The 56,002-nt window shown below is 70.0% G+C and carries 57 protein-coding genes and 1 pseudogene (1 of these 58 cut by a window edge); 42 read left to right on the top strand and 16 right to left on the bottom strand.

All coding sequences use genetic code 11. The features are described 5' to 3' along the window. The 4 genes in view from ABTY20_RS10030 to ABTY20_RS10015 are tightly spaced (at most 38 nt apart) and all read left to right on the top strand, a layout consistent with a single transcriptional unit that may run on beyond the window. Positions 1–1,456, top strand: the 3' portion of a protein-coding gene (locus tag ABTY20_RS10030) for a putative T7SS-secreted protein (RefSeq protein ID WP_351996489.1). It extends 65 nt beyond the left edge of the window; the window shows 1,456 of its 1,521 coding nt (coding positions 66–1,521); the start codon falls outside the window, past its left edge; it ends in the stop codon at positions 1,454–1,456. A gap of 33 nt (positions 1,457–1,489) precedes the next feature. Next, a complete protein-coding gene (locus ABTY20_RS10025; protein ID WP_351996488.1) occupies positions 1,490–2,836 on the top strand; it encodes a hypothetical protein in 1,347 nt (448 codons plus the stop codon). A 38-nt stretch (positions 2,837–2,874) separates the two neighbouring features. Then, positions 2,875–3,525 (top strand): hypothetical protein, encoded by a 651-nt coding sequence (locus tag ABTY20_RS10020; RefSeq protein WP_351996487.1) that lies wholly within the window; start codon positions 2,875–2,877, stop codon positions 3,523–3,525. Further along, the gene (locus ABTY20_RS10015) at positions 3,518–4,111 is read left to right on the top strand and encodes a hypothetical protein (protein ID WP_351996486.1); all 594 of its coding nucleotides are present in this window, start codon (positions 3,518–3,520) and stop codon (positions 4,109–4,111) included. Before ABTY20_RS10020 ends, ABTY20_RS10015 begins: the two co-directional genes overlap by 8 nt. 92 nt (positions 4,112–4,203) lie before the next feature. Here the strand turns inward: ABTY20_RS10015 and ABTY20_RS10010 are convergent, their stop codons facing one another. The 8 genes from ABTY20_RS10010 to ABTY20_RS09975 all read right to left on the bottom strand — a co-directional run bounded on the left by ABTY20_RS10010 (position 4,204) and on the right by ABTY20_RS09975 (position 9,920). Beyond that, positions 4,204–4,716 carry a hypothetical protein gene (locus ABTY20_RS10010; protein WP_351996485.1) on the bottom strand — a complete coding sequence of 171 codons (513 nt, stop codon included), beginning with the start codon at positions 4,714–4,716 and terminating at the stop codon, positions 4,204–4,206. Positions 4,717–4,932: 216 nt separating this feature from the next. After that, the gene (locus ABTY20_RS10005; protein ID WP_351996484.1) at positions 4,933–5,526 is read right to left on the bottom strand and encodes a hypothetical protein; all 594 of its coding nucleotides are present in this window, start codon (positions 5,524–5,526) and stop codon (positions 4,933–4,935) included. Next, a complete protein-coding gene (locus tag ABTY20_RS10000; RefSeq protein WP_351996483.1) occupies positions 5,523–6,062 on the bottom strand; it encodes a hypothetical protein in 540 nt (179 codons plus the stop codon). Before ABTY20_RS10000 ends, ABTY20_RS10005 begins: the two co-directional genes overlap by 4 nt. Positions 6,063–6,150: 88 nt before the next feature. After that, positions 6,151–6,447, bottom strand: a complete 297-nt coding sequence (locus ABTY20_RS09995; RefSeq protein WP_351996482.1) for a hypothetical protein — start codon at positions 6,445–6,447, stop codon at positions 6,151–6,153. 106 nt (positions 6,448–6,553) lie between these two features. After that, positions 6,554–7,888: a putative T7SS-secreted protein gene (locus tag ABTY20_RS09990; RefSeq protein ID WP_351996481.1), complete on the bottom strand. Its 1,335-nt coding sequence runs from the start codon at positions 7,886–7,888 to the stop codon at positions 6,554–6,556. Continuing rightward, positions 7,885–8,190, bottom strand: a complete 306-nt coding sequence (locus ABTY20_RS09985; protein ID WP_351996480.1) for a hypothetical protein — start codon at positions 8,188–8,190, stop codon at positions 7,885–7,887. The genes ABTY20_RS09990 and ABTY20_RS09985 overlap by 4 nt, the downstream gene beginning before the upstream one ends. Positions 8,191–8,247: 57 nt before the next feature. Beyond that, the gene (locus ABTY20_RS09980) at positions 8,248–9,282 is read right to left on the bottom strand and encodes a hypothetical protein (RefSeq protein ID WP_502991780.1); all 1,035 of its coding nucleotides are present in this window, start codon (positions 9,280–9,282) and stop codon (positions 8,248–8,250) included. Continuing rightward, complete coding sequence (locus ABTY20_RS09975) at positions 9,270–9,920, bottom strand: hypothetical protein (RefSeq protein ID WP_351996479.1); 651 nt, start codon at positions 9,918–9,920, stop codon at positions 9,270–9,272. The genes ABTY20_RS09980 and ABTY20_RS09975 overlap by 13 nt, the downstream gene beginning before the upstream one ends. Positions 9,921–10,310: 390 nt before the next feature. Between ABTY20_RS09975 and ABTY20_RS09970 the strand changes: the two genes are divergently transcribed. Both ABTY20_RS09970 and ABTY20_RS09965 read left to right on the top strand, forming a co-directional pair. Further along, a complete protein-coding gene (locus ABTY20_RS09970; RefSeq protein ID WP_351996478.1) occupies positions 10,311–10,478 on the top strand; it encodes a hypothetical protein in 168 nt (55 codons plus the stop codon). A gap of 149 nt (positions 10,479–10,627) precedes the next feature. Continuing rightward, positions 10,628–11,221: a hypothetical protein gene (locus ABTY20_RS09965; RefSeq protein ID WP_351996477.1), complete on the top strand. Its 594-nt coding sequence runs from the start codon at positions 10,628–10,630 to the stop codon at positions 11,219–11,221. Between the two features lie 175 nt (positions 11,222–11,396). Here the strand turns inward: ABTY20_RS09965 and ABTY20_RS09960 are convergent, their stop codons facing one another. Further along, a complete protein-coding gene (locus tag ABTY20_RS09960; protein ID WP_351996476.1) occupies positions 11,397–12,065 on the bottom strand; it encodes a hypothetical protein in 669 nt (222 codons plus the stop codon). Positions 12,066–12,226: 161 nt separating this feature from the next. On the opposite strand from ABTY20_RS09960, the gene ABTY20_RS09955 reads away from it, so the two are divergent. Further along, complete coding sequence (locus ABTY20_RS09955) at positions 12,227–12,742, top strand: hypothetical protein (protein ID WP_351996475.1); 516 nt, start codon at positions 12,227–12,229, stop codon at positions 12,740–12,742. 449 nt (positions 12,743–13,191) lie between these two features. On the opposite strand, the gene ABTY20_RS09950 is transcribed toward ABTY20_RS09955, so the two are convergent. Further along, positions 13,192–13,917: a hypothetical protein gene (locus ABTY20_RS09950; protein ID WP_351996474.1), complete on the bottom strand. Its 726-nt coding sequence runs from the start codon at positions 13,915–13,917 to the stop codon at positions 13,192–13,194. Between the two features lie 466 nt (positions 13,918–14,383). Here ABTY20_RS09950 and ABTY20_RS09945 point away from each other — a divergent pair, with 466 nt between their 5' ends. From ABTY20_RS09945 to ABTY20_RS09900, 10 genes are all read left to right on the top strand, one after another. Continuing rightward, positions 14,384–15,109 (top strand): hypothetical protein, encoded by a 726-nt coding sequence (locus ABTY20_RS09945; RefSeq protein WP_351996473.1) that lies wholly within the window; start codon positions 14,384–14,386, stop codon positions 15,107–15,109. Between the two features lie 17 nt (positions 15,110–15,126). Beyond that, positions 15,127–15,981, top strand: a complete 855-nt coding sequence (locus ABTY20_RS09940; protein ID WP_351996472.1) for a hypothetical protein — start codon at positions 15,127–15,129, stop codon at positions 15,979–15,981. Next, positions 15,978–17,285: a TadA family conjugal transfer-associated ATPase gene (locus tag ABTY20_RS09935; protein WP_351996471.1), complete on the top strand. Its 1,308-nt coding sequence runs from the start codon at positions 15,978–15,980 to the stop codon at positions 17,283–17,285. Before ABTY20_RS09940 ends, ABTY20_RS09935 begins: the two co-directional genes overlap by 4 nt. Before the next feature lie 74 nt (positions 17,286–17,359). Beyond that, complete coding sequence (locus ABTY20_RS09930) at positions 17,360–18,319, top strand: type II secretion system F family protein (protein WP_351996526.1); 960 nt, start codon at positions 17,360–17,362, stop codon at positions 18,317–18,319. Between the two features lie 14 nt (positions 18,320–18,333). After that, positions 18,334–19,245 (top strand): type II secretion system F family protein, encoded by a 912-nt coding sequence (locus ABTY20_RS09925; RefSeq protein ID WP_351996525.1) that lies wholly within the window; start codon positions 18,334–18,336, stop codon positions 19,243–19,245. Between the two features lie 64 nt (positions 19,246–19,309). Next, a complete protein-coding gene (locus tag ABTY20_RS09920; RefSeq protein ID WP_351996470.1) occupies positions 19,310–19,561 on the top strand; it encodes a hypothetical protein in 252 nt (83 codons plus the stop codon). 23 nt (positions 19,562–19,584) lie between these two features. After that, entirely contained in the window at positions 19,585–20,034 is a 450-nt protein-coding gene (locus tag ABTY20_RS09915) for a TadE family protein (protein ID WP_351996469.1), read from the top strand. Positions 20,035–20,036: 2 nt separating this feature from the next. Further along, positions 20,037–20,465: a TadE/TadG family type IV pilus assembly protein gene (locus ABTY20_RS09910; RefSeq protein WP_351996468.1), complete on the top strand. Its 429-nt coding sequence runs from the start codon at positions 20,037–20,039 to the stop codon at positions 20,463–20,465. Then, the gene (locus ABTY20_RS09905) at positions 20,462–20,926 is read left to right on the top strand and encodes a TadE/TadG family type IV pilus assembly protein (RefSeq protein WP_351996467.1); all 465 of its coding nucleotides are present in this window, start codon (positions 20,462–20,464) and stop codon (positions 20,924–20,926) included. Before ABTY20_RS09910 ends, ABTY20_RS09905 begins: the two co-directional genes overlap by 4 nt. 361 nt (positions 20,927–21,287) lie before the next feature. Continuing rightward, positions 21,288–21,515: a hypothetical protein gene (locus ABTY20_RS09900; protein ID WP_351996466.1), complete on the top strand. Its 228-nt coding sequence runs from the start codon at positions 21,288–21,290 to the stop codon at positions 21,513–21,515. Between the two features lie 43 nt (positions 21,516–21,558). Here ABTY20_RS09900 and ABTY20_RS09895 read toward each other — a convergent pair whose 3' ends face one another. The 3 genes and pseudogenes from ABTY20_RS09895 to ABTY20_RS09885 all read right to left on the bottom strand — a co-directional run. Further along, positions 21,559–21,885 carry a hypothetical protein gene (locus tag ABTY20_RS09895; RefSeq protein ID WP_351996465.1) on the bottom strand — a complete coding sequence of 109 codons (327 nt, stop codon included), beginning with the start codon at positions 21,883–21,885 and terminating at the stop codon, positions 21,559–21,561. Further along, positions 21,882–22,079 (bottom strand): DUF397 domain-containing protein, encoded by a 198-nt coding sequence (locus ABTY20_RS09890; protein ID WP_351996464.1) that lies wholly within the window; start codon positions 22,077–22,079, stop codon positions 21,882–21,884. The genes ABTY20_RS09895 and ABTY20_RS09890 overlap by 4 nt, the downstream gene beginning before the upstream one ends. An 8-nt stretch (positions 22,080–22,087) precedes the next feature. Next, positions 22,088–22,666: pseudogene (locus tag ABTY20_RS09885) on the bottom strand (DUF5753 domain-containing protein); the annotation flags it as partial. 23 nt (positions 22,667–22,689) lie between these two features. Here ABTY20_RS09885 and ABTY20_RS09880 point away from each other — a divergent pair. From ABTY20_RS09880 to ABTY20_RS09860, 5 genes are all read left to right on the top strand, one after another. Continuing rightward, positions 22,690–23,436 (top strand): RpnC/YadD family protein, encoded by a 747-nt coding sequence (locus tag ABTY20_RS09880; RefSeq protein WP_351996463.1) that lies wholly within the window; start codon positions 22,690–22,692, stop codon positions 23,434–23,436. A 128-nt stretch (positions 23,437–23,564) separates the two neighbouring features. Then, positions 23,565–26,528 (top strand): BTAD domain-containing putative transcriptional regulator, encoded by a 2,964-nt coding sequence (locus tag ABTY20_RS09875; RefSeq protein ID WP_351996462.1) that lies wholly within the window; start codon positions 23,565–23,567, stop codon positions 26,526–26,528. Further along, positions 26,525–27,259, top strand: coding sequence for a prepilin peptidase (locus ABTY20_RS09870; protein ID WP_351996461.1), 735 nt, complete (start codon positions 26,525–26,527; stop codon positions 27,257–27,259). The genes ABTY20_RS09875 and ABTY20_RS09870 overlap by 4 nt, the downstream gene beginning before the upstream one ends. 69 nt (positions 27,260–27,328) lie before the next feature. After that, positions 27,329–28,528, top strand: coding sequence for a cyclic dehypoxanthinyl futalosine synthase (mqnC, locus tag ABTY20_RS09865; protein ID WP_351996460.1), 1,200 nt, complete (start codon positions 27,329–27,331; stop codon positions 28,526–28,528). Positions 28,529–28,535: 7 nt separating this feature from the next. Then, positions 28,536–29,135 carry an imidazolonepropionase-like domain-containing protein gene (locus ABTY20_RS09860; RefSeq protein ID WP_351996459.1) on the top strand — a complete coding sequence of 200 codons (600 nt, stop codon included), beginning with the start codon at positions 28,536–28,538 and terminating at the stop codon, positions 29,133–29,135. Positions 29,136–29,189: 54 nt separating this feature from the next. On the opposite strand, the gene ABTY20_RS09855 is transcribed toward ABTY20_RS09860, so the two are convergent. Next, positions 29,190–30,215: a chitinase gene (locus tag ABTY20_RS09855; protein ID WP_351996458.1), complete on the bottom strand. Its 1,026-nt coding sequence runs from the start codon at positions 30,213–30,215 to the stop codon at positions 29,190–29,192. 187 nt (positions 30,216–30,402) lie between these two features. On the opposite strand from ABTY20_RS09855, the gene ABTY20_RS09850 reads away from it, so the two are divergent. The 4 genes from ABTY20_RS09850 to ABTY20_RS09835 are packed head-to-tail and all read left to right on the top strand — an operon-like array spanning position 30,403 to position 33,915. Further along, positions 30,403–30,771, top strand: coding sequence for a hypothetical protein (locus ABTY20_RS09850; protein ID WP_351996457.1), 369 nt, complete (start codon positions 30,403–30,405; stop codon positions 30,769–30,771). Continuing rightward, positions 30,768–33,020 carry a bifunctional polysaccharide deacetylase/glycosyltransferase family 2 protein gene (locus ABTY20_RS09845; RefSeq protein ID WP_351996456.1) on the top strand — a complete coding sequence of 751 codons (2,253 nt, stop codon included), beginning with the start codon at positions 30,768–30,770 and terminating at the stop codon, positions 33,018–33,020. Before ABTY20_RS09850 ends, ABTY20_RS09845 begins: the two co-directional genes overlap by 4 nt. A gap of 59 nt (positions 33,021–33,079) precedes the next feature. Continuing rightward, positions 33,080–33,223, top strand: a complete 144-nt coding sequence (locus ABTY20_RS09840; protein WP_351996455.1) for a hypothetical protein — start codon at positions 33,080–33,082, stop codon at positions 33,221–33,223. Then, positions 33,220–33,915, top strand: coding sequence for a demethylmenaquinone methyltransferase (locus tag ABTY20_RS09835; protein ID WP_351996454.1), 696 nt, complete (start codon positions 33,220–33,222; stop codon positions 33,913–33,915). Before ABTY20_RS09840 ends, ABTY20_RS09835 begins: the two co-directional genes overlap by 4 nt. 373 nt (positions 33,916–34,288) lie before the next feature. On the opposite strand, the gene ABTY20_RS09825 is transcribed toward ABTY20_RS09835, so the two are convergent. Further along, positions 34,289–34,795, bottom strand: a complete 507-nt coding sequence (locus ABTY20_RS09825) for a GNAT family N-acetyltransferase (protein WP_351996453.1) — start codon at positions 34,793–34,795, stop codon at positions 34,289–34,291. A 98-nt stretch (positions 34,796–34,893) separates the two neighbouring features. Here ABTY20_RS09825 and ABTY20_RS09820 point away from each other — a divergent pair, with 98 nt between their 5' ends. Together ABTY20_RS09820 and ABTY20_RS09815 are read left to right on the top strand one after the other, a co-directional pair. Next, positions 34,894–36,177 carry a geranylgeranyl reductase family protein gene (locus ABTY20_RS09820; RefSeq protein WP_351996452.1) on the top strand — a complete coding sequence of 428 codons (1,284 nt, stop codon included), beginning with the start codon at positions 34,894–34,896 and terminating at the stop codon, positions 36,175–36,177. Positions 36,178–36,301: 124 nt separating this feature from the next. Further along, entirely contained in the window at positions 36,302–37,996 is a 1,695-nt protein-coding gene (locus ABTY20_RS09815; protein ID WP_351996451.1) for a hypothetical protein, read from the top strand. A gap of 278 nt (positions 37,997–38,274) precedes the next feature. Here ABTY20_RS09815 and ABTY20_RS09810 read toward each other — a convergent pair whose 3' ends face one another. Further along, positions 38,275–39,120 carry a C40 family peptidase gene (locus ABTY20_RS09810; RefSeq protein WP_351996450.1) on the bottom strand — a complete coding sequence of 282 codons (846 nt, stop codon included), beginning with the start codon at positions 39,118–39,120 and terminating at the stop codon, positions 38,275–38,277. A gap of 770 nt (positions 39,121–39,890) precedes the next feature. Here ABTY20_RS09810 and ABTY20_RS09805 point away from each other — a divergent pair. Genes ABTY20_RS09805 through nuoN form a run of 14 tightly spaced genes read left to right on the top strand, consistent with a single transcriptional unit; the run spans position 39,891 to position 55,946 of the window. Then, positions 39,891–40,250, top strand: a complete 360-nt coding sequence (locus ABTY20_RS09805) for an NADH-quinone oxidoreductase subunit A (protein ID WP_003974383.1) — start codon at positions 39,891–39,893, stop codon at positions 40,248–40,250. 13 nt (positions 40,251–40,263) lie between these two features. Then, a complete protein-coding gene (locus ABTY20_RS09800) occupies positions 40,264–40,818 on the top strand; it encodes a NuoB/complex I 20 kDa subunit family protein (protein ID WP_010041554.1) in 555 nt (184 codons plus the stop codon). Further along, a complete protein-coding gene (locus ABTY20_RS09795) occupies positions 40,815–41,567 on the top strand; it encodes an NADH-quinone oxidoreductase subunit C (protein WP_351996449.1) in 753 nt (250 codons plus the stop codon). The genes ABTY20_RS09800 and ABTY20_RS09795 overlap by 4 nt, the downstream gene beginning before the upstream one ends. Continuing rightward, positions 41,564–42,895, top strand: coding sequence for an NADH-quinone oxidoreductase subunit D (locus ABTY20_RS09790; protein WP_351996448.1), 1,332 nt, complete (start codon positions 41,564–41,566; stop codon positions 42,893–42,895). The genes ABTY20_RS09795 and ABTY20_RS09790 overlap by 4 nt, the downstream gene beginning before the upstream one ends. Continuing rightward, positions 42,892–43,752: an NADH-quinone oxidoreductase subunit NuoE gene (gene nuoE / locus ABTY20_RS09785; protein ID WP_351996447.1), complete on the top strand. Its 861-nt coding sequence runs from the start codon at positions 42,892–42,894 to the stop codon at positions 43,750–43,752. The genes ABTY20_RS09790 and nuoE overlap by 4 nt, the downstream gene beginning before the upstream one ends. Next, positions 43,749–45,101, top strand: a complete 1,353-nt coding sequence (gene nuoF / locus ABTY20_RS09780) for an NADH-quinone oxidoreductase subunit NuoF (protein ID WP_351996446.1) — start codon at positions 43,749–43,751, stop codon at positions 45,099–45,101. The genes nuoE and nuoF overlap by 4 nt, the downstream gene beginning before the upstream one ends. Next, positions 45,098–47,602 carry an NADH-quinone oxidoreductase subunit G gene (locus tag ABTY20_RS09775; RefSeq protein WP_351996445.1) on the top strand — a complete coding sequence of 835 codons (2,505 nt, stop codon included), beginning with the start codon at positions 45,098–45,100 and terminating at the stop codon, positions 47,600–47,602. The genes nuoF and ABTY20_RS09775 overlap by 4 nt, the downstream gene beginning before the upstream one ends. Next, positions 47,599–48,975 carry an NADH-quinone oxidoreductase subunit NuoH gene (gene nuoH / locus ABTY20_RS09770; RefSeq protein WP_351996444.1) on the top strand — a complete coding sequence of 459 codons (1,377 nt, stop codon included), beginning with the start codon at positions 47,599–47,601 and terminating at the stop codon, positions 48,973–48,975. The genes ABTY20_RS09775 and nuoH overlap by 4 nt, the downstream gene beginning before the upstream one ends. After that, positions 48,968–49,609, top strand: coding sequence for an NADH-quinone oxidoreductase subunit NuoI (gene nuoI, locus ABTY20_RS09765; protein ID WP_351996443.1), 642 nt, complete (start codon positions 48,968–48,970; stop codon positions 49,607–49,609). The genes nuoH and nuoI overlap by 8 nt, the downstream gene beginning before the upstream one ends. Continuing rightward, entirely contained in the window at positions 49,606–50,448 is an 843-nt protein-coding gene (locus tag ABTY20_RS09760) for an NADH-quinone oxidoreductase subunit J (protein WP_351996442.1), read from the top strand. Before nuoI ends, ABTY20_RS09760 begins: the two co-directional genes overlap by 4 nt. Next, complete coding sequence (gene nuoK, locus ABTY20_RS09755; protein ID WP_004927567.1) at positions 50,445–50,744, top strand: NADH-quinone oxidoreductase subunit NuoK; 300 nt, start codon at positions 50,445–50,447, stop codon at positions 50,742–50,744. Before ABTY20_RS09760 ends, nuoK begins: the two co-directional genes overlap by 4 nt. 14 nt (positions 50,745–50,758) lie before the next feature. Continuing rightward, positions 50,759–52,723 (top strand): NADH-quinone oxidoreductase subunit L, encoded by a 1,965-nt coding sequence (gene nuoL / locus ABTY20_RS09750; RefSeq protein ID WP_351996441.1) that lies wholly within the window; start codon positions 50,759–50,761, stop codon positions 52,721–52,723. 5 nt (positions 52,724–52,728) lie between these two features. Then, entirely contained in the window at positions 52,729–54,300 is a 1,572-nt protein-coding gene (locus tag ABTY20_RS09745) for an NADH-quinone oxidoreductase subunit M (protein ID WP_351996440.1), read from the top strand. Further along, entirely contained in the window at positions 54,297–55,946 is a 1,650-nt protein-coding gene (nuoN, locus tag ABTY20_RS09740) for an NADH-quinone oxidoreductase subunit NuoN (protein WP_351996439.1), read from the top strand. Before ABTY20_RS09745 ends, nuoN begins: the two co-directional genes overlap by 4 nt. The last annotated feature ends 56 nt before the right edge of the window (positions 55,947–56,002 follow it).

Here is a 56,002-nt window from a genome sequence, read left to right as displayed (position 1 = left end):
TCCCGAAGACATTGCCAAACTCGGACGCGAACTCAGGAAGACGGCCGAGGCCATCAGAAAACAGGCGGACGAGATCAAGGCGCTCGCGTCCGTCGACCAGTGGAAGAGCAAGACGGCGGATGAGTTCCGCAAGGAGGCCGAAGAAGCCGAAGGCAAGCTGCGGAAGGCGTTCAAGCGCTATGACGCTGCTGCTGACGCGCTCGGCGAAAAGGTCACCGACGGGGGTCGCTCAACGGAGTACGCCTCGGAACTCCATCGGGCACAGACGATGGCCGCCAAGGCTCTCCGGGACGCCAAGGACGCTCACGACGACCAGAAGGCGAGCGCGGGAGCGCTTGACAGGCTTCCCGGCGACACGGCCGACGACGATCCGGAACGAAAGAAGCTGGAGAAGCGCCAGGAAGCGGCGAATTCGGTACTGGAGCGTGCGAGGAAGGACCTCGAAGCGGCCAAGGGGGTGCGCGATGCGGCAGCCAAGAGAGCGCGCGAATCCATTCGGCACGCGATCGACCACGACGGGTTGAAGGATGGCACCTGGGACAAGTTCAAGGACTGGGTGCACGACAACTCCGGATGGATGAAGACGGTCCTCGAAGTGTCGGGCTGGATTTCGACGATTTGTGGAACTCTGGCCCTCATGGTGGGGTGGATCCCGATCGTCGGCCAAGTGCTTGCCGGTGTTCTGGGAACCATCGCACTGGCCGCCACGCTGGTGTCCCTCATAGGGCACACTCTCCTGGCGATGGCCGGCGAGGGCAGTTGGTTCGATGTCGCCCTTGATGTGGTCGGCCTGGCCACTCTCGGTATCGGCCGGGGTGCCCTTGCTGGGGCCAAGGGGGCATCGTTCGCCGCCAAAAACCTCGGACGGTCGGCAGCCGCCAGGTCACTTCGGCAGGGGATCAAGGCAAAGCCCGGTACGCCGGCATACAACAGGGCGGTCAACAAGGCGTGGAGGAGGGCGAATGAGCTCAGCGGCGGCGCCCTGCGGGGAAAGGCGGGCGCCCAGGCGGTCGCCACAGCGCCGACGGGTTGGTTCCCCGGCGCGCAGCGGCTGGCGGACGCCTTCAATCCCAAGTTGATCTACCGTGATTCGGTGGACAGCTTCAAAGCCCTGGGAAACTTGCGCCCGAGTAATCTTCGACAGCTCGGTCAAGGCGACACCTGGCGCGGTGTTCGGCCGGGGCTGAACGATCCCGGCATCCGCGACCTGGAAAAAGGGCTCGGTGAGATGTCCCATGCGCTTCGGGCCGACAGCGCGGTACAGGCTGCGACCGATGTGTTCCAGACGCAGACCCGTATCTGGGCCGGATCGACTGCGATCGCATCGACCACCGACCTGCTCGACAAGGGGAAGATCACGGAGGCCGCCGGTGATCTCGTCGGGGTTCAAGGACTGGAGGACGGAGTCTGGTCGGCAACTGGTATCAAGGACGCCACGACAACGAGCAACGGATGAGCGGGACGAACAGTGGGCGAGCCAGGCAGCGTGATGGCTGAACAGACGCCGGATCCCAAGCCGCTGTCGCGACCGACCGAGCCCGTGGTGCGCCCTGCGGGCATGCCACCGCACAACCTCCACGTCGTTCGTCGGTCGCGTCTCTTCGCTGACGGTCACGCGCTGGTCGTACGCGATGCTCGGTTGCGGGAGCGCCGGTATGCGGTCGGAGCCGACGGCATTCGACGTGCGGTCTTCTTTCCCCCCGGCGACCTGTGGGAGACCGTGCAGAAGCGCCCCAGCGAGCGCTGGGGTGTTCTGGTCTTCAAGGACGAGGAAGACCGGGACGTCCTGCACGTCCCGCTCGCCTCGTGGCTACCGGAGGCCGGGGTCGTCGGTGCTCTGGAATTGAGACCGGCGGTGTGTCTTGGCCGGACCGGCCTCAGGGCACTGGTGACGAAGCTCGGCGTTCCCTTGGAGGAGAAGGACCAACCATTCGGCTCCGAGGCACGGGACGCCGGTCAGCGGGGCAAGCCGGACCGGGCCGACCACGCCGAGCTGCCGCGCTGGCACAGTTGGGCCAGAGGACTCGGCATGTTCGGGTGGCTCGTCGCCGTCGTGACGGCCTTCGCCGCCGATCTCGTGTGGGCGATGCCGATTGCTGCGGGAGCCTTGTTCTTGGTACCGGCGTCCGATGCGGTGGTGCGCGTCGGCGCGTGGTGGCGCGATCGCGCACAGGGCGTGTTCATCGAGTCCGTTGAGATCAGGCCGTCGCCGAAAGCGGGAGAGGGCGCGACCGAACGGTTCTTGCGGACGGCAGCGGTGCGTGTGCTCCCACATGATGTCGTTCTCACCGACACCCTCGGTAAGGAACGGTGGCTCGCGCGAGCCGGCGAGCACGGGGTCGCTCGGCTGGTGCGGTTGACGGAGCCGAGGACCGGGAAGGTCCTCGGAGTCGAGTTCCGGGACCGGGACGGCGGGGGCCGCGCACTCCTGCCGTGGAGCCATTGGTTCGCGGGACCGCAGGGGAACGACCGCTGGGACGAGCTCGTGAGAGCGTTGGACGTCCCCGTCTCGGACGTGCGGCACGAGCAGGCCGGCGGCGCAGCGCATGAGTGGCAGGGGCACCCGCTCGCCGCGGAAGCCCGTGCGATGTCGCCCATGAACGCGAAGGAAGCCCGCAAGGAGACCGATTGGTACCGCTCGGTCATCGGCAGGAACGAGCTGCTCTCCCTCCCGCTCTTCAGCGCGGTGCTGTTGATCGGATTCTTCAGCGACAAGGGCCCCGCGGTGCTGGCGGGCTGTGTGTCCGCACTGACGGTCGCCGTGGTGCTACTGCCCCCGATGGTCAGCGCGCTGGCCAGTCGTTGTTGGTACGACAAAGCACCCAGAAAGTCATAGGACGAGGGATGAGAAGAGCTGGCGATACCGGAGGACCTGTGGCCGGGGCCGTAGGGAGCGACATCGGCACGGCACCGCCCGCCGATTACGAACTGCTGCTTCCCGAGGGGTGGTTCCGAGTCCACATCGATCCGGAGAACCGTGAACGCTCGGTCGATGCCCTGGTCGGCCGTCGGTTCGACGGGGTCGACAACGCTCCGCACATCAAGCGGCAACTGCGCGACGACCTCCTGGCGCAAGCAGCCGCCGCGTTCCGTGATGGAGGCATCGAGCTTTACCTCAGCTTCCAGCAGGCAGGCCCGCTGACCGTCCCCGCCTCGCTTCTGGTCACCTTGCTGCCTTCCGGGCTGGAGGGGGGCCGGCCGAATCCGCAGGACATCGCCGACCGCCTTGCCGCTGACGCCGCGATCGACGCCTCGGTCGTCGAGCTCGCCGCGGGCACTGCCGTCCGCACGCGCAGATCGACCGGGCAGCCGGACACCACTACCCCTCCCGGTGCTCCGGGAAGGCCTGACGACGCTCTCCCCTCTGTCACGCTGGACTATCAGATTCCAGTGCCCGGAACCGAGGCACATCTGCTGTTGACCTTCTCCACTCCCCTCGTGCAGATCGCCGACGCGATGGTCGAACTCTTCGACGCGATTGCGGGTTCGCTGAAGTGGACGGAGGGAGGCAGTGTCCATGAGTGACATCCGTACCTGTGGCATCGCCGTACCGGCCGACTGGGTACCCCTCCCGATCGAACCGTCGGACGACGTCAAGGGCTGGGCCAAGGGCGCCGCGGCGGAGTTGCGCGACCGCAGCAAGGCAGCGGGGTACGAGCTGAACGAGAGAACCCTGCGCAGGGACCTCCGGGCGCGGGCGGAAGACAGCCGTGGTCGAGAGCCCTTCTACGCCTTCGCCTTCTATCCCGACGGGTTCGACACGGCCCTCGCCACCTTGGAAGTGGACCTGATCCGTCCTGACGAAACGGTCCCCCGCATCACCCTGGACTGGCTCGCCGAGACGTTCAGGGCAGACGACTTCGGGGCGCCGGACACCACGCGCACGGAGCTCCCGCTCGGCCCTGCCGTACGCATCCGGCAGAACTTCGCTGTGAAGGACCTGCCGGCCCGCAGGCCCGGCATTCTGCTGGAGACGCTCACGTACGGGATCCTGCCCACCGGCTCGGAAGGCGCGGTGATGCTGCTCGTGTCATGGACCGTTCCCGGCCTGGCGGAGGAGATGGAGGAAGCCACCGACAGCATCGCGCAGACACTGACGGTGGAGTTCTGACCCGGTCCGAGCCGTGTGGGGTTCACGGACGTGAGGACGGACGCGCCTGACCGCCGATGGTCGGGCCCTCCTGCTCACCGGGCGAGAAACAGTCAGTTGTCCGAGGAGGGCTGCCGGAGTACGTACATGTGCAGCTCGCTGCGGAGCTCCTCCGTGTCGACGCGCAGCCAGGAGCCGTCGCGGAAACGGATCAGCAGCATCCGCGTCTCGAACTCACCGGAGAAGGGGTCGACCAGGGTGGCTTCATCGGCGGACAGGCGGGCGACGACCTGCATGTGTTTTTCCCGTCCCACGCTGACGCGCTTCGGGGGAGCCGCGAGGACGATGCCGTCCGGGGTCGCGAGCAGCAGTCGCTGGGGGTGGGTGGAGTGGCCGTACCAGCGCAGCAGGAACTGCCCGGCAGCGCCGTGCCAGTCGCCGTCGAAGACCTTGTCGAGGCCCTGTCCAGTGATGATGGCGTCCCGGCGCTTCTCGTCCTCCTTCTTGGCCCGCCGCCGCTCCTTCACTTCCTTCGTGTCGAGGAAGCGCTTGACGGCTTCCTCCGCCAGAAGGCTCAGCAGCATGACGAGCGGGATGAAGGGCGCACCGAGTACCGTGGCGATCATGGCCAGTGGGGGATGCCTGGCGGGGCGGAGCCGAGGGCTGCCCGCAGCCTGGAGCACGTCTGCGGGAGGCTGCGGAATCCTTCCGACCCAGCACCATCCGCCCGCTTCGGATCGGACACCGAGGCGTTCCGCTGCCGTGCGGTGCCCAGCCCTGTGGGTCACATCAAGGCTCCCCTTGTGTCGGCGGAGCGCTGGACCTGCATACGGCTGACCGGCTCATTCCGGGTTGGGGTTGAGCCAAAGGCTGCGCGCGAAATCATCGAAAACATCCAGGTTCGTTGCCAACCAACTGACTTCGTCGGTCACGGTGCGAATCGATGCGTACAGTTGGTGCTCCTCGGACCACCAACCGTAGTTAAGGGAGACACCTAGGCCGTTTTCGTCCCCGAAGTACCGAAGGCAACGTAGCCCCGGCCCGATCCGGTCGGAATCGAACGTTACTACATCGGGTGGGCGGTTCGGGTTCGCCTCTGAGGCCTGGATGACACTGCGCAGTTCTTTCTCCCGTTCCTCGCCCTCGGACTGCACGGTCAGGACGTAGACGGGCTGGGGAACCCTGCGCGGATCCCCGCCGTAAAGGAAAACCTGATGCGCTGGAATGCTGGGGTGCGGATGAGCTTCGATCAGCATCCGGAATGTGCGGGCCAGCCCGTCGCGGTCGGGGCTCCGCCACCACCTCTTGTGACGTCTGTACATGATCTCGGCACAAGTGGCCGACCAATCCTCTATTTCCCGCTGATGAAGGCTTGTCCAATGAAGCGGCATCAGGAACCACTCGGTTGGATCAGCTTCGGTTTCGATAAAAATCATTCATAACTCCAGCGGAAGGTCATCATCACGGCATCGAAGAGGTCGACAAGGGCGGAGGAGTATTCACTGTCCGGGTTTCCGTCCCCGACAGTGCTGAACGTGAATACCAGCCAGCGGGGCAGTGGGCTGGCAGGGAGAGGGAGCACATATTCGACTCGCCGAGATGCGAGCTCTACTTCAGATCTTTCCGGAGGTGGGACAGTTCGCTCGATCCTTGTGCCGGATGATCCGTCGAGAGTCACAGTATCGCTCTGGCCGCGTCCGGCCGCCAGCATCTCAAGTACCTGATCCGATTGGAAGCCGGCACCGACTGCCGAAATGGGCTCCGATACAACGAAAGATGCTGGAACGACACTGCCGTGTATGCGTTCCACGGGCAGATACAGCATCATTCCGTTTGCTCTTGAGGCTTTCCTGGCTGCCTTTCTGAGCTGTTTGAAGAGTTCCATTCGCACCTTGCTCACGTCATCTCGAGGGAGACCTTCCGGGAGTTGGTCGATGGATCGGTCGACAAGGGAAAGAACCGAATCGTTCACGACTTCTTCATGGAGGTCAATCTTTCCCCACCCAGGTGGAAGAACCAGGTTGAATCCGACAGGAGCCGATGATCGCGTCAATTTTTTTTCAACCACGTCGAATCCTCTCTGTGATCCATGAACCAATGGTCAGCAAGGGAATCAGGGGGGCTGCAAACACGCCTGCCCAGACACCCGTGACCCAAGTGGCCAGAAAGAGACCAGATGAATAAATGAATACTTCCGTGAGGCCTTCAGGGCGCCGAGACGCAAGCGGGTTCTTGAAGAAGAGTGCCAGCAAGGTAAGGATGGCTCCGGCAACGATGGTGCGCTGGATCCAATAGACCGCGTCCTTCGCCGGAGAAGGAAGCGCCCCTGCGATCATAACCAGGAAGATGGAGGTCATCCCTATGATGAGGCACAACTTCCCCAGCGCGGTCGGTCCCTCGCCCAAGCGGCCGTAACTTCGTGTTTGTCGATTTGGGTTCATGACGTTTCTTCCTCGTCCTCAATCACCAGTGGGTATCCTCTGGCAACTTTCCGGTCTCTCCCTTGAAATTCTCATAGGTTGAGTTGAACGGCTTGTCGGGAAAAACAGGACTTTCACCGAGTGTCTTGTCGACTACGTCCGCAGTCGCGCCCGTTACTGCAGCAGCCACCGCTGTCTTGTAGTAGGTCTCCGACTTCCCTGCGGCCGCTGCAGCGCTGGGGAAAGTGTCACTGTTCTGGCGGATGCTGTTGATGACGGAGCGGGCCTCTGCATCCCCGAACCCGAGTCGCTCGAGTTGACTAGGGCGCAAAGGGACCTCATCGGCGACACGTCCCGCATTCTGGGACATTTCCTTTCGCATCCGATTGAGTGTCTGTCGTCCGAACTCTCTGAGACCGTCGTCGCTGGTCGTCGCCATGACACGAGTGATCTCGTTTCGCACAGCTCTATTGGCGCGCAATGCGTCTTTCAGGCGCTGTGTCCGCTGTGTTTTGGAGGCTGTATTGACGGCCTTGCTCGCCGTCTTCAGCTTGGCGAGCATCTTTGTTCCCGTAGCAAAGGCGACCAGGCCGACACAGTCCATCAGCACTTCTGTAATGCTTGCTTCCCCAGCCAGAAAGAGGACGAATCGAGAAGCTGCGATAAAAATGGACAATCCAAGGGCAATTGCACCAATGAAAGGGCCGATAATGGGGATGAAGGCAAGGAAGGGTGCTAGGGTTCCTAGAATTGATGCTGCCCATCCCAGTGCGTCAAGGACCCACTTGATCTTGTCGATGTTGTCGTGTATCCAACCTTTGATGTCATCCCAGAAACTATCCTCGATAATGTCGTCAATTTCATCGCGAATCTTGCCGGCGTAGTATGCCGCGCGGTCGTCCCGGTCGCTTGTGATAGTGTCGAGTTTGATCCTGTATTCGCGTAGCGGATCACCTTCGGCGTCACTGGTTGAGGGCTTTGGCGTGCCCTCCTCCGATTCTTTCTTGTTCTTTTCTGCCTCGAGTTGCTCTTGTTCTTTCTTTGCGTTGGCGAGAACCTTGTCGGCTTCTGTCTGAAACCCCTCGAGCTCGTTGGCCCACTTGGTCAGATGCACATGGACGCGTTCATAGCGACTGGCGACTTCGCGGAGATGTTTCTCGAGTACTTCAGACTCTTCGCGTAGTTTTCCTGCGTACTTTCCCTTGAGTTCGTCATCGTTCTTGATGTCGCGCAGTCGTCTGGCTTGCTCTCGAAGGGTGGTCGCTACGCTTTTCATATGCGTGACTTCATCGCGGATCTCTTCCGGATCACCCGGGACGGGGTCGGAATTGGCGATCGGGTGCCAATCTCGGGGCCGCGGTTTCGAAGAAGTGCTCATTTGCCCTTCCTTGCCTTCTTCAGTTCCTTTGCAAGAGCAGCGTCAGCCCCGGTGAAGCCATTGATGGTATTTGTGACAAGTTTTCCTACACTGTCCAGGCTCTCGATCATTTTGCTGCGGTAATCATCCCAGTTGTCAACGAACTTACCCATTGCCTCGCTTATGTCGCTGCTACCCCAATAGGGCTGCATATCCTCCTTCCTGTTACCTATGTCCTTTAGATCCTTTTGGATCTTGCTCAGAGCGGATTCCGATTCCACGAGAAGGTCGACATTGACAATGAGATCCGAGTCGCCTGCCATGGCCCTTGTGTATCTCCTGTGAAGAGTGGCTCGGTGCGTGGTCGGTACTACGCCGGTCTAGCGGTTGACGGCCTGGATTTCCTGAACGGTCACGCCCTGAGTCGTCCCGAATGTGCCGTTGGGGAGGGCGCCGCTCTCACCGGTGGTGCTCTCCCAGGTGATCTCCCAGGTCACAGTGGCCTGCAACTCATAGGGATCTCCTCCGGATGCGCGCAGATACGTGATCCCGCATGGTGGGTCTTCGTCGGCCTTGCCCTTGGCGTATGGCGCGCCGATGGAGCCGTCGTCGTTGATGGCGCACTCACCGGAGGCAGGGAACAGGGTGGCGTCCGCGGTGCCGGGATCCAGCTTCAAAGAGACGGGCTTGGCCGTGGTGGTCGAGGAGAGACTCCAGCCGCCGACGTCCAGGGTCGCGGTGACGGAAACCTCGCGAAAGTCCGCTTTGTTCAACCAGGCCCACGTCGGGAGGTTCACTTTGGTGGCGCCCTCCGGCCTGAGTGTGACCGTAGTGTCGGGAACCTTGATCTCGTTATAGGCAAGCTGGGCCAGGGTCTCCGCGTCGATGGCGTTCTCCACGGGCGGTTCGTCGCCGTTGTCGACCCAGAAGTCGGCCTCGCCGCAATCCAGATAGTCGTCGCCCTCAAGGCGGTCCCAGTCGTATACGGCGCCCCAGAACATGCCCTCCCCCGACTTGTCCTTGTTGAAGTCCTTGTAGGGCTCTCCGTTGACATAGCGGGCGGTTTCGCCGGTGTAAGCCTCGCCGGCGCCACTGAAATGACCCACGTTCCAGCGCTTTTTGAACTCCTTCTCGTATTCCTCAGGAGTCCAGAGTGGTTCGTACCAGCAACCGGGTGGATCGTAGGTACCCACAGGGGCCGGCGTGCCCGTCGACTCGCCCGAGCCGTTCCTGGACGTATTGAAGGTGACTTGCGAAGTGATTGTCCGGTCCTTGGCGCCGCCACTTGCGTTGGCCTCACCACCGCGGGAACCTCCGAAGCCGGTGCCTGCGTGCGCGGTACCGGTTGCCACGAGGGCGCCGACGGACAGCGCCAGGGCCAGAACCGCAGTCTTGCCCGCCCTCACGGTGTGCACTTCGCGCTCCCCCGCTGCGAGTGGACCTCCGTGGTCACCCAGACACCCGTGTCGTTGAGTTCCAGGCGACTTAGGTAATACACGTACGAATCCTCCGAGGGTGCGCTGCGATCGACCTCGCCCGTCTTGCGGAACTTGTTGAATGCCTTGCTCTCGTCCGCGCAGAGGGTGACTGCTGCAGTCTTCTTGCCGGACATGCTGACAGTCGGGGAGTAGTAGCGCGTGGTGCCGGTGATGGTGGCGTCATGGTCCACAAAGGTCTGCACCCACTTCGCGGCGCCGACGAGCGCCTCCCCTTCGTAGTAGAACTTCAGGGCCGCAGAGTCGGGTTCACCGTCCGTGATGGCCCTGTTGACGGCCGTCATGGACCGGCCGGCATCCGCTAGCACGGCGTTCTTGGCCTCATCGCCCATGCTCCAGCCCTCGAAGGCTTCCTTGACATCGCCGGGAAGCGACAGGTCGGGACGGTCGATGGAATCGGAGGCGCTGGGCGAGGCGGACGTCTCCGTGTCGCCGGTGTCCGCCCCGGCGATCTGGTCGTCGTTGCTGGGTTTGTCGCTTCCGCTGCCGCAGGCCGTCAACAGGAGGACTGCGGTTGCGGCGAACGCGGTTGCAAGGGGCAAGGCGCGGCGCTTCAAGAAGGGCTCCCCGTGAGACAAAGGTTCAGTCAAGAGCACAGACGCTAGCCATGAGGTTGCTGGTTTCGCCAGAGTGAACTGCACCGAGAACCGGGATGCTTCGGTGGTTTGGCGACATTCTTGTGATGAGCTGTGTCCTGATCGTGCCCAGGCGAGCGGTGGGCCCGGACGCCGATGTACTGCCTCTGGAACCGTCGTTGTCCCTGTGCGTGCTTCCGCTCGTTGTGGCGCGGGCGCACACGGAGGGTACGCCAGCGAACTGGAGAGCGGTTCCCCTCAGATGCCGACCAGGACCAGGACCAGGAACAGCCGGACCGGTCGGTCCGGAGTCGCGTCCGCCTTGCCGGGCCAGCCATGACGCCGGGTAGGAGATGAGCTGCCGGGCCAGTGATGAGCGAGCTGATCGAGCGGGGTGCCGTTCCCGAGGGATGCAAGGTCGAGGTGTTCGACGGCAGGGTGATCATGACACCACAGGGTCCGGAACGGAACTGGACCGCTTCCGACGTCAAGGGCGCGGTCAAAGCCTCCGGCTATCGCGCGGGAGCGCGTCTTCGGTGACGTGCTCATCACGTTCCCCGGGCTGACGCGGGCGTTGCGGCGACGCCGTTAGGGTGAGCCCTCGGACACGAGAGGCGTGACTGAGGGGGCGGAGCCACGTGGCAGGAGGCACATCCAGGGCCGCTACGAATGTCTGGTGGCGGACGGACGTGATCCGCTGGCTGTTGTTCAGTCTGGTGTGTGCCGGTGGTTCGCTCGGGCTGTCCTGGGTCGGGCCGGTCGTGCCGTTGCCGCGCCTGTTGCGGGGAACGGGGTTGGTCCTCGCGTTCCTGGTGCTTCCGCTGGCCTCGCTGCTGGTGCCGTTGCTCATGCTGCGGCGGGTGCCGCGCAAGAAGCGGAAGGTGGCGTGGCAGCTGTTCTTCCCGCTGGTGGCCGGGGTTGCCATGGGAATATTCGGCAGTTCCGCCGGTGGCGAGGCCGCGCTGGCGGACCGGGGCGTGTGGACCGACGCCGTGGTCGTACGCATGGAGGACACCGGGACCAACCGTTGTGAGCTGCGTATGGTCGACGGGCGTGAGATCCCGCTCTCGCTCTCGGAGGGCGATGGGTGTGAGAACTGGGTGTCGAAGGGCGACACGCTACGCGTGCGGTACGACCCCGAAGGTGCCGCCGGCCCGACCAAGGATCCGGACAGCAGCTCGTACGGAGGGTTCCTCGGGACCCTCTTCGTGCTGGCCGTCGTGATGGGCACCTGGGGTGGCGTGCGGCAGAGCAGATGGGTTCGCGAGTACGACGGGGAGTGACCGGGCGGCGCCCGGGGAGAAGGGGAGCGGCGGCGTTCGATTCCGGGTGCGGGACGCGGTCGAGCTGCTGCTGTGCCTCGTGGTGGGTGGGACAGTGCTGCTTTCGGCATCGGGAGCACGCGGTGGCGCTCGCGTCACATTGCGCCTGTGTTGAGGGCCATACGGCGTGATCCGGTCACTGGCACTTTTCCACCCCCGTCTCGACGTACACCTTGGACGCCTGCCACAGGCCGTCGCCCGTGGGGACCTTGACCATGATGATCTTGTAGTGGCCGAAGTCCTTGAGGCTGGGCTCGGTCTTCAGGACCTTCCCGGTCTTGACCTCTTTGCCGTAGAACTTGCTGGCGTCCGAGCAGAAGGCGACCTCTACGGAGCTGCCGTTCGAGGCGGATCGTGTGGTGGCGTCGTAGTGGCGGCGGGTGCCGGTGGCGGTCCAGCCGCCCTTGAGCCACTCGTTGATCTGCACCTCCCCATAGTGGAGACCTTCGCCAGTGGCGTAGGTGGTCAGGGCCGCGTCCTTGGTCGTGCGCTTGTCGACGCCCCGGTAGATGGCACGGAGGTAGTTCGCGGCGTCGTCCATGGCCGCCGCCTCGTTCTCGTCCTTGGGCTTCTCCCAGTCGAAGACCAGGTTCATGTCCTCGGGCAGGGACACGTCCACGCCGTCCGGCTTGTCCTGTGCCGGTGCTCCCGAGGGCTCCGCCGACTCGCTCGGCTTCTTCGTTCCCTGGTCGGCGCCGGCGATCCTGTCGCTGTCGCCGGACGTGTCGTCCCCGCCTCCACAGGCCGTCAGCATCAAGGTTGCGGCGGCGAACGCGACGGCAACAGGCACAGTGCGGCGCTTCACAGTGAGCTCCCCGTAAGACGAAACGTTTCCAGTGCAGTGACGATATCGGTGGGGTTATCAGTTTCACCACCGCGAACTATCCGACCAGCGGACCGATATGACGGCTTCCTGCGGCCTCGATGGTGTGTGCGGCGGAGAGTCGCTCCGTCTACGCTGCGGTCGTGGTCCTCATCTCGCACCGTGCTCTCCAGGGCAGCCGCGGGCACCGGTTGGCCGTCGGCGTCATGCTCTTCCTCTTCTGGGCCTTCATGGCTGTCGGGCTCACTGCAGCGGCGATCACGAGCCGGGTCGGGTGGTCGGCCCGGCTGGGGCTCGGCGCCGGGGCCCTCTCCGCGTATCTGCTCGTGTGGTGGAGCGCCCGGTTCTGGTGGTCGGCCTTCTGCCAGGGGCGGCGTGAGGAGGCGGTGGCCGAGCCGGACGCCTGGCCCTGGCTGTTTCCCCCGGTGATCGGCGGTGTCGCCCTCGCTGTCTCCGGAGTGGGGATGCTGAGTCGCGGGGACGGCAGCGGGTGGTTCGGGGTGGGGCTTGCCCTGGTGCTCGCCGGCCCTTCCCTCATGATGATGATTCTGCAGGTGGGAGAGTGGTTCTCCGGACGATCGCGTCGCACCCCGGTCGTACCGACCCGGCCCGTCGAGCCGCCACGGCCCCGGCGGGACTGGGGGTCGATCGGGCGGTGAGGCAGGAGGCACGGGTGGCTCCGTGGCTTCTTCGTGGCCAGACCGCGTGGTCCTCGAAGCCGGTGCGTGGGTCGATGTGGGCTCCGGCCTCGAGCGCTGCGCCCAGGCGCTCGATCAGTTCGAGTGGGGGGGCGACGCCGCTTTCCTCGATGGCTTCGGCCTCCTCTTCGGGGAGCTCCGCACGTCGGCCGGCTCCGCTGTTGTCCAGCCGAGGGCCGAGCGCCGGTCGTGGACCGCGTGGGCGAAGTCCGTGCGGCGGCCCGCGGCACGGTACGCAGGGTCCTCGCGGTGTTCCGGCGGGACCTTCCGGCCGGTGTGGTGCCCGCTGCTCATCGGGCTTTCTCCGCCCCTGACCAACCGGCCGTTCCCGCCTTCCACACGGTCGCCACGAGCCGCGTAAGTCCGTTGGGCGGAGAGGGCAGCAGGCCGTCCGAAGCTCTGTCCGCGTGTCATCCCAGCTTCGCGTTCTGTGCCTTCACCACCGCCGTCGGCAGCTTCGCGTCGCTCGGCCTGCCCTGGGCGAGGGAGAGGCCGTTGACCGAGAAGTGGACGGCGACCACGTCGCCGCTGCGAGTGGCCTGGGTGTGGAGGGTGTGGCTCGCTCCCTGGAAGGTCGTCCTCGCGTTGAAGGCCACCGTCTCGTCGCCGGCGTCGTCCGTCGGGGCCTCCGCGGTGACCGAGTCGTAGGTGCTGGTGCCGTCCGCCTCGGCGGTGAAGCCGGAACCGCAGGCGTCCACCGCCCTGCTCAGGTCGGACATCACTTGCCGCGCGCCGTCCGCCGCGTAGGTGGTCAGGGTGACGTAGCTGCTGGCGTCGCCGTACTCGTCCGTGTCGACGACCCGGGTGAGGTCCGCCTCCGGTTCTCCCAGGGGGAGCTGGTTCATCGCGTGGGCGAGGGGTGCGCAGGCAGGCTTGTCCAGGGTGACCTCGTCCTTGGACGTGGCGAAGACGAAGTCGGTGGAGGGTTCCGTCACCTTGTAGCCGGTGACGTCTGCCGGTGTGAGCATGAGCTTCGCCAACCGCTCGGCCGGAGTGGGGTGTTCCGCCCGGGAAGTGGCGGGGCGGGGTTCGCCGGTCGTCCCGTCCGGGTCCGTGTCGGCGCCGTCGCACGCGGCGAGCGACAACACGGTGAGCAGGGACAGGGCCGAAGCGGCGGCCGACACGGTGCGGTTCAAGTGGGGGGGGCTCCTCGAAGTGTTTGCCCGGTGTCGTCCCGTACGTCCCTCACCGGTGCGGGCGAAGATCATGGCAGGGTCGCCCGGTGCCCTCGTGGGTGAATCGTGCAGGGCTCATGTGCGGTGCGTGAGGGGGCGTATGTCGTCCGTGGTCGTCGGGGCGCCTCGTCGGTTCGCTTCCGCACAGGTGGACCGCCGGTCCCAACTGGCTTGTTCAACGGTGAAATTGCAGATCAGTAACGGTGTGCGGGGCGGGGACCGTGAGGTGGGATCCGCCTTGAGGGGCTTATGTGTGGCTGATACGGTGCGATGGCTTGACACTCACCCCCGGCGTTGGCTATTCGCCCAGATCGAGCGGGTAAGTGCGATCCGTCGTGCATGTCTGTGCGCGACTGGACGTGGGTGAAGTGTCCGGAATTTCAGGGAACTTGGCAGACATCGTCTTGGGTGTACGGGGAGCGGTTGCGTGAAGATCCAAGAGCGTACGGGGGCGGGCGCCGGCCGTTCCGCGGCACCGGCCGGGCCGGCGGTCGGTGACCGGCTTCCCACTCCTCCCCGCGAGCGCAAGCCGGCGCTGGCCGCGCTGGCGGTGCTGCTGATCCTGGTCGGCGCGCTCGGCGCCACGATGCTCGTGCTGCGGGCCGGGGACCGGATCGAGGTCGTGAAGATCACCAAGGAGATCCCCGCCGGCCAGACGGTCGACGACTCCAACACCACGTCGGTCATGGTCGCCGAGGACCCCGGCATCAACTACGTGAAGTGGTCGCAGCTCGCCGCCCTGAAGAAGTTCAAGGCCGTCAGCACGATCCCGGCCGGCGTCGTCGCCGTCGGCGAGATGTTCGGCGAGGAGGCCAAGGTGCCCGCGGGCAAGGCCCTCGTCGGGCTCTCCCTCAAGGAGGGGCAGTACCCGAGCGGGCTGAAGCCGGGTGACACCGTCGCCGCCTACCGCGTCGGCGGCACCGCTCGCTCCGACTCCGATGCCGACGGCGGTTCCTCCGGCGCCACCGGAGGCGGCGACTCCGTGATCGTGGAGCGGGCGCGCGTGGACTTCGTCCAGTCCACGAAGGGCGACGACCTCGTCAGCAGCACCAACCTGCCCGTCACGCTGGTCGTCGACAGTGCCCGGGCCGCCGAGCTCACCCAGGCCTCCTCCAACGGCGAGGTGGCTCTCGCCCTCGTCCCTGGCAACTAGAAGGCGGCACCCGACCCATGGCCCTCATCGCCCTCGCCGCCGACAAGGGTTCCCCCGGCGTCACCACCGCGGCCGTCGCCCTCGCGGCGGTCTGGCCGCGACGGGTGCTGCTCGCCGAGACCGACCCGGCGGGCGGTGACCTCGTCTACCGCAGTGCCGCCGCGCACGGCGGACCGCTGAACCCGAACACCGGGATGCTGTCCATCGCCGCCACCGCGCGCCGTGGCCTCGTGCCCGACCAGCTCTGGGACCACGTGCAGCCGTTGAGCGGCGGACTCGAAGTGCTCGTCGGGCTCGGGATCGCCGAGCAGGCCGCCGGCCTCACCGGACTGTGGCCGACGCTCGGGCGCGCCTTCGCCTCGCTCGCCGACTCCCCGCACGCGCCCGCCGACGTCATCGCCGACTGCGGGCGGATCAGCGGGGACACCCCGGCCGTGGAGCTGTTCCCGCACGCCTCCCTCGTCCTGCTCCTCTCGCGCACCGAGCCCGAGGCGCTCGCCCGGGTACGGGACCGGGCCGCCGCGCTGGCCGGCAAGCTGCACGGCGGGCCGCGCGGTGCCGCGACCCTCGGCAACCCGGTGATCGGTGTCGTCCTCGTCGCCGACACGGGCGACGCCGCCAAGCTCGCCTCCCAGGTCAACGACATGCTGGTGCACGCGCAGACCGGCGCCCGGGTGGTCGGCACCCTCGCCGACGACCCGGCCGGCGCCGGGCAGCTGGCCGGGCGCAGGCGCGGTCGGCTCGACAAGTCGCTGCTGATCCGTTCCGCGCGCAAGGTGACGGCGGACCTCTACCAGCAGTACGGCGCCCTCTGGGCGGCCGCCTCCGCCCAGGCCCAGCAGCCGCCGCAGGCGCACGGGGCCGGGCGATGACCGCTGTCGACCACCAGCTGGTCAAGCGGTTCCGCCAGGAGGCCGGCGACCGGATCGCCGAACAGCGCCGCCTCGACCAGGTCAACGGCGTCACGCCGATGTCCACCGAGGACGAGCGGCAGTACGCCCGTGCCGTCATCGCCCAGATACTGGAGGAGTACGCCCGCGCCGAGATCAACGCGGGCCGTACGCCGCTGGACGCCGAGACCGAGGAGCAGTACGCGGCCGCCGTGCACGCCGCGCTGTTCGGCGTCGGCCGGCTCCAGCCGCTGCTCGACGACCCCGAGGTCGAGAACATCGACATCAACGGCTGCGACCAGGTGTTCGTCGGCTACTCGGACGGCCGTGAGGTGCGCGGTGACGCCGTCGCCGAGACCGACGAGGAGCTCGTCGAGCTGATCCAGGTGCTGGGCGCGTACTCCGGTCTGTCGTCCCGGCCCTTCGACTCCGCCAACCCCCAGCTCGACCTGCGGCTGCCGGACGGTTCGCGTCTGTCGGCCGTCATGGACGTGACGCGGCGGCCCGCGCTGTCCATCCGCCGTGCGCGCATGGGCAAGGTGTTCATCTCCGACCTGGTCGGCAACGGGACGCTGACCCCTGAGCTCGGCCACTTCCTCGCCTGCGCCGTCCGCGCCCGCAAGAACATCATGATCGCGGGCGCGACCAACGCCGGCAAGACCACGCTGCTGCGCGCCCTCGCCAACGAGATCCCGCCGCAGGAGCGCCTCATCACCGTCGAGCGGGCCCTCGAGCTCGGTCTCGACACCTTCCCCGACCTCCACCCGAACGTCGTGGCGTTCGAGGAGCGGCTGCCCAACTCCGAGGGGCAGGGCAGCATCTCCATGGCGGAGCTGGTGCGCCGGTCGCTGCGCATGAACCCCTCCCGCGTCATCGTCGGTGAGGTGCTCGGCGACGAGATCGTGACCATGCTGAACGCGATGTCCCAGGGCAACGACGGTTCGCTGTCCACGATCCACGCCAACAGCTCCAGCGAGGTCTTCAACCGCATCTCCACCTACGCCCTGCAGGCGACGGAACGGCTGCCCATCGAGGCCAGCCAGATGCTGATCGCCGGCGCGGTGAACTTCGTCGTCTTCATCCAGCGGCGCAACGACTACCAGAGCGGCGGCCGCCTCCAGCGCATGGTCACCTCCGTGCGCGAGGTCAACGGCGTCGACGGGCGCGTGCTGTCCAGCGAGGTGTTCGCGGAGGGCCCGGACGGCCGGGTCACCGCGCACGCCCCCATAGCCTGTCTGGAGGAACTGATGGCCTACGGCTACCGGCCCAGCGGAACATGGGGGTGAGCGGACCGGTGACCTCCACGACCACCGACCTCGCCGGCCTCGCGGCGGCCGGGTCGCTCGACTCGCTCGGCGCCATGGGCGGCCTGTTCTCCACCACCGTCCTGTACGCGCTCGCGTCCGGTGTCGCGGTCGGCGGCGGACTCGCCCTGCTCGCCGTCGCCGTGCGCGGACTGCCCGCCAAGCCCGAGCACGAGAAGCAGAAGGCGAGCGAGCGGGCGAACGAGCTGATCCGGTTCGCCGGACGGCGCGGTTCCCTCGCCGCGATCGTCGGCCTCGTCGTGCTGCTGCTGACGCGCTGGGCGGTCGCCGGCATCGCCGCCGCCGTCCTCGTCTTCTTCTGGGACCGCCTCTTCGGCGGCGCCGGGGAGGAGAGGGCCGCGATGCGGCGGGTGGAGGCGCTGGCCTCCTGGACCGAGTCGCTGCGCGACACCATCGCCGGCGCGGTGGGCCTGGAGCAGGCCATCCCGGCTTCCGCGCGGGCCGCCGCACCCGTGCTGCGCCCGCACCTCGACGCGCTCGTCGACCGGCTGCGCGCCCGCACCCCGCTGCCCGAGGCGCTCCAGCAGCTCGCCGACGAGATCGACGACGCCTCCGCCGACATCATCGTCGCCGCCCTCATCCTCAACGCCCGGCTGCGCGGCCCCGGTCTGCGGCAGGTGCTGGGCGCGCTCGCCAAGTCGGCGCGCGAGGAGGTCGACATGCGGCAGCGCGTGATGGCGCAGCGCGCCTCCACCCGGCGTTCGGTGCAGATCGTCGTCGCCGTGTCGATCGCCTTCGTGCTCGGGCTGTCCGTCTTCAACCGGGACTTCGTCGAGCCGTACGGCACGGCGGTCGGGCAGCTCGTCCTGGCCTGCGTCTGCGGCCTGTTCGCGCTCGGCTTCTGGTGGCTGCGCAAGCTGTCCACCATCGAGACGCCCGAACGGTTCCTGGTGCGCGACGAGTCGGCGGTGCAGTTCGTGCGTCCGCGTACGCCCGGCGCCGTACCGGACCGGCAGCAGGCGCCGCTCCAGCCGGAAGAGGGGGTGCGCCGGTGAGTGACGAACTGACGATGCCGCTGGTCGTCGGCGCGGTCATCGGACTGGGCGTCTACGCCCTGGTCCGCGCGCTGATGCCGACCAAGCGCAGCGCGCTCTCCCAGGTCGCCCGGATCGACGCCATGCGGGCGCGCGGCACGGCCTACGAGTCGTCCCGCGCCACGGCGCAGGACGGCGGACGCTTCGGCACGCTGCGGGCCGAAGTGGGCGCGCGGGTCGCCGAGTTCTACCTGCAGCAGGGGTGGGAGCAGCGCTCGCTGCGCGCGGACCTCGCCGTGCTGGGGCGCAGCTGGGAGAAGTTCCTGGCGACCAAGGTGCTGCTGTCGGTCGCGGGTCTGTTCTTCGGGCCGTTCCTCTTCGCCATCGTCTGGACGCTCGCCCTCGCCGACAGCCCGATCATCCCGGTGTGGATGGCCCTGCTGTGCGCGGCGCTGTTCTTCTTCCTGCCCGACCTGGAGGTACGCCGGGACGCCGCCGAGAAGCGGCGCGACCTGCGCCGGGTGATCGGCGCGTACCTGGACCTGGTGTCGATGAGCCTGGCCGGCGGGCGCGGTCTGCCGGAGGCGCTGATGGCGGCGGCCGAGGTGTCCGACGGCTGGGCGACGCAGCGCATCCGCAACGCCCTCGCCGACGCCCGGATCACCGGCGTCAGCCAGTGGCAGGCGCTGGGACAGCTGGGGGAGGAGCTGGGCGTGGAGGAGCTCAAGGACCTCTCCGCCTCCCTGGCGCTGGTCGCGGACGACGGCGCCAAGGTGCGCGAGTCCCTGGCCTCCCGCGCCGAGACCATGCGGCACCGCGAACTCGCCGAGATCGAGGGCAGCGCGGGTGAGAAGTCGCAGTCGATGCTCGTGGCGCAGCTGCTGCTGTGCGCGGGGTTCCTCGTGTTCCTGATCTTCCCGGCGGCCATGCGGGTGTTCCAGGTGTGAGAACCGCGAACCGTGAGCCGTACGTCAGAACTTCCGTGAACCGAATTCGAGAGGACAACGCGTCATGAACGGACGTACCTTCCACACCGGCGTTCCCGCCGTGGACTTCCTGGTCACCTTCATGCGGGCCCGCGTGGAGCGCGCCCGCTCCGGCGGGCTGGACCGCGGGGCCTCCGCGGTGGAGTGGGTCATCATCTCGGCGGTCGTCGTGGCGATCGTCGGCGTGGTCGCCGCGATCATCAACGCCGCGCTGAGCGAGGGCGCCACCAAGGTCGGCGACTGCATCAAGGGCGCTCAGGCGAGCGGCACCTGCTGACGGCCGTCACTTCTCTCACGGGGATGCCGGTGCGGGTACGTCGCTGGATACGCCGACGGGTGGAGGCCGCCTCCGCCCGCGGCGATTCCGGCATGAGCGCGATCGAGTTCGTGTTCCTCACCCCCGTCCTGTTCTTCATGATCTTCGCGACGGTGCAGTTCGCGCTGTACTTCTTCGCCGATCACGTCGCCCAGGCGGCGGCGCAGGCGGGTGCGCGCAAGGCGCGTGCGACGGCGGACGCCCGGCCGGGCGGCTGGCGGGGCGAGGCGCGGGGCGTGGTGGACAGCTACATCCGGCAGCTGGGTCCGCAGCTGGTGCTGGCGCCGGACGTGAGGACGCTCCAGCCGGAGCAGGACACGGTGGGCGTGGAGATCACGGCGCGCATCCCGACGGTGTTCCCGGGCCTGGACCTGACGGTGCACGCGCAGTCGGTGGGGCCGGTGGAGCGGTTCGTGCAGGAGGGGGAGAACTAGAGATGGGGTTCCCCCTGGGGGACGGACGGCCGGGGACGGATGACGACCGGGGTCTGTCCACCGTCGAGGTGGTCATCCTCGCGCCGGTGATGATCCTGTTCATCCTCGTCCTGGTGGCGTTCGGGCAACTGGTCGACGGGCGTGGCGCGCTGGACGGTGCTGCGCGTGACGCGGCCCGTGCGGGCTCGATCCAGAAGGACCACGGCACGGCGATGGCCCAGGCGCGGGCGGCGGCGGAGGCGAACCTCGCGGACGTCTGCGCCGGTCCGGTGTCCGTCGTGCAGACCAGCCAGGGCTTCGAGCCGGACACCATCTTCACGGTCGAGGTGAGCTGCGAGGTGCGGGGCCTCGCCATGCTGGGCCTGGACATCCCGACGACCCTGACCGCGAGCTTCAGCTCGCCGCTGGACCCGTACCGGAGGACGGCGTGAGAGCGGCACGTACGAGGACATGGCTGTCCGACCGTCGTACGCGGCTGGACGACCGTGGCTCGGGCGCCGGCGCGGTCATCATCTTCGCGCTCGTCTTCCTCTCCCTGGCGGCGTTCGTCATCGACGGCGGCATGTCCGTCTCCAAGCGGGAGCGCGCGGCGGACATCGCGGAGCAGGCGGCCCGTTACGCCGCCCAGGACATCGACCGCGAGGCGCTGTACGACGACGTGGGCGGTCCCGCGCCGATCAACTACGAGAATTGCGACGCCCGGGTGAAGGCGTTCGCCCGCGAGATGGACATGTCCGGGGCGGACATCGCGGGAACGCGCTGCGTGGCGGCGACGGCGGAGGCGGTGGAGGTCGAGGTGCGGCTGACGTACGCGCCGGTCTTCACGGGCATGTTCTACGGCGGGGACGTGGTGGTGCGCGGGCGGGCGGTCGCGGAGAACGAGGTCGGCTGAGGCCGCGGCCGGCACCGTCGCCGAACCTTCCACGGACCTGCACACCGTTCACCGCGGGGCCGCACGGAAAAGGGACGGAGCGCGCGGATCGGTCCGGGTGCGAGGAGCGCGCCACCGGATGCCCTCCGTAACCGGTGGGTAGCGTGAAGGTGCGGTCCTTTTCCATGACCGCATTTTCATCTTCATGGATTCGACGGCGCGGTCGGGGTGTGCGTCGGTCGTGCGCCACTGGTCGGCCGTTCTGCACCGTGCTTGGATCAGTGAGCGGCTCCCCGATCCCCTTGCTCCGGATTCCCCCCACTCCGGATTTCGGGCGTGCCTTTCCGCTCCCATTCGTCGAAACAGAAGGGAAAGACCTGTTATGAACTTCGTCCCCCAGGTCGAGACCGCCGAGATCTCCGACGCGGACCTGGACGACGTGTCCGGTGGACAGTCCGTCTCCGCCGGCATCGACGCCGGTGCGGCCGTCGTCCTGGACCACGGCTCCGTCGGCGTGGGCGTGTACGCCGAGGCGGGCCCCCTCGGCGTCTCCGCCGGTCTCGGCGCCTCGGTGGCCCACGAGGGCGCCGTGCGCACCACGATGCTCTGAGCACCGTCCCGGGTCCCGGTCCGTCCGCGGGCCGGGGCCCGGCTCATTTCTTCTCGCGCTTGTCCTCGACCTTCATCTTCTCGTTGACCTGCTTGGTGAGTTCGTCCTCGAGCTTCTTGAACTCGCGGACCACGGCGTCGGACATGCTCGCGAGCGCGTCGAGCTGCTGGGTGATGTCCTCGCGGCCGTCCTCCCAGTTGGACTCGAAGTCGGAGAGCGCGTCGTTGACGCTGCCGTCACCGATGTCGTCCCGGTAGGACTCGAAGAGCTTCTTGGTGTGGTTCATCCGCGTCTTGAGGGACCGCAGGCGGCGCCCGTAGTCCTCCATCTCGGTCAGCGGAAGCGCGAGGTCGCTTTTCCCTTTGCTCATACCGGCGCACCGCCTGACCTGAGGGCTTCGACGAACGCGTGGAAAGCGGGGGCAGGGAAGGAGAGAGGGCCGCGGGTGGGGTGTCTGGAGTCGCGTATGGCGACTCGGGTGCGCAGCGGTGCGATCTCCACGCAGGTATTGCCGTCACCGCCGCCGGAGAACGAGGACTTCCGCCGGCGCAGGGGCTCAGTCATGGCTCGCCTCACAGTTCCTTCGTCAAGTGGTGGATGAAGTCGAGCGAAGCCGCGGGGTCCAGCGACGCCTTCTCCACTTTACGGAACAGTGTTCGGAGTTGGTTCAGTTGAGGTTCTGCGTCGATGAAGGCGGTTCCGGTGGGGAAGTCCCGGAGCACGGTGTCCAGTCGGGGCACGGGGCCGCATGCGTGCATCATCGAGGCGTCTGCACCGGCGAATCCGTCCTGGTTGGTGGGGGTGACGCGTACGGTCGCGTGACCGTCCTCGATCTGCGTCAGGATCCGGCGGAGTTGTGCCCGGGTCACCTGACGGCCGGCCACGCGGACCCGGAGAGCGAACTCGTGGACGACCGTCTCGTACGGTGTCGGGTGGTCACCCCCGATCACGGCGCGCCGCCGCATCCGGTGTTCCACGCGAGGCGCCAGTTCGCTCTCGGGTAGGCCCGGCATCATGCAGGTGTACGCCGCGCGGGCGTAGTCGGCGGTCCGAAGCAGTCCGGGAACGCGCGTGACCACGATCTCGCGCAGGGCCGTGGCATGGTGCTCGACCTCGGCGGTGTCCAGGAACACCGGGGGCAGCACTCCCCGTCTTCCAGAAGGACCCCGCGCTGTTGACGCGGGCGTTGCAGCGTGTACCGAACATTCACTTCCCCGAGCCGCGGGACTTCGCGGTGCTGAACGCGGACCTGACCGAGATCGAGCCGGTCGAGCGACGCGTGGACACGCTGATGCGCGTGGAGACGGACGAGGGGGCGTACCTCCTGGTCGTCGAGGCGCAGGGGAAAGTGGACGAAGCCAAGCGGGGCAGCTGGGCGTACTACCTGTCGTACGTGTATGCGAAGTACCGTTGCGAGCCGGTTCTCATCGTGATCACTCAGAGCTGGGCCACGGCGCGGTGGGCGGCTCGGCCGATCAGGCTCGGACTGCCCGGCTGGCACTCGCTGACCGTTCGGCCACTCGTGCTGGGGCCGGAGAACGTGCCGGTGATCACGGACGAACAGCAGGCGGCGCGGGATGTACCGCTTGCCGTGCTCTCGGCCATGACGCATGGCCGGGGGAAACGGGCTGCCGCCATACTGGAACCGCCGGCTACCGCCTTGCGGACCATGGACGCCGAGAGCGCGGCGGTTTTCGTCGCGTTCGTCGACTCGTGCCTGATCGACGACCAGGCCAAGGAAATCTGGAGGGACCTGATGGCGGCGATCCACTACTTCTTCCGGCACCCGGTGGCGGAGCAGGTGCGTGAGGAGGGCCGGGAAGAGGGGCGGGTCCAGGCCTGCGCCGACCTCGATCAGCTCGAGCCCTGGGCCCGGCGGGCCGTTCACGCCACCCGGGCCGAGGACCTGTCCAGCGGTTGATCGGCCGGTCTGCCGGTGCCGTCGGGGAAGTCGCGACGGGAGGAGGCCTTCGACTGCGGCCGTTCGAGTCAATAAGATCCCCGTAGGCTCAGCAGACCCTCCTCCCAGACGACTTCAGGACACCCGCCATGCCGCGACGCCGCAGTCCCAGCCCGTCCAGTTCGACGGCTCCGAGGAACAGGACGCCGCAGCCGGTGCGGGTGCGGCGGCGGTCGTTCGGGGACTTCGTCAAGGCGTTCCTCGCCTTCGTGGCGTTGGCCGTGCTGCTCGTCGGGGTGCCGTTCGCGCTGGCCGTCACCGCCGGCTGGCCGTTCCCGAAGACGTTCGAGCCGATGGACTGGCTCAAGCAGGACGTCTCCGTCGACACCTTCCTCGCCATCCTGACCTTCGTGGTCTGGCTCGCCTGGGCGCAGTTCACCGCGTGCGTGCTCGTCGAGATGAAGGCCGCGCTGTCCGGGGTCGGGGTGCCGGGGCGGGTGCCCGGGGCCGGACCCAGTCAGCTGCTCGCCCGTCAGCTCGTCGCCGCGCTGCTGCTCGTCGGCGCGACCGCCGCCGGTTTCGCCCCGGGGATCAGCCAGCTCGGGCAGAGCCTCGAGGGCAACCAGCGGCCCGCCGTGGCCGCCGCCCAGCAGACCCCCGGCTTCTTCGCCCAGCAGCAGGAGCAGGCGGCCGGCACCGCCGCCGCGCTCGCCGAGCAGGCCTCGCACGCCGAAGCGGCGGCGGGCAGCAGCGCCCGGCAGCAGGGCGACACGAAGTTCTACCGGATCCAGCCGCCCGAGGGACGTCACCACGACTCCCTCTGGGAGATCGCCGAGCGGCACCTCGGCGACGGACGCCGGTACAAGGAGATCTTCGAGCTCAACAAGGACCGCACCCAGCCCGACGGTTCCAAGCTGTCCGAGGCCAGTCTGATCCGGCCCGGCTGGATCATGGAGATGCCCGGCGACGCGCGCGGCGGCGACCTCGTCGAGATGCCGGACGAGGCTCCCGAGGTCTCGCCCGAGGTGCAGCAGCAGATCCGCGACTACGACAGGACCGGGGACCACGCACAGGGCGGCGGCAGCGGCAGCGGCGGCGGTGCCGCCCTCGCCTCCGTGCCCGAGCAGCGGCCGGCCCCCGCGCCCGCCCCCGCGAACGACGACGCCGGGCACCAGCAGGAGCGGCAGCACGCCGCCCCCGCCCGGGAGTCCTCCTCCTTCGGCCTCCCCGAAGCCCTCCTCGCCGCGCCCCTCCTCGCCGCCGGTCTCCTCGGCGCGCTCGGGCACCGGCGCCGGCAGGCGCTGTGGCAGTCGGCGTTCGGCGGCGTCGGCGGGCGGCGCGGGATGGAGCCGCCCACCCCGACCGGGGACGCCCAGGACGTGCAGGACGCGCTGCTGGTCGGCGCCGACCCCGAGGGCGTACGGCTGCTCGACCGGTCGCTGCGCGGGCTCGCCGCCTCCCTCGCCGCCGAGTCCCGCCCGCTGCCCACCGTCTACGCGGCCTGGCTCAGCAACGGCGACCTGCACCTCCAGCTGGCCCAGCCGTCCGGGAAGCCGCCGGCGCCCTGGCGGCTCGGGCAGGACCAGACGTTCTGGATGCTCGCCAAGGACGACGCCGAGCGCTACGAGGACGCCGACACCGCCGCCCCCTACCCCGGCCTCGTCAGCCTCGGCACCATGGACGACTCGCGGCTGCTGCTCAACCTGGAGTCCGTCCCCGGCATCGTCTCGCTGAGCGGCGCCGAGGCCGACCGGGCCGCCGTGTTCGCCTCCGTCGCCGCCGAGCTGGCCACCAACGGCTGGTCGGACCGGATGACCATCACCCTCGTCGGGTTCGGCGAGGACCTGACCCCGCTCGCGCCCAGCCGCCTGCGCCACCTCGACGGCATCGAGGCGCTGATCGAGACCATGGAGGCCGAGACGCGGCAGCGGCGCGGCGCGCTCGGCGCCGCCGGACACGACTCCGTGCTCACCGGGCGCACCGGGCCCGCCCGGCACACCCGCTGGGCCCCGCACCTGGTGCTGCTCGCCGCCGAGCCGTCCGCCGAGGAGGCCGTCACGCTCGCCGAACTCGCCGCCGACGCCGGCCGCCTCGGCATCGGCTACCTGGTCGGCACCGGCAGCGGGGAGCTGCCGGGCGCCGCCTGGGAGATGGAGATCACCGGAGAGGGCAAGCTGCTCGCCCCCCTCCTCGGCCTCGAACTCGACGCCCAGCTCCTGCCCGCCGACCAACAGCGCGCGGTCGTCCGGCTGTTCACCGACGCCGACCCCGAGCACGGTCCCGGGAACGGACCCGACGGGCCCGGCACCACCCCGCCGTTCCTCGTCGACATCAGCGAGCAGGGGCGGCCCGCCGTCTACGCGCGGCTGGTCGGACCGTACGAGATCATCGGCCTGGACACCCCGGACGGCGAGCGCAGCGCCCTGCTCCACGAGGCGCTGGCGCTGCTGCTCCTGCACCGCGAGGGCGTGCACCCGCGCGTGCTGTCGTCCGCGCTGTGGCCGCGCGGCGTCACCGACGACGTGCGCGAGGCGCTCGTCGAGCGGCTGCGCGCCTGGCTCGGCACCGACCCCGACGGCACCCCCCGCCTCGGCACCGACGACACCGGACGGCTCACCCTCGCCAAGTCCGTCGTCTCCGACCTGGACGTGCTGCGGTCGCTGTACCACGAGGCCACCCAGGGCAAGGGCGTCGACAACCGGGCCGTGCGCGGGCGGCTGCTCACCGACGCGCTGGTGCTGGTGCGCGGGCCGCTGCTCGCCGACCGGCCCGAGGGCCGCTACCGCTGGCTCACCCACGAGATCGTCGACGCCCAGCTCCCGCTGCTCGTCGCGGACACCGGACTCGCGCTCTGCGCGTTCCACCTGGAGAAGAACCGCGCGGAGAAGGCCATCGAGGCGCTGAACGCCGCGCTGCGCACCGCCCCGGCCGACGAGCGGCTGTGGAACGAACTGCTGCGCGCCACCCACGCCCTCGACGACCCCGAACGGCTCACCGCCCTCGCCGCCGACCTCGTCGGCCGCGCAGGCGCCCGCGGGCTGCCGCCGCGCACCGAGGCGCTGCTCGACGAACTGCTGCCGGCCTGGCGCGACGCGGTCGCGGCGGCGGGATGACCGACCACCTGGACGTCGCGCTGGTCGCCGCCGCCGCGCTGTGGGGCGCGGCGGCCGGCGCGGTGCTGCCCCGCGCGGCCTACCGCTTCTCCGTCCCGCCGGGGGAGGAGTGGCGGACGGCCTGCCCGGCGGGGCACCCGGTCGGCGGCTGGCTCGGACCGGCCCGGTGCGGGCCGTGCGCGGGAGTGCCGTACGGACCCGGCGCCGCTCCCGCCGTCGTCGCCGCCCTCGTCTGCGCCGCCCTCGCCGCCGCCACCGGGGCCCGGCCCGAGCTGGGCGTCTGGCTGCTGCTCGCGCCCGTCGGGGTGCTGCTGGCGGTGGTCGACTTCCGGGTGCAGCGGCTGCCCGACCCGCTCACCCTCCCCTTCGCCGGGGCCGCCCTCGTCCTGCTCGGCCTCGCCGCCCTCGCCCCCGAGCACGCGGGGGAGTGGACCACCGCCCTGCTGGGCGCGCTCGCGCTGGGCGCCGGCTACTTCGTGCTGTTCCTCGTCAATCCGGCCGGCATGGGCTTCGGCGACGTGAAGCTCGCGCTCGGCGCGGGCGCCGTCCTCGGCTGGTACGGCTGGCCGACCGTGATGCTCGGCACCCTCGCCGGGTTCGTGTTCGGGGCGCTCTACGGGGGCGCCCTCGTCGTCGCCCGGAAGGCGGGGCGCAAGACGGCGATCCCGTTCGGGCCCTTCCTGATCAGCGGTGCCTTCGCGGGGCTGCTGATCGGGGCGTACGCGGCCTGACGTCGGCCGCGCGAAGCCGCTGGCGTACGCTGGATCGGTCCGTCCACACCTTTCGCGAAAGGGACACCGGTGACCGAGAAGGCCGACCTTCAGCCCCTCCTCGACCGTGCCGCCGCCGGTGGGCGGATCACCCCCGAAGAGGCACTCGACCTCTACCGCGACGCCCCGCTGCACGCGCTGGGCGCCGCCGCCGACGCCGTGCGCAGGCGGCGGTACGCCGGTACGGAGCACATCGCGACGTACATCATCGAGCGGAACATCAACTACACGAACGTGTGCGTCACGGCGTGCAGGTTCTGCGCCTTCTACGCGGCCCCCAAGGACACCGCCAAGGGCTGGACCCGCGACCTCGACGACATCCTGCGGCGCTGCGCCGAGACCGTCGAGCTCGGCGGCACGCAGATCATGTTCCAGGGCGGTCACCACCCGGACTACGGCGTCGAGTACTACGAGAAGCACTTCGCGGCCATCAAGAAGGAGTTCCCGCAGCTCGTCATCCACAGCCTGGGGGCGAGCGAGGTCGAGCACATGGCGCGGATCAGCAAGGTGGGCGTCGAGGAGGCGATCACCCGCATCCACGCCGCCGGGCTCGACTCCTTCGCCGGCGCCGGCGCCGAACTGCTGCCGGAGCGCCCCCGCAAGGCCATCGCGCCGCTCAAGGAGTCCGGCGAGCGGTGGCTGGAGATCATGGAGATCGCGCACAACCTGGGCGTGGAGTCCACCTCCACCATGCTGATGGGCACCGGCGAGACCAACGCCGAACGGATCGAGCACCTGCGGATGATCCGTGACGTGCAGGACCGCACGGGCGGCTTCCGCGCCTTCATCCCGTACACCTACCAGCCCGAGAACAACCACCTGAAGGGCCGCACCCAGGCCACCCTCTTCGAGTACCTGCGGATGATCGCCATCGCCCGCCTCTTCCTCGACAACGTGGCCCACATCCAGGGCTCCTGGCTGACCACCGGCAAGGAGGTCGGCCAGCTCTCCCTGCACTACGGCGCGGACGACCTCGGCTCCATCATGCTGGAGGAGAACGTGGTCTCCTCCGCCGGCGCCAGGCACCGCTCCAACCGGCTGGAGATCATCGACCTGATCCGCAAGGCGGGGCGGGTCCCGGCCCAGCGCTCCACGACGTACGAGCACCTGGTGGTGCACGACGACCCGGCGAACGACCCCGTCGACGACCGCGTGGTCTCCCACATCTCCTCCGTCGCCATCGAGGGCGGCACGGCCCACCCGGAGCTGAAGCTCCTGTCCGCCAACTGACGTCCCCGTGCTGACCCTCCACACCGCCGACGCCTCGCCCGAGGCCGCCGTCCTGGTCGACGGCGCGCACCTCGCCGCCGTCGGCCCGTACGAGGACCTGGCCGCCGCCCACCCGGACGCCCGGCTGCGGCGGTGGCCCGGCATCCTGACGCCCGGTCTGCTCAACCCCTACGGTCCGGAACTGCTGGAGCAGGCGTACCACCCCGATCCGCGCGAGGCGGACCGGCTCGGCACCGAGCCGGTGTTCGGGGAGCGGGCGCGGGCACTCCTGGCCGCCGGACCGTCCGCGCGGGGCGCCAGCGCACGCCGCGGAGTACAGCGCATGCTGGCGCACGGAACGGTCGCGGTCGCCGGTGAGCTGCGCGGCCGCGAGGCCCTGGACGCGGTGCGCAGGGCCGGGCTCGCCCTGGCGGGGCGTCCGGCCGCACTGCCCGGGCCCGCGGCGCTCTCCCCGGTTCCCCTCGTGCTGCTGCCGGGCCTCGGCGCCGGGAAACCCGCACGGTTCGCGGTGTTCGACGTGCCCGACCGGGACGCCCTCGTGCGGGAGGGCGCGTCCACGTGCGTGGCCACCGTCGTGGGCGGCCGCCTGGTGTACCGGCGGCGCTGACCCCGTACCGGCGCCGGCCCCGTACCGGCGTCGGCCCCGGGGCGGCGCGGGCCCTCACCCCGCGAACGCCTCCCCGAACGCCCCGTCCTCCTGCTCCACCCCGCTGCAGTCCGTCAACGGGTCGTCCGCGGAGGCGTCCTCGTCGCACCGCCGGTCCCGGAAGGCCGACCACACCGACACCCACGCGACGCCCTTCTCCTCCGCGAACGCGCGCACCTCGGCCGCGTCCTCGAGCGTGAAGGTCTCCCCCTCCACGTCGTTGACGCCGAGCATCGAGGTGAGCGCCATGCCCCGCCAGGCGGCGGCCTCGGACAGCCCGAAGACGTCCTGGAGCTGGGCGTTCGCGGCCCCGGCGGCGGTGAGGGCGTAGTCGCCCATGTCGCCGTCGTAGGACTCGCCGTAGTTCATCGTCATGAGGTTGACGGTGGCGACCCGGACGCCGTGGTCGTTCGCGGACGCCAGCAGGGCCAGGCCGTCCCCGTCGAGCCCGGACGGCATGACCGGGAGGGTGAAGGAGACCTCCAGGCCGGAGCGTTCCCCCTGGAGCAGGGCGATCGCCTCCGAACGCAGGTCCACGGAGGCGGAGTCGGCGAGTTCGTCGCCCTCGACGTCGAAGTCGGCGCGGGTGGCGCCGGCCGCGTCCAGCGCCGCGCCGTAGGCCTCGGCCAGCTCGGCCGCGGTGGCGCAGGTGGCCGCCAGTTCGTCGCCGGAGGCGCCGCCGAAGGAGACCCGGACGTCGGCGCCGGACCCGGTGAGTCCCGCGATCCGGGACGTCACGGTCGCGTCGTCGATGTCCTGGACGCCGTTCCAGTACGGGGTGCAGCCGCTGCCGGAGGAGATCACGAACGCCAGGTTGTACGTCGTGGGGGAGCCCGCCGCGTCGGTGTCGGAGGCCGTGGAGGAACTGACGTAGGGCGCGTACGCGGTGACCGGCGCCGACGACGAGGAGGCCGAGGGGGCGGGGTCCGCCGGGGCCGCGTCCGGCGCGGTGCCCCCGGCGGAGCAGCCCGCGGTGGCCGCGACCAGGGCCAGGGCCGGGAGGAGGGCGAGCCCGGCGACGGACTTCAGTGGACCGCGCATCGCGCTCGTTCCGTTCGTGAGGGGGCGGGTGGACGGCCACCGTGGCACACGGGTCTGTGCGTTCCCTGAGGATGTGCGTCCGGCTCCCGGACGATTCCCAGGGGACGGCGAGGTTCGCGGCCCTTCCACGGGAGACCCACAGGAAACGCCGGGTTCCTCCCGAACAAAGGCCCTTACCGTCCGGGCCATGCATTCCGATCCTGCCATCGAGAGCCGCGCCGCCGGGCGCGGCCGTCGCCGCAAACGCCCCGACGGGCCCGGCGGAGGACCCGTCTTCGTCGACTCCTCCGGACGCCGGGCCAAGGTGCTGCGCCGGATCGGTCTCCTCCTGGGAGCCGTCTGCGCCGGGTACGCGATCGTGCTGGGCATGGCCTTCATGGGCATCGGCACCTCGGCCACGCCGTCCTCGCTGCTGCCGTTCGGCGTCGGGCGGGGACAGGCCGGTCCCGGCGGCACGGGCCCGGGGGACGGGGCGGCCCCGACCGGCGCACCACCGTCCCCGCCGGCCGGTGCGCCGAGCGCCACCGCCGTCCCCGCCCCCTCGGCGGCGTCATGACCGCCGCGCCCCCCGCGCGCGGCCGGCGCCGCGCCCCCACCCGTATCGAGCGCGCCGCCGGCCGGGCCGCCGCGCTGCACCGGCCGCGGGTCCTCCTCGCGCTGCTCCTCCTGCTCGCCCTGACCTGCGCGATGCTCCTCGACGGCTATCTGCGCGCCGAGGTCGGCGACGACCAGCGGGTCCGCACCGGGGCCTCGTCCTCCGAGGTGCCCGACGAGGTCCTCGAGGGCGGCCCGATCCTCGGTTTCCCCGGCGGGCAGGCCGAGACCACCTCCGTCCCGGACAGGACGATCGTGCTCACCTTCGACGACGGACCGGATCCCACCTGGACGCCGAAGGTCATGGAGGTCCTGGAGGAGTACGACGTGCCCGGCACGTTCTTCGTGGTCGGCTCGATGGTGTCGCGCCACCCCGGCATCGTGGAGGACCTGGTCGACCGGGGCCACGAGATCGGCGTCCACACCTTCACGCACGTCGACCTGTCGTACCAGAGCGCCTCCCGCGTCACCCGCGAGATGGAGCAGACCCAGCTCGCGCTCGCGGGCGCGGCCGGGATCACCACCACGCTGTTCCGGGCCCCGTACTCCTCCGGGCCGGACGCCGTCGACAACTACAGCTGGCAGGTCTACCAGCAGCTCGGCGAGGAGGGGTACACCAGCGTCTTCATCGACACCGACAGCGAGGACTGGAAGGAACCGGGCGTCGCGAAGATCGTCGAAGGGGCCACCCCGGAGGACGGGGAGGGCGCCTCGGTGCTCTTCCACGACTCCGGCGGCGACCGCACGCAGACCGTCGAGGCGCTGGCGGAGTACATCGAGGAGATGCGGGCGCAGGGCTACACCTTCACCACCGTCAGCGGGGCCATGGCCGAGCAGCGGCAGTCCGCCGGCGGGTCCGGAGCGGGCGGTCCCGGTGCCGCCGCCGGCGCTCCGGCCGGCACCGGCGATCAGCTCCAGGCCTCCCACCGCCCCGCCACCGGCACGACCCTCTACGAGGGCAAGGCGCTCCTCGCGGCCGTCGCCGTCGCCGAGTGGACGGTGCCCGCGCTCTCGGCCGGCCTGGCGATCGTGGGCGCGGCCGTCCTGGGACGGTTCGGGCTGATGCTCGTCCTCGCCCGGCGCCACCACCGGCAGCGCAACGGACGCCGCTTCGGCTGGGGGCCGCCCGTGACCCGGCCGGTCAGCGTGATCGTCCCGGCGTACAACGAGAAGGAGTGCATCGAGAACACCCTGCGGTCGCTGGCCGGGAGCACCCATCCGATCGAGATCGTCGTCGTCGACGACGGCTCCACGGACGGCACGGCGGAGCTCGCCGAAGGGCTCGGCCTGCCGGGCGTCCGGGTGATCCGGCAGGAGAACGCGGGCAAGCCGGCCGCCCTGAACCACGGCATCCGCAGCGCCCGGCACGACATCGTCGTGATGGTGGACGGCGACACCGTCTTCGAACCGGACACCGTGGGCCGCCTGGTGCAGGCCTTCGCCGACCCGTCGGTGGGCGCCGTCGCGGGCAACGCCAAGGTCGGCAACCGCTCCACGCTCATCGGCGCCTGGCAGCACATCGAGTACGTGATGGGCTTCAACCTGGACCGGCGCATGTACGACCTGCTGCGCTGCATGCCGACCATCCCCGGCGCGATCGGCGCGTTCCGCCGCGAGGCGGTCCTCCAGGCCGGCGGGATGAGCGAGGACACCCTCGCCGAGGACACCGACATCACCATCGCGCTGCACCGCGCGGGATGGCGGGTCGTCTACGAGGAGCACGCGCGTGCGTGGACCGAGGCCCCCCGGTCGCTGCGGCAACTGTGGTCGCAGCGCTACCGCTGGTCGTACGGCACCATGCAGGCGCTGTGGAAGCACCGCAGGTCCCTGACCGACAAGGGGCCCTCGGGACGGTTCGGGCGGGTCGGCATGCCGCTGGTGGTGCTCTTCCAGATCGTCACGCCGGTGTGCGCGCCGCTCATCGACGTGTTCACCGTGTACTCGATGCTCTTCGTCGACTTCGGGGCGGCCCTGCTGGCCTGGCTCGCCGTCCTGGGCGTGCAGCTGGTGTGCGCCGCGTACGCCTTCCGGCTCGACCGGGAGAAGTACCGGTACCTGCTGATGATGCCGCTGCAGCAGTTCGCGTACCGGCAGATGATGTACCTCGTCCTCATCCACTCCTGCGTCACCGCCCTGACCGGCGGCCGGCTGCGCTGGCAGAAGCTGAAGCGGACGGGCGAGGTCGGGATGCCGGCGGGGACGGGCCGCTGACGGGGACGCACCGCGCGGGGCCGCCGGGCCGTGACGGGTGCTCCGGCCTCCTGCGCGCGGTGGCCCTGGTCCGGGTGGTGGCGTACCGCACCCGGGTCCTGACCGGCGGCTTCGTGCTCGCGTGCGGCTGGGGCGAGGACGTGGCCGCGCGCCGGAAGCCGACGCTCCTGCCGGGCGGGCGGGCTGCAAGAATGGGCGCGTGACCCGCGCATCCCTGGACAAGCAGCCGCACGAAGTCGCCTCGATGTTCGACGACGTCGCGGAACGATACGACCTGACGAACGACGTGCTCTCCCTCGGCCAGGACCGGCGGTGGCGCAAGGAGGTCGCGAAGGCCGTCGACGCCCGGCCCGCGCAGAAGGTCCTGGACCTGGCGGCCGGCACGGGCACCTCGTCGATGCCCTTCGCCCGCGCCGGCGCCTACGTCGTGCCCTGCGACTTCTCCCAGGGCATGCTCCGGGTCGGCAAGCGGAACAACGCCTGGCTGCCGTACACGGCCGGCGACGCGACCCGGCTGCCCTTCAAGGACGACGTGTTCGACGCCGTCACCATCTCCTTCGGGCTGCGCAACGTGCAGGACACGGACGCGGCCCTGCGCGAGATGCACCGGGTGACCCGGCCCGGCGGGCGGATCGTCATCTGCGAGTTCTCCCACCCGACGTGGGCGCCGTTCCGCACCGTCTACACCGAGTACCTGATGCGGGCGCTGCCGCCGGTCGCCCGGTCGGTGTCGTCCAACCCGGACGCGTACGTCTACCTCGCCGAGTCCATCCGCGACTGGCCCGACCAGCCCGCGCTGGCCCGGCGACTGCAGGGCGCCGGCTGGTCGAAGGTGGCGTGGCGCGACCTCACGGGCGGCGTGGTGGCGCTGCACCGGGGCTTCAAGGAGAGCTGAGCACCACGGCGCGGGGCGGGGCGGGCTCTTCCCGTTCCCGCCGGGGCCCGCCCGCGGGCGGCGCCTGTCCGCGCGGCTCGCGCGCCCCTCCGCCGCCCTCGCCGAGGTCGAACCACACGTGGACCACGGAAGTCCCGCGCCACCTCCGTGCCGGGCCGCGGATGCCGGCGTACGACGTGGTCGACGACGGACAGGTCCCGCGCCCGGGCCGGCTCGCGGGCGTCCACGGCCATCGGTCCGGCCGGGCGCGGCACGCGCACGGACGGTCGTCCCCCGGCGGTACCGGCGGAGCGGAGCCGGCGCCGGGCCACCGGAAGCACCGGGTGGCGTTCCGTGACGATCGACCACCCGCAGTGGCGTCCGGTCGTCGTGGTCAGAGGCTCAGCCGGTAGCAGTGGGCCTCCCGTGCGGAGGACGGGATCGTGAACGTCTCGGCGAGGCGCATCCCGAGCCGCCGGGTGACCGCTATGGAACGGGAGTTGCGGGCGTCCACCATCGCCACCACGCCCTTCAGGCCCGCCGCCGTCACCCGCTCCAGGGTCTGCCGGGCCGCCGCGGTGACGTACCCCTTGCCCCAGTGCTCCCGCGCGAGCCGCCAGCCGATCTCGATCTCGCCCGTCGGTCCCCAGTCGCGCTCCCACGGCTGGGCGCCGGTGAAGCCGATGACCCGCCCGGATTCGTCGAGCACGCTCCACAGGCAGAAGCCGCGCTCGGCGTCGTGCCGGCGCTGGCGGGCGGTGAGCTCCTCGTAGACCGACAGCTCCGCGGCCCTGCCGCCGTGGAACTCCATGACGTCGGGGTCGTCGAAGATCCGGTGCCAGGTGACGGCGTCCTCGTCGGTGGGGACCCGCAGCCGTACGGCGGGGAGAGCTCGGTTCACGGGGGCAGCCCTTCAGCCGGGTGATCACGTCCGCTGAATAGACTGCCCCTGTCCAGTGCCGGTCGGCACGCAGATTTCGAACTTGGGGAGATCCCGCCGTGACCGAGCCCCTCTCCGACAACACCGCCGATGTGATCGTCGTGGGCGCGGGGCCAGCCGGCTCCACCACCGCCTACCACCTGGCCCGGTCCGGACTCGACGTGCTCCTGCTGGAGAAGACCGAGTTCCCGCGGGAGAAGGTCTGCGGCGACGGCCTCACCCCGCGCGCCGTGAAGCAGCTGGTGGCGATGGGCATCGACATCTCCGAGGAGGCCGGCTGGCTGCGCAACAAGGGCCTGCGCATCATCGGCGGCGGAGTCCGCCTCCAGCTGGACTGGCCGGATCTCGCCTCCTTCCCCGACTACGGACTGGTCCGCAAGCGCGACGACTTCGACGAGCAGCTCGCCCGGCAGGCCCAGAAGGCGGGCGCCCGGCTGTACGAGCGCTGCAACGTGAGCGGGCCGGTCGTCGACGACCGCACCGGGCGCATCACCGGTGTGAAGGCCAGGCTCGGCGAGGACAAGCGGGAGGTCACCTTCCACGCCCCGCTGGTGGTGGCCGCCGACGGCAACTCCACCCGGCTCTCCCTGGCGATGGGCCTGCACCGCCGCGAGGACCGCCCGATGGGCGTCGCGGTCCGCACCTACTTCACCTCGCCCCGCCACGACGACGACTACCTGGAGTCCTGGCTGGAGCTGTGGGACCGCCGCGGCCCGCAGGACCGGCTGCTGCCCGGCTACGGCTGGATCTTCGGCATGGGCGACGGGACGAGCAACGTCGGCCTCGGCGTGCTCAACACCTCCGACTCCTTCAAGGAGCTGGACTGGCGCGAGGTCCTCAAGGCCTGGTGCGCGTCCATGCCGGAGGACTGGGGCTACACCCCGGACAACATGACCGGCCCGATCCGCGGCGCCGCGCTCCCCATGGCCTTCAACCGCCAGCCGCACTACACGCGCGGCCTGCTGCTGGTCGGCGACGCGGGCGGTCTGGTGAACCCCTTCAACGGCGAGGGCATCGCCTACGCCATGGAGTCCGGACAGATCGCCGCCGACGTGATCGTCCAGGCCCACGCCCGGGCCACCCCGGCCCAGCGGGAGATCGCGCTCCAGCGCTACCCGCGCGTGCTGAAGGACACCTACGGCGGCTACTACACGCTCGGCCGGGCCTTCGTGAAGCTCATCGGCAACCCGAAGGTCATGCAGATCGCCGCCCAGCGCGGACTGACCCACCCGATGCTGATGAGGTTCACCCTGAAGCTGCTCGCCAACCTGACCGACCCGACGGGCGGCGACGCGATGGACCGCATCATCAACGGCCTGAGCAAGGTGGCGCCGAAGGCGTGACCGGTCCGGCCGGACGCCGATCGTGATCATCGTGTGACGCATCCGTGGACAACTGTTCCCCCGCGGCCGGTGTCGTACGGGACGTAGCCACTCAGGCACGTCCCGTACGACGAAAGAGCCTTCCATGACACAGCTGGCAAACCGGCGGTTAGGGCCGCTCAGGGCCCTGGGGCTGGTGGCCGCCGCGAGTCTGGTCGCGACCGGTGCCGCGGGCGCCGCCCAGGCGGCCGACGCGCCCCTCCCCGTGGCCGTCACCGGCGAGGACCGGGTCGACCTGTCGCTGCGCTCCGACAACGGCGACCCCTCGGAGCCGCAGGTCGACCTGCGACTGGACGTCCCGGGGGAGGAGTTCGAGGGCGACGGCGTCATCCCGCCCGTGTTCACCGGCGACTACACGATCCGCATCGACGCCACCGCACTGGCGGGCGTCGCCTCGGTGAAGCTCCCCTGCGAGGCCGACGGCCTCGTCGCCGTCTGCACGGGCAGCGAGCTGTACGCCGGCCGGCAGTACAACCGGGTCGGCGGCATCCGCCTCGACGTCGACGACGACAGCGAGGCCGGGGACTTCGGCAGCATCGAGGTCACCGGCGAGGGCGAGGGGCTGGAGTTCGCGCCGCTGAGCATCGACGTGCTCGTGGGCGGCCCCGAGTTCCTGAACCGGGAGCTTCCCCCGCCCGGAGAGCTGCGGGCGGGCGGCACCTACCGGGCCCCCGTGGGCCTGCTCAACGCCGGCACCATGCCCGCCGAGGGCGCGGTGCTGCGCTTCCACGGCTCCCGCGGGGTGTCGTTCCCCGACTCGTTCGGCAACTGCGCCTACTCCGAGGTGACCACCGGCCCGCTGCTGCGCCAGGGCACCGACGTCCTCTGCACCTTCCCGGACACCATCGAGGCCGGTACGGCGTACGCGCCGGCCGAGCCGCTGAAGGTGCGCACCGCGGACTTCGCGCTGCACGACGTCTTCACCTACTCCTTCACGGCCGTCTCCCCCGACGAGGCGGCCGGCCTGCGCGAGGCGAAGGACTACCGGCAGGGCACCGGAGCGGACCTGGAGCTGGAGGAGGTCCCCGGCGCCGACCCCGCGGACTACTCCCGGTACGCGGAACTGGACCTGCCCACGACGAACACCTACGACCTGGAGCTGACCGGCGCCGCGCTGGACGCCGGGGCCGGCGACACCGTCACGGCGGAGATCGGCTTCCGCAACAACGGGCCGGCCTGGATCGGCGCCCTGCGGTCCGGCGGTGAGCCCTTCTCCTTCACGGTGCAGGTCCCCGAGGGGGCGACCGTCACCAAGGCCGCGGAGGAGTGCCGGGAGATCACCCTCGCCGAGGGGGAGAAGGGCTACCGCTGCTGGGTGAGCACCCCGCTGCTGGAGGACGCCGAGCTCGCCTACCCGTTCGAGCTGCGCGTCGACCGGGTCGTCGAGAACGCCAGGGGCAAGGTGGCGCTGCCGGAGTGGGACAACCCCTTCGACTCCGACCACGGGAACGACTCCGCCTGGATCGTCCTCAACGGCCCGGACGAGCAGACGGACGGCGGAACGGGCGGGAACGGCGGCGGCACGCCGTCCGCCTCCCCCTCGGCCTCCCCCTCGGCCTCCCCCTCGCCCGGTCCCGGGCAGGACGGCGGCTCCGGTTCCTCCGGCTCCGGCACGTCCGGCGGCACCGGGGGCGGCGACCTCCGGGGCGGTCTGGCGTCCACCGGCGCGGGCGGGGTGACGCTGATCGGCGGGGCCGCGGTGCTGGCGCTGGGCCTCGGCGCGGGCGTGACCGTGCTGCTGCGCCGCCGGGCACGGCAGGCGGGCGGGACCGCCGCCTGAGCGCGTGAGGGAGCGCCCGCACGGCGCGAAGCCGTGGGCGGCGCCGTGGACGGCCGGGGTCCGGGTGACGGACCCCGGCCGTCGGCGTCCGCGCCGGGGCGCCGTGAGGGGCCGTCACGGGGCCGTACGGCGCTCCGCCGGCGCGCACCGGCGCCGTGAACCCGCCCGAGCCGTGGGACGATTCGGGCAATCGGGCGATCCCGGTCCGGGTGCGGGGACGCCGGAGGGCCGCTGCCCCCGAGCGGCAGCGGCCCTCCGGCCCCTGAGCGGGGCGCGGCTCAGAGCACGCGCACGGCACCCGACGCGGGGTAGCCGGAAAGGTCCTGGATGACGACGCCCTTGGAGGGGTTGGCGGCGTCCAGGTACTGACCGCCGCCGATGTAGACGCCCACGTGGTACGCGGAGCCCTTGCCGCCCCAGTAGAGGATGTCGCCGACCTGGAGGTTGGACAGCGAGACGTCGGTTCCGGCCATCGACTGGTCCTGCGAGACGCGCGGCAGGTCGACGCCGACCTGCTTGAACGCGGCCTGCACCAGGCTGGAGCAGTCCCAGGCGTTGGGGCCCGAGGCGCCCATGACGTAGGCGTCGCCGACCTGCGCCTTGAGGAAGGCGATGACCGTCGCGACACTGCCGCTGGCCGGCGCGGAGACGGTCGTGGCGGTCGTGGCGGTGGTGGCGGTGGCGGTGAGGTCGGCGCGCTCGGCGCTGCGGGCGGCGCGCTCGGCGGCGGCCTTGCGGGCCTCCTCGGCGGCCTTCTTCTTCGCCTCGGCCTTCTTCTTGGCCACGGCGAGGTCCGCCTTGGCCTCCTTGGCGGCCTGCTCCGCGGCCGCGTCACGCTCGGCCTGCAGCTGGTAGTTCGCGGCGGCCTGCTGGGTGGCGTCCGCGGACTGGGCGACCTGGGCGGCCAGGTCGGCCGTCAGGGTGGGCAGCTCGAGGGTCTGCGTCACCGGCTCGGCGGCGTTCGCCGAACCCGACGCCCCGGCCACTGCCAGGGTGCTGAGGACGCCACCGGCAACTCCGGCCCGCATCGCCATCGTGGTCTGGGCGGTGCGGCGGGGCTTCCGGTGGCTGCGTATGTGAGCGGTGTGGGACATGGGAACAACCGGTACCAGGCGCTGCTTCATATCTTCAAGAAACGTGTGCTGCGCCACAGTTGTTCAATCGAGGCTCCGAATCCCGGGCGTGTCGCTTTTTATCGACGCCCTAACGGACATTGCGGGCGCCCGTGATCGGCCCGTGATCACGTACTTTCATCGTTACGTCCGAATTGCCCCGCGCTTACCACTGGTTGGGCTGATTGGCCAATCCCTCTTCTCGGGGACCTCTCATGAATGTGGCGGAGGTCACGGAACGATTACCCGCGCCCGTGCGTCGGGGCGCCGATCGCGTCCCGGCCGGCCGCCGGGACCGAGGGAAGGGGCGGCGGCCGGCCCGACGGCCGGATCGCGCCGCCGGGACTTCGTGAACGCGTGCACACGTCCACATCCCGCCCTCCGGTCCCCCTGAGGTGTGAACGCTCCTTTATCAAGAGATCTGCCCCCGTACCAATTTGCATGCGCGGGAAGCATCTTGATATGGAGGCGACCCTCGTGAGCTGCGCCGACGAGGGAAAATGTCACCTTTGGTGATCGCGTGGATGCTTGGCGTGTGAAGATCACCGCTCATCCGACTTCATGATCGTTCGTCAGGTGGTGGAGATCACAAAGGTTGTGCAATACCCCGTGTCGCAGATCACAGACCCGCAGGCATAAGATGCGGAGCGGTTGGGCTTGTGACCTGCTTCACATGTTCTCGATCTTCGCCGGGGCGGGCGTGGTTCGTGGGGCGGTTGAGGCCGGTCGAGCCCCCTGCACAACCGCCAGCAGTCAGTGCCGACTGAGAGGAGCGAGGAGCGGTGAACGCGTATGCGCCCATCCTCGTACTGGGAGCCCTCGGGGCAGGCTTTGCGATCTTCTCCGTGGTCATGGCCACGCTGATCGGTCCGAAGCGGTACAACCGCGCCAAGCTCGAGGCGTACGAGTGCGGTATCGAGCCGACCCCCACGCCGGCCGGCGGCGGGCGCTTCCCCATCAAGTACTACCTGACGGCGATGCTCTTCATCATTTTCGATATCGAGATCGTCTTCCTCTACCCCTGGGCCGTCACCTTCGACGCCCTGGGGATCTTCGGGCTCGTGGAGATGCTGCTCTTCGTGCTCACCGTCTTCGTCGCGTACGCGTACGTGTGGCGGCGCGGCGGCCTGGAATGGGACTGAGGGACCTTTAGTCATGGGACTCGAAGAAAAGCTGCCGAGCGGATTCCTGCTGACCACCGTCGAGCAGGCCGCGGGCTGGGTGCGCAAGTCGTCCGTCTTCCCCGCCACGTTCGGCCTCGCCTGCTGTGCCATCGAGATGATGACCACCGGCGCCGGCCGCTACGACCTGGCGCGCTTCGGCATGGAGGTCTTCCGCGGATCGCCGCGGCAGGCGGACCTCATGATCGTCGCCGGGCGGGTCAGCCAGAAGATGGCGCCGGTGCTCCGGCAGGTCTACGACCAGATGCCGAACCCCAAGTGGGTGATCTCCATGGGGGTCTGCGCCTCCTCGGGCGGCATGTTCAACAACTACGCGATCGTGCAGGGCGTCGACCACATCGTCCCGGTCGACATCTACCTCCCCGGCTGCCCGCCCCGCCCCGAGATGCTGATGGACGCCATCCTCAAGCTCCACCAGAAGATCCAGACCTCCAAGCTCGGCGTGAACGCCGAGGAGGCGGCCCGCGAGGCGGAGGAGGCGGCGCTCAAGGCCCTGCCCACGATCGAGATGAAGGGGCTGCTGCGATGAGCGACGCGAACGGCGCGGGCGGGGCGGACGGGGTGAACCCCGAGAAGGAGCTCTCCGCGGAGAACCTCCCCGGCCAGCGCGGACAGGGTGGCGAGGAGGTCCGGGTCCAGCGCGGCATGTTCGGCGCCAACAACGGCGGCGACACCTCCGGCTACGGCGGACTGGTCCGCTCGGTCCGGCTCCCGGGGCCGGCGGCCCGCCCCTACGGCGGGTGGTTCGACGAGGTCGCCGACGAGCTGGAGGGCGCGCTGGAGGAGCAGGACCTGCTCCCGGAGAACGCCATCGAGAAGACGGTCGTCGACCGCGGCGAACTCACCTTCCACATCGAGCGCGAGCACCTGGTCCGGGTCGCGAGGACCCTGCGCGACGACCCCGCCCTGCGCTTCGAGCTGTGCACCGGCGTCAGCGGCGTGCACTACCCGAACGACAAGGGCCGCGAGCTGCACGCCGTCTACCACCTGCGCTCGATCACCCACAACCGGCTGATCCGCCTCGAGGTCAGCGCCCCCGACAGCGACCCGCACATCCCGTCGCTGTTCTCCGTCTACCCGACGAACGACTGGCACGAGCGCGAGGCGTACGACTTCTTCGGCATCGTCTTCGACGGTCACCCGGCCCTGACGCGGATCATGATGCCGGACGACTGGCAGGGCCATCCGCAGCGCAAGGACTATCCCCTCGGCGGCATCCCCGTCGAGTACAAGGGCGCCCAGATCCCGGCTCCGGACCAGCGGAGGTCGTACTCATGAGCACGTCGCACGCATCCGCCGCCTCGGCACGCGAGACCACCGAGGGAACCGTCTACACCGTCACCGGCGGCGACTGGGACGAGGTCGTCGAGACCGCGGCCCGCGCCGACGACGAGCGGATCGTCGTCAACATGGGACCGCAGCACCCGTCCACCCACGGGGTGCTCCGGCTGATCCTGGAGATCGACGGCGAGACGGTCACCGAGGCCCGCTGCGGCATCGGCTACCTCCACACCGGCATCGAGAAGAACCTCGAGTACCGGACGTGGACCCAGGGCACCACCTTCGTGACGCGCATGGACTACCTGACGTCGTTCTTCAACGAGACGGCGTACTGCCTCGCGGTCGAGAAGCTGCTCGGCATCGAGGACCAGGTGCCCGACCGCGCCTCGGTCATCAGGGTGCTCCTGATGGAACTGAACCGGCTCTCCTCCCACCTGGTGTGCATCGCCACCGGCGGCATGGAGCTCGGCGCCACCACGATCATGATCTACGGATTCCGTGATCGTGAACTCATTCTCGACCTCTACGAGCTCATCACCGGGCTGAGGATGAACCACGCGTACATCCGCCCCGGCGGACTCGCCCAGGACCTGCCGCCCGGCGCGGTGGACCGGATCCGCGAGTTCGTGAAGACGATGCGGAAGAACCTCCCGGAGTACGACAAGCTCGCCACCGGGAACCCCATCTTCAAGGCCCGCATGCAGGACGTCGGCTACCTGGACCTGGCCGGCTGCATGGCCCTCGGCGCCACCGGCCCGATCCTGCGCTCCACCGGCCTGCCGCACGACCTGCGCAAGGCACAGCCGTACTGCGGGTACGAGACCTACGACTTCGAGATCCCGACCGCCGACACCTGCGACTCCTACGGCCGCTTCCTGATCCGGCTGGAGGAGATGCGCCAGTCGCTGCGCATCGTCGAGCAGTGCCTGGACCGGCTGGAGCCCGGCCCGGTCATGGTCGCCGACAAGAAGATCGCCTGGCCCGCCCAGCTCGCCCTGGGACCGGACGGACTGGGCAACTCCCTCGACCACATCAAGAAGATCATGGGCACCTCCATGGAGGCCCTGATCCACCACTTCAAGCTGGTCACCGAGGGCTTCCGGGTCCCGCCGGGACAGGCGTACGCGGCGGTCGAGTCGCCCAAGGGCGAGCTCGGCGCGCACGTCGTCTCCGACGGCGGCACCCGCCCCTACCGGGTCCACTTCCGCGACCCGTCCTTCACCAACCTGCAGGCCATGGCGGCGATGTGCGAGGGCGGCCAGGTCGCCGACGTCATCGTCGCCGTCGCGTCCATCGACCCCGTGATGGGAGGCGTCGACCGGTGACCACCTCTTCTTCCGAGCGGGGCGTCAGCCTGGGCATGCCGGAACTGCCCGCACCCGCCTACCCGGACGACGTCCGGGCCCGGCTGGAGACCGACGCGCGCGCGGTCATCGCCCGCTACCCGGACTCGCGGTCCGCCCTCCTGCCGCTGCTGCACCTGGTGCAGTCGGAGGAGGGCCACGTCACGCGGACCGGGATGCGGTTCTGCGCGGAGATGCTGGGCCTGACCACGGCCGAGGTGACCGCGGTCGCCACCTTCTACACCATGTACCGGCGCAAGCCGAGCGGCGACTACCAGGTCGGGGTGTGCACCAACACCCTGTGCGCCGTGATGGGCGGCGACGCGATCTTCGAGGAGCTCCAGGAGCACCTGGGCGTCGGCAACGGCGAGACCACCGACGACGGCAAGGTCACCCTGGAGCACATCGAGTGCAACGCGGCCTGCGACTTCGCGCCCGTGGTGATGGTGAACTGGGAGTTCTTCGACAACCAGACCCCCGAGAGCGCCAAGCGCATGGTCGACGACCTGCGCGCCGGCCGTCCGGTCGCGCCCACCCGCGGGGCGCCCCTGTGCACCTTCAAGGAGACCGCCCGCATCCTGGCCGGCTTCCCCGACGAGCGGGAGGGGGCCGTCGAGGCCACCGGCAGCGCGGGGCCCGCCTCGCTGGTCGGCCTGAAGCTGGCCAAGGGGGAGGCCGCGCCCGCGCGCGTGGTGCACCCGCGCGGCGGGGCGCCCCGGGACACCCCGCCGCACGAGCCGTCGCCCGCCGAGCACCTCAGCTCCCACGACGCGCCGCAGGACACATCGGCCTCCGACCCCGAGCACTCCTCGGGTCCCGTCGCCGAGGAGGGGGAGTGATGACCTTGGCCGCCGAACTCAAGGACATGAGCCCGGAGAAGCTGCTCGCACCCGTGCTGTCGGCCTTCTGGGACGAGGACGCGTCCTGGACGCTGGACGTCTACAGGAGGCACGAGGGGTACGAGGGGCTGCGCAAGGCGCTCGCCATGTCGCCGGACGACGTCATCGCGTACGTCAAGGAGTCCGGTCTGCGCGGACGCGGCGGCGCCGGCTTCCCGACGGGGATGAAGTGGCAGTTCATTCCCCAGGGCGACGGCAAGCCCCACTACCTGGTGGTCAACGCCGACGAGTCGGAGCCCGGAACGTGCAAGGACATCCCGCTCCTCTTCGCGAACCCGCACAGCCTCATCGAGGGCATCGTCATCGCGTGCCACGCCATCAGGTCGTCCCACGCCTTCATCTACCTGCGCGGTGAGGTCGTCCCCGTGCTGCGGCGGCTGCACGCGGCCGTGCGCGAGGCCTACGCGGCCGGCTTCCTCGGCGAGAACATCCTGGGCAGCGGACTCGACCTCGAACTCACCGTGCACGCGGGCGCGGGCGCGTACATCTGCGGTGAGGAGACCGCACTGCTCGACTCGCTCGAGGGCCGCCGGGGACAGCCGCGGCTCCGTCCCCCCTTCCCCGCCGTCGCGGGCCTCTACGCCTGCCCGACCGTGGTGAACAACGTCGAGTCGATCGCCTCGGTCCCCGCCATCATGAACCGGGGCAAGGAGTGGTTCCGCTCGATGGGCAGCGAGAAGTCCCCCGGCTTCACGCTCTACTCCCTCAGCGGCCACGTCGCCAACCCCGGACAGTACGAGGCGCCCCTCGGCATCACGCTGCGCCAGCTGCTGGAGATGAGCGGCGGGATGCGCCCGGGCCACCGGCTGAAGTTCTGGACGCCCGGCGGCTCCTCGACGCCGATGTTCACCGACGAGCACCTCGACGTCCCCCTCGACTACGAGGGGGTGGGCGCCGCCGGTTCCATGCTCGGCACGAAGGCCCTGCAGTGCTTCGACGAGACCACCTGCGTCGTCCGCGCCGTCACCCGCTGGACCGAGTTCTACGCCCACGAGTCCTGCGGCAAGTGCACGCCCTGCCGCGAGGGGACGTACTGGCTGGTCCAGCTGATGCGGGACATCGAGGCCGGCAAGGGGCGGATGGCCGACCTCGACAAGCTGAACGACATCGCCGACAACATCAACGGCAAGTCCTTCTGCGCCCTCGGCGACGGCGCCGCCTCGCCGATCTTCTCCTCGCTGAAGTACTTCCGCGAGGAGTACGAGCAGCACATCACGGGCCGCGGCTGCCCCTTCGACCCCGCGAAGTCGACGGCCTGGGCCGACCACCGCACGGAGGTGAACGCATGACTGTGACCACCAGCGCTCCCTCCGGCGGGGGAGAAGCCGCGGTCCCGCCCGAGGACCTCGTGACGCTGACCATCGACGGCGCCGAGATCAGCGTGCCCAAGGGCACCCTGGTCATCCGGGCCGCCGAGCAGCTCGGCATCGAGATCCCCCGCTTCTGCGACCACCCGCTCCTCGACCCGGCGGGCGCCTGCCGCCAGTGCATCGTCGAGGTCGAGGGCCAGCGCAAGCCCATGGCGTCCTGCACCATCACCTGCACCGACGGGATGGTGGTGAAGACCCAGCTCTCCTCGCCGGTCGCGGAGAAGGCCCAGAAGGGCGTGATGGAGCTGCTGCTCATCAACCACCCGCTGGACTGCCCGGTCTGCGACAAGGGCGGCGAGTGCCCGCTGCAGAACCAGGCGATGTCGCACGGCAACGCCGAGTCCCGCTTCGAGGGCAGGAAGCGCACCTACGAGAAGCCCGTCCCGATCTCCACCCAGGTGCTGCTCGACCGCGAGCGGTGCGTGCTGTGCGCCCGCTGCACCCGGTTCTCCAACCAGGTCGCCGGCGACCCGATGATCGAGCTGATCGAGCGGGGCGCGCTCCAGCAGGTCGGCACCGGCGAGGGCGACCCCTTCGAGTCGTACTTCTCCGGCAACACCATCCAGATCTGCCCGGTCGGCGCGCTCACCTCGGCGGCGTACCGGTTCCGCTCCCGGCCCTTCGACCTGATCTCGTCGCCGTCGGTGTGCGAGCACTGCTCCGGCGGCTGCGCCACCCGCACCGACCACCGGCGCGGCAAGGTCATGCGGCGGCTCGCCGCCCACGACCCCGAGGTCAACGAGGAGTGGATCTGCGACAAGGGACGCTTCGCGTTCCGGTACGCGCAGCTGAGGGACCGCCTCGACACGCCGCTGGTGCGCAACCCGGAGGGCGAGCTGGAGCCGGCGTCCTGGCCGGACGCGCTGCGGATCGCGGCGCAGGGCCTGCTGGCCTCGCGCGGCCGCACCGGCGTCCTGACCGGCGGCCGGCTCACCGTCGAGGACGCCTACGCGTACAGCAAGTTCGCGCGGGTGGCGCTCGCCACCAACGACATCGACTTCCGCGCGCGCGTGCACAGCGCCGAGGAGGCCGACTTCCTCGCCGCGCGGGTCGCCGGCCGCGGCCGTGACCTCGACGGCACGGGCGTCACGTACTCCTCCCTGGAGAAGGCGCCCGCGGTCCTGCTGGTCGGCTTCGAGTCAGAGGAGGAGGCGCCCGGCGTCTTCCTGCGGCTGCGCAAGGCCTGGCGCAAGCACGGACAGCGGACCTTCGCCCTGGCCACGCACGCCACGCGGGGGCTCGAGAAGGCCGGCGGCACGCTGCTGCCGGCCGCCCCCGGCACCGAGACCGAGTGGCTGGACGCCCTGGCGGGCGGCGTCGGCCTGGAGGGCGACGGGGCCAGGGCCGCCGAGGCGCTGCGGGGCGAGGGCGCGGTCGTCGTCGTCGGCGAGCGGCTGGCCGCCGTACGGGGCGGCCTGACCGCGGCCGTCCGGTTCGCCGCCGCGACCGGGGCCCGGCTGGTGTGGATCCCGCGCCGGGCCGGGGAGCGCGGCGCGGTGGAGGCGGGTGCGCTGCCGGCGCTGCTGCCCGGCGGCCGTCCGTCGACCGACCCGCGCGCACGCGCGGAGGTCGCCGCCCTCTGGGGGCTGGCCGAACTGCCCCACCGCTACGGCCGCGACACCGGACAGATCGTCGAGGCGGCGGTGCGCGGCGAGCTCCAGGCGCTGCTGGTCGCGGGCGTGGAGATCGCCGACCTGCCCGATCCGGCCCGCGCACGCGCCGCACTCGCCGAGGCCGGGTTCGTGGTCTCGCTGGAGCTGCGGCCCAGCGAGGTCACCGCACTCGCCGACGTCGTCCTGCCGGTCGCCGCGGTCGCGGAGAAGGCCGGCACCTTCCTCAACTGGGAGGGCAGGGTCCGCCTGTTCGAGGCGGCGCTCAAGCCCGACCAGATGACCCGGCGGCTCGCGCCCACCGACGCGCGCGTGCTGCAGATGCTGGCCGACGCCATGGACGTCCACCTGGGGCTGCCGGACCTGCGCACGATCCGCGCGGAGCTCGACCGGCTCGGCGCCTGGGACGGCCCCCGGGCCACCGACCCGCTGGAGACCGCGGGCGCGCTGCCCCGGCCGGCCGCCGGGGAGGCCGTGCTCGCCGGGCACCGGCTGCTGCTCGACCACGGCCTCCTGCAACGCGGCGACGAGGCGCTCGCCGGCACCCGGCACGCCGCCCGCGCGCGCGTGTCGGCCGCCACGGCCGCCGAGGCCGGCGTCGAGGACGGCGGCCTGCTCGCGGTGACCGGCACCGAGGGGACGGTCGAACTGCCGTTGGCCGTCACCGAGATGCCCGACCGCGTGGTGTGGCTCCCGCTGAACTCCGTCGGCGGCGGCGTCGCCTCCGGCACCGGGGCCCTGCCCGGCTCACTCGTCCGTATCGGCCCGGCGGCCCCCGCCGGCGAGGCCCCCGTGGAGGTGGAGGCATGAGCCCGTACCTCGCCGCTGAAGACCTCTCGATGTTCGGCCGCGATCCCTGGTGGCTGATCGCCCTCAAGGCGGTCTTCTGCTTCGCCTTCCTGATGGTGACCGTGCTGATCTCCATCGTCATGGAGCGCAAGGTCGTCGCCTGGATGCAGCTGCGCATCGGCCCCAACCGGCACGGCCCCTGGGGCATGCTCCAGTCGCTCGCCGACGGCGTGAAGCTGATGCTCAAGGAAGACGTCGTCGTCAAGCGCGCGGACAAGGCCGTCTACGTCCTCGCACCGATCGTCGCGGCGATCCCCGCCTTCATGGCGTTCGCGGTGATCCCCTTCGGCCCGGCCGGCAACGAGATCTCGATCTTCGGCCAGCGCACCACCATGCAGCTGACCGACCTGCCGATCGCGATGCTGTACATCCTCGCGGTCGCCTCGGTCGGCATCTACGGCATCGTCCTGGCGGGCTGGAGCTCCGGCTCCACCTACCCGCTGCTGGGCGGCCTGCGCTCCTGCGCGCAGATGATCTCGTACGAGATCGCCATGGGCGCGGCGTTCGCCTCCGTCTTCCTCTACTCGGGGTCGATGTCGACGTCGACGATCGTCGAGGCGCAGACCGACCGCTGGTACGTCCTGCTGCTGCCGGTCTCCTTCCTCATCTACATCGTGACGATGGTCGGCGAGACCAACCGCGCCCCCTTCGACATGCCGGAGTCCGAGGGCGACCTGGTCGGCGGCTTCAACACCGAGTACTCGTCGATCAAGTTCGCGATGTTCATGCTCGCCGAGTACATCAACATGGTGACCGTCTCGGCCGTCGCCGTGACCCTCTTCCTGGGCGGCTGGCGGGCCCCGTGGCCCATCAGCACCTTCTGGGAGGGCGCGAACCACGGCTGGTGGCCGATGCTCTGGTTCACCGGCAAGCTGCTGACCCTGCTGTTCGGCTTCGTGTGGCTGCGCGGCACGCTCCCGCGGGTCCGCTACGACCAGCTGATGAAGCTCGGCTGGAAGGTCCTCATCCCGGTCGCCCTGGTGTGGCTGATGCTCGTCGCCACCGTGCGGGCGCTGCGGAACGAGGGCTACGACTTCAGCGACATCGCCCTCTACGTCGGAGGCGCCGTCCTCGCCCTCCTGCTGCTGTCCTTCGTCGCCGACCTGTTCCGCGGCAAGGGGGAGGAGGCCGGGCGGCCCGCCGAGGGCCCGCCCGCCTTCGACCCCACGGCGGGCGGATTCCCCGTACCGCCGCTGCCGGGGCAGGAGGTGCCGCCGGTGCCGCGGCGCCGCCCGCGCCGGGAGCGGGAGCTGATTGTCAGTGGTGCCCCCGATACTCAGAGTGACGGACCTCTGGGCGGATCCACGGATGGAAAGGAGGCGTCCGATGGCTGAGGAGCCCAAGGAGACCGCACCCGGTTTCCTGAACCCCGTGGCCGGCTTCGGCGTGACCTTCAAGGCCATGTTCAAGAAGCGGCTGACCGAGCAGTACCCGGAGCAGCAGAAGACCACCGCTCCGCGTTTCCACGGACGGCACCAGCTCAACCGCCATCCGGACGGCCTGGAGAAGTGCGTCGGCTGCGAGCTGTGCGCCTGGGCCTGCCCCGCCGACGCGATCTACGTCGAGGGCGCGGACAACACCGAGGAGGAGCGCTACTCGCCCGGCGAGCGGTACGGCCGCGTCTACCAGATCAACTACGCCCGCTGCATCCTGTGCGGGCTGTGCATCGAGGCGTGCCCCACGCGGGCGCTGACGATGACCAACGAGTTCGAGCTGGCCGACTCCAGCCGCGCCGACCTCATCTACACCAAGGAGCAGCTGCTCGCCGGTCTGGAGGAGGGCATGGTCGACTCCCCGCACGCCATGTACCCGGGCACCGACGAACAGGACTACTACCGGGGCCTGGTGACCGAGGCCGCGCCCGGCACGGAGCGGCAGACCGCCCACTCCGAGGGCGAGGTGGTGCAGGAGGCCGACTCGACCTTCGGGCCCGAGGAGCCGGCGTCGGAGAAGGTGATCGGGCGATGACCGGACAGCTCGCCGCCTACTCCACCTCCACCGGAGAGGCCGTCCAGTTCTGGATCCTCGGCACGGTCGCCGTGATCGGCGCCCTGTGCACCGTCTTCATGCGGCGGGCCGTGCACAGCGCGCTCTGCCTCGCCGGCACCATGATCATCCTGGCGGTGTTCTACCTGGCCAACGGGGCCTACTTCCTGGGCGTCGTCCAGATCGTCGTCTACACCGGCGCGATCATGATGCTGTTCCTGTTCGTGGTGATGCTGGTCGGCGTCACCGCGGCGGACTCCCTGAAGGAGACCATCAAGGGCCAGCGCTGGCTGGCCCTGCTGTGCGGGCTCGGCTTCGGCGTCCTGCTGGTCGGCGGGATCGGGAACGCCTCGCTCAGCGAGTTCAACGGCATCGGCGAGGCCAACGCGGGCGGCAACGTGGAGGGCCTCGCCGCCCTCCTCTTCACCAAGTACGTCTTCGCCTTCGAGATCACCGGCGCCCTGCTCATCACGGCCGCCGTCGGCGCCATGGTGCTCACCCACCGGGAGCGCACCGAGCGCGCCAGGACGCAGCGGGAGCTGGCCGAACAGCGCGTCCGCGAGGGCAAGCACCTGCCGCCGCTGCCGGCGCCGGGGGTGTACGCCCGGCACAACGCCGTGGACATCGCGGGCCTGCTGCCCGACGGCACCCCGTCGGAGCTCACCGTCAGCAAGACGCTGCGGGAGCGCGGGCAGATCCGCGACGTGTCGCAGGAGGCGATCAACGACCTGCGGGCGATGGAGCAGCGGGCCCAGGAGCGTCTGGAGCGCACCGCGATCGACGCGCCGACCTTCAAGCGGGCCGAGGAGGCGTCGAAGTGAATCCGGTCAACTACCTGTACCTGGCCGCGCTGCTGTTCACGATCGGCGCCACCGGCGTACTGATCAGGCGCAACGCGATCGTCGTCTTCATGTGCGTCGAGCTCATGCTCAACGCCTGCAACCTCGCGTTCGTCGCCTTCTCCCGGATGCACGGCAACCTCGACGGCCAGATCATCGCCTTCTTCACGATGGTCGTCGCCGCCGCGGAGGTCGTGGTCGGGCTGGCGATCATCGTGTCCCTGTTCCGTTCCCGCCACTCGGCCTCGGTCGACGACGCCAGCCTGATGAAGCTGTGAGGGGCTGCTGAATCGTGGAGAACCTGATTGCGCTGCTGGTGGCGGCGCCCCTGCTCGGAGCGGTGGTCCTGCTGTGCGGCGGACGCCGGCTGGACGCCGTCGGCCACTGGATCGGCACGCTGCTCGCGGCCGTCTCCTTCGTGCTCGGCCTGGTGCTGTTCACCGACCTGCTGGGCAAGGGCGCCGGGGAACGCACCGTCGTGCAGCACCTGTTCAGCTGGATCCCGGTGGAGGGCTTCCAGGCCGACGTCGCCTTCCGGCTCGACCAGCTGTCGATGACGTTCGTCCTGCTGATCACCGGCGTCGGCTCGCTGATCCACCTGTACTCCATCGGGTACATGGAGCACGACGAGCGGCGCCGCCGCTTCTTCGGCTACCTGAACCTGTTCCTCGCGGCGATGCTGATCCTCGTCCTCGCCGACAACTACCTGCTGCTGTACGTCGGCTGGGAGGGCGTCGGCCTCGCCTCCTACCTGCTGATCGGCTTCTGGCAGCACAAGCCCGGCGCGGCGACGGCGGCGAAGAAGGCCTTCCTGGTCAACCGCGTCGGCGACATGGGCCTGTCCATCGCGATCATGCTGATGTTCCTGTGGTTCGGCACCTTCGCCTTCGGGCCGGTGCTCGGCACCCTGGAGGAGCCCGGTCTGGCCGGGCAGGCCGGCGAGGGCAAGCTCACCGCGATCGCGCTGATGCTGCTGCTCGCCGCCTGCGGCAAGTCCGCCCAGGTGCCGCTGCAGTCCTGGCTCGGGGACGCGATGGAGGGCCCGACGCCCGTCTCGGCCCTGATCCACGCGGCGACCATGGTGACGGCGGGCGTCTACCTGATCGTCCGCTCCGCGGCCGTCTTCAACGGCGCCCCGGACGCCCAGCTGGTCGTCACCATCGTCGGCGCGGTCACGCTGCTGTTCGGTGCGATCGTCGGTTGCGCGAAGGACGACATCAAGAAGGCGCTGGCCGGCTCGACCATGTCGCAGATCGGCTACATGGTGCTCGCCGCCGGCCTCGGCCCCATCGGCTACGTCTTCGCGATCATGCACCTGGTGACGCACGGCTTCTTCAAGGCCGGGCTGTTCCTCGGCGCCGGCTCGGTGATGCACGGCATGAACGACGAGGTCGACATGCGCCGCTACGGCGGCCTCAGGAAGTACATGCCGGTCACGTTCGTCACCTTCGGCCTCGGCTACCTCGCCATCATCGGTTTCCCGGGCCTGTCCGGCTTCTTCTCCAAGGACAAGATCATCGAGTCGGCGTTCGCCAAGGGCGGCACCGAGGGCTGGATCCTCGGCGCCTGCGCCCTGCTGGGCGCGGCGATCACCGCGTACTACATGACGCGCGTGATGCTGATGACGTTCTTCGGCGAGGAGCGCTGGCGCAACGCGCCGACGCCGTCCCCGGCGGCGCCGGACGTGGAGCCCGCCGCCGAGACCCGCGGCGCCCACGAGCCGCCGCACCCGCACGAGTCCCCGAAGACCATGACGATCCCGATGATCGTGCTGGCCGTCGGGTCGGTCGCGGGCGGTGCCTTCTTCAGCCTCGGCGACCGCTTCCTGCACTGGCTGGAGCCCGTCACCGGGCACGACCACGGTCACGCGCCGATCAGCGCGATGACGGTGACCGCCGCCACGGTCGCGGTGATGGTCGTCGGCGTGGCGATCGCCTGGGCCCAGTACGGGCGCCGCCCGGTGCCGGCCGTCGCCCCGCGCGGGTCGCTGCTCACCCGGGCCGCCCGGCGCGACCTGTTCCAGGACGACTTCAACCACGTGGTCCTGGTCCGCGGCGGTGAGCACCTCACCCGCTCGCTGGTCTACGTCGACCACACCGTGGTCGACGGGGTCGTCAACGGCACGGCGGCCTCCATGGGCGGCCTGTCCGGACGGATGCGCAGGCTGCAGAACGGCTTCGCGCGGTCCTACGCGGTCTCCATGTTCGGCGGCGCGGCGGTCCTGGTCGCCGCGACCCTGCTGATGAGGGCGGTCTGATACCGATGTCCTTTCCTCTGCTGACAGCGACGGCGGCGCTCCCGGCCCTCGGGGCGATCGCCACGGCCGCCGTGCCGGCCGCGAAGCGCACGGCCGCCAAGTGGCTGGCCCTGCTGTTCTCGCTCGCCACGCTCGTGCTGGCGATCACCGTCCTGGTGCGGTTCGACCCGGACGGCGACCGCTACCAGCTCACCGAGTCCCACGCCTGGATCGCGGACTTCGGGGTCCGGTACGAGCTGGGCGTGGACGGCATCGCGGTGGCGCTGATCGCGCTGACCGCCCTGCTGATCCCGTTCATCGTCCTCGCGGGCTGGCACGACGCCGACCCCCTGGAGACGGGGAGCAGGAGGTGGCGGCCGACGCAGGGCTTCTTCGCCCTGATCCTGGCCGTCGAGGCGATGGTGATCCTCTCCTTCGAGGCCACCGACGTCTTCCTCTTCTACATCTTCTTCGAGGCCATGCTCATCCCGATGTACTTCCTGATCGGAGGCTTCGGGGACCGCGCCCACGAGCACGGCGAGGAGAAGGCGGCGACGCAGCGGTCGTACGCGGCGGTGAAGTTCCTGCTCTACAACCTGGCCGGCGGTCTGATCATGCTGGCCGCGGTGATCGGGCTGTACGTGGTCGCCGGGAACTTCTCGCTCACCGAGATCGCCGAGGCACGGGCCAGCGGCGAGCTGAACATGGCGACGGACACCGAGCGCTGGCTGTTCCTCGGCTTCTTCTTCGCCTTCGCGGTGAAGGCGCCGCTGTGGCCGCTGCACACCTGGCTGCCCAACGCCATGCAGGAGTCCACCGCCCCGGTGGCCGTGCTGATCACGGCGGTCGTGGACAAGGTGGGCACCTTCGCGATGCTCCGCTTCTGCCTCGGGCTGTTCCCGGAGGCCAGCACGTGGGCGACACCGGTCATCCTCGTCCTGGCGGTCATCAGCATCATCTACGGCGCGCTGCTCGCGGTCGGCCAGCGCGACATCAAGCGGCTGATCGCGTACGCGTCGATCTCGCACTTCGGCTTCATCGTCATGGGCATCTTCGCGATGACCAGCCAGGGCCAGTCCGGAGCGACGCTCTACATGGTCAACCACGGCATCTCGACCGCCGTGCTGATGCTGATCGCCGGATTCCTGATCTCGCGGCGCGGCTCCCGGCTCATCGCCGACTTCGGCGGGGTGCAGAAGGTCGCCCCGGTGCTCGCCGGCACCTTCCTGATCGGCGGGCTCGCGACCCTCTCGCTGCCGGGGCTCGCGCCCTTCGTCAGTGAGTTCCTGGTCCTGGTCGGCACGTTCACCCGCTACCCGGTGATCGGCATCATCGCCACCTTCGGCATCGTCCTCGCCGCGCTCTACACCCTCGTCCTGTACCAGCGGACGATGACCGGCCCGGTGAAGCCCGAGGTCTCCGCCATGCCCGACCTGCGGGTGCGGGAGATCGCCGTGGTGGCGCCGCTGGTCGTGCTGCTGGTCTTCCTGGGCGTCTACCCCAAGCCCGTCACGGACGTCGTGAACCCGGCGGTGGAGCACACCATGTCCGACGTACAGAAGAAGGACCCCCGGCCCGAGGTGGAGGCGGCCAAGTGAGCGCAACAGCCGTCCACAGCCTGTGGACAACGGCGGCCGATCCGATCTCGAAGATCGACGCGCCGAAGATCGAATACGGACAGCTCGCCCCCACCCTGATCATCGTCGGAGCGGCGGTCCTCGGGGTGCTGGTCGAGGCGTTCGTACCGCGCAAGTCGCGCTACCACGCGCAGGTGTTCGTCGCCGTGGTCGCGCTGGCCGCCGCCTTCGCCGCGGTCGTGGCGCTCGCCGCGGACGGCTACGGCACGACCAAGGCGGGCATCGCGGCGATGGGCGCCGTCGCCGTCGACGGCCCGGCCCTGTTCCTGCAGGGCACGATCCTGCTGACGGCGATGGTCGGCCTGTTCACCTTCGCCGAGCGCCGGCTCGACCCGGAGGCGCACGGCAACCGGGTGGACTCCTTCGCCGCGCAGGCCGCGTCCGTCCCCGGCAGCGACAGCGAGAAGAAGGCCGTCAAGGCCGGCTTCACCACCACCGAGGTGTTCCCGCTGCTGCTCTTCGCGGTCGCCGGCATGCTGGTCTTCCCGGCGGCCAACGACCTGCTGACGCTGTTCGTGGCGCTGGAGGTCCTCTCCCTCCCGCTGTACCTGCTGTGCGCGCTGGCCCGCCGCAAGCGGCTGATGTCGCAGGAGGCGGCGGTCAAGTACTTCCTGCTCGGCGCGTTCGCCTCCGCGTTCACGCTGTTCGGCATCGCCCTGCTGTACGGCTACTCGGGCTCGATGTCGTACGCCACGATCGCGCAGGTCGTCGACGGCACGGTCCCGGACGTCAACCCGGCGCTCGCCGCCACCATGGGCAACGACGCGCTGCTGCTGGTCGGCTCCGCGCTGCTGGTCATGGGCCTGCTGTTCAAGGTCGGCGCCGTCCCCTTCCACATGTGGACGCCCGACGTCTACCAGGGCGCCCCGACGCCGGTCACCGGTTTCATGGCGGCGGCGACCAAGGTGGCCGCGTTCGGCGCGCTGCTGCGGATCCTGTACGTCGTGCTGCCGGGGCTGCGCTGGGACTGGCGGCCGGTGATGTGGGCCGTCGCCATCGTCACCATGCTGGCCGGTGCGATCGTGGCGATCACCCAGACCGACATCAAGCGGCTGCTGGCGTACTCGTCGATCGCGCACGCCGGCTTCATCCTCGCGGGCGTCATCGCGGCCACGCCGTCGGGCGTCTCCTCCGTCCTCTTCTACCTGGCGGCGTACTCGTTCGTGACGATCGGCGCGTTCGCGGTGGTCACCCTGGTCCGGGACGCCGGCGGCGAGGCGACGCACCTGTCGAAGTGGGCGGGTCTGGGCCGGCGCTCCCCGCTGGTGGCGGCGGTGTTCGCGGTGTTCCTGCTGGCCTTCGCGGGCATCCCGCTGACCTCCGGCTTCGCGGGCAAGTTCGCCGTGTTCAAGGCGGCGGCGGAGGGCGGGGCGGCCCCGCTGGTCGTGGTCGGTGTGGTCTCCTCGGCCATCGCGGCGTTCTTCTACATCCGCGTGATCGTCCTGATGTTCTTCAGCGAGCCGCGCCCCGAGGGCCCGACCGTCGCGGTGCCGTCACCGCTGACGATGACGGCGATCGGGGTCGGCGTGGCCGTCACGGTGGTGCTGGGCGTCGCACCCCAGTACTTCCTGGAGCTGGCGGGGGACGCGGGGGTCTTCGTGCGCTGACCCGACGCCCCTCCGTACGACGACGGCGGCGGCCCGGCACCCTTCGGAGTGCCGGG

The organism is Streptomyces sp. NPDC126497, from assembly GCF_040302425.1.
Lineage (GTDB): Bacteria > Actinomycetota > Actinomycetes > Streptomycetales > Streptomycetaceae > Streptomyces.
This window is presented reverse-complemented; position numbering and strand designations above follow the sequence as displayed.

What these genes read in the sequence shown, in the direction of transcription:
- ABTY20_RS10025 (WP_351996488.1), top strand. Translation starts at nt 1,490, where the DNA reads ATGGCTGAACAGACGCCGGATCCCAAGCCGCTGTCGCGACCGACCGAG.
- ABTY20_RS10015 (WP_351996486.1), top strand. Translation starts at nt 3,518, where the DNA reads ATGAGTGACATCCGTACCTGTGGCATCGCCGTACCGGCCGACTGGGTA.
- ABTY20_RS10010 (WP_351996485.1), bottom strand. Translation starts at nt 4,716, where the DNA reads ATGATCGCCACGGTACTCGGTGCGCCCTTCATCCCGCTCGTCATGCTG.
- ABTY20_RS10005 (WP_351996484.1), bottom strand. Translation starts at nt 5,526, where the DNA reads ATGATTTTTATCGAAACCGAAGCTGATCCAACCGAGTGGTTCCTGATG.
- ABTY20_RS09995 (WP_351996482.1), bottom strand. Translation starts at nt 6,447, where the DNA reads ATGACCTCCATCTTCCTGGTTATGATCGCAGGGGCGCTTCCTTCTCCG.
- ABTY20_RS09990 (WP_351996481.1), bottom strand. Translation starts at nt 7,888, where the DNA reads ATGAGCACTTCTTCGAAACCGCGGCCCCGAGATTGGCACCCGATCGCC.
- ABTY20_RS09985 (WP_351996480.1), bottom strand. Translation starts at nt 8,190, where the DNA reads ATGGCAGGCGACTCGGATCTCATTGTCAATGTCGACCTTCTCGTGGAA.
- ABTY20_RS09970 (WP_351996478.1), top strand. Translation starts at nt 10,311, where the DNA reads ATGAGCGAGCTGATCGAGCGGGGTGCCGTTCCCGAGGGATGCAAGGTC.
- ABTY20_RS09940 (WP_351996472.1), top strand. Translation starts at nt 15,127, where the DNA reads ATGGCCCTCATCGCCCTCGCCGCCGACAAGGGTTCCCCCGGCGTCACC.
- ABTY20_RS09935 (WP_351996471.1), top strand. Translation starts at nt 15,978, where the DNA reads ATGACCGCTGTCGACCACCAGCTGGTCAAGCGGTTCCGCCAGGAGGCC.
- ABTY20_RS09930 (WP_351996526.1), top strand. Translation starts at nt 17,360, where the DNA reads ATGGGCGGCCTGTTCTCCACCACCGTCCTGTACGCGCTCGCGTCCGGT.
- ABTY20_RS09925 (WP_351996525.1), top strand. Translation starts at nt 18,334, where the DNA reads ATGCCGCTGGTCGTCGGCGCGGTCATCGGACTGGGCGTCTACGCCCTG.
- ABTY20_RS09920 (WP_351996470.1), top strand. Translation starts at nt 19,310, where the DNA reads ATGAACGGACGTACCTTCCACACCGGCGTTCCCGCCGTGGACTTCCTG.
- ABTY20_RS09915 (WP_351996469.1), top strand. Translation starts at nt 19,585, where the DNA reads ATGCCGGTGCGGGTACGTCGCTGGATACGCCGACGGGTGGAGGCCGCC.
- ABTY20_RS09910 (WP_351996468.1), top strand. Translation starts at nt 20,037, where the DNA reads ATGGGGTTCCCCCTGGGGGACGGACGGCCGGGGACGGATGACGACCGG.
- ABTY20_RS09900 (WP_351996466.1), top strand. Translation starts at nt 21,288, where the DNA reads ATGAACTTCGTCCCCCAGGTCGAGACCGCCGAGATCTCCGACGCGGAC.
- ABTY20_RS09895 (WP_351996465.1), bottom strand. Translation starts at nt 21,885, where the DNA reads ATGAGCAAAGGGAAAAGCGACCTCGCGCTTCCGCTGACCGAGATGGAG.
- ABTY20_RS09890 (WP_351996464.1), bottom strand. Translation starts at nt 22,079, where the DNA reads ATGACTGAGCCCCTGCGCCGGCGGAAGTCCTCGTTCTCCGGCGGCGGT.
- ABTY20_RS09875 (WP_351996462.1), top strand. Translation starts at nt 23,565, where the DNA reads ATGCCGCGACGCCGCAGTCCCAGCCCGTCCAGTTCGACGGCTCCGAGG.
- ABTY20_RS09870 (WP_351996461.1), top strand. Translation starts at nt 26,525, where the DNA reads ATGACCGACCACCTGGACGTCGCGCTGGTCGCCGCCGCCGCGCTGTGG.
- ABTY20_RS09855 (WP_351996458.1), bottom strand. Translation starts at nt 30,215, where the DNA reads ATGCGCGGTCCACTGAAGTCCGTCGCCGGGCTCGCCCTCCTCCCGGCC.
- ABTY20_RS09850 (WP_351996457.1), top strand. Translation starts at nt 30,403, where the DNA reads ATGCATTCCGATCCTGCCATCGAGAGCCGCGCCGCCGGGCGCGGCCGT.
- ABTY20_RS09845 (WP_351996456.1), top strand. Translation starts at nt 30,768, where the DNA reads ATGACCGCCGCGCCCCCCGCGCGCGGCCGGCGCCGCGCCCCCACCCGT.
- ABTY20_RS09815 (WP_351996451.1), top strand. Translation starts at nt 36,302, where the DNA reads ATGACACAGCTGGCAAACCGGCGGTTAGGGCCGCTCAGGGCCCTGGGG.
- ABTY20_RS09810 (WP_351996450.1), bottom strand. Translation starts at nt 39,120, where the DNA reads ATGAAGCAGCGCCTGGTACCGGTTGTTCCCATGTCCCACACCGCTCAC.
- ABTY20_RS09800 (WP_010041554.1), top strand. Translation starts at nt 40,264, where the DNA reads ATGGGACTCGAAGAAAAGCTGCCGAGCGGATTCCTGCTGACCACCGTC.
- ABTY20_RS09795 (WP_351996449.1), top strand. Translation starts at nt 40,815, where the DNA reads ATGAGCGACGCGAACGGCGCGGGCGGGGCGGACGGGGTGAACCCCGAG.
- ABTY20_RS09790 (WP_351996448.1), top strand. Translation starts at nt 41,564, where the DNA reads ATGAGCACGTCGCACGCATCCGCCGCCTCGGCACGCGAGACCACCGAG.
- ABTY20_RS09775 (WP_351996445.1), top strand. Translation starts at nt 45,098, where the DNA reads ATGACTGTGACCACCAGCGCTCCCTCCGGCGGGGGAGAAGCCGCGGTC.
- nuoH (WP_351996444.1), top strand. Translation starts at nt 47,599, where the DNA reads ATGAGCCCGTACCTCGCCGCTGAAGACCTCTCGATGTTCGGCCGCGAT.
- nuoI (WP_351996443.1), top strand. Translation starts at nt 48,968, where the DNA reads ATGGCTGAGGAGCCCAAGGAGACCGCACCCGGTTTCCTGAACCCCGTG.
- ABTY20_RS09760 (WP_351996442.1), top strand. Translation starts at nt 49,606, where the DNA reads ATGACCGGACAGCTCGCCGCCTACTCCACCTCCACCGGAGAGGCCGTC.
- ABTY20_RS09745 (WP_351996440.1), top strand. Translation starts at nt 52,729, where the DNA reads ATGTCCTTTCCTCTGCTGACAGCGACGGCGGCGCTCCCGGCCCTCGGG.